General features: G+C 69.9%; 50 protein-coding genes and 1 riboswitch (2 of these 51 cut by a window edge). Of the genes, 27 read left to right on the forward strand and 23 right to left on the reverse strand.

The window, feature by feature from the left end:
• The 6 genes from ACGFIV_RS15975 to ACGFIV_RS16000 all read left to right on the forward strand — a co-directional run.
• Positions 1-514 carry the final stretch of a glycosyltransferase gene (locus tag ACGFIV_RS15975; protein ID WP_392835472.1) on the forward strand. Its footprint begins 1268 nt before the window's first position, so only the last 514 of its 1782 coding nucleotides appear in the window; its start codon lies beyond the left edge, outside the window; it ends in the stop codon at positions 512-514.
• 10 nt (positions 515-524) lie between these two features.
• Positions 525-1178 (forward strand): response regulator transcription factor, encoded by a 654-nt coding sequence (locus ACGFIV_RS15980; RefSeq protein WP_358555057.1) that lies wholly within the window; start codon positions 525-527, stop codon positions 1176-1178.
• Positions 1175-2419 carry an ATP-binding protein gene (locus ACGFIV_RS15985; RefSeq protein ID WP_358555060.1) on the forward strand — a complete coding sequence of 415 codons (1245 nt, stop codon included), beginning with the start codon at positions 1175-1177 and terminating at the stop codon, positions 2417-2419. The genes ACGFIV_RS15980 and ACGFIV_RS15985 overlap by 4 nt, the downstream gene beginning before the upstream one ends.
• A 44-nt stretch (positions 2420-2463) precedes the next feature.
• The gene (locus ACGFIV_RS15990; RefSeq protein WP_358555063.1) at positions 2464-3219 is read left to right on the forward strand and encodes a hypothetical protein; all 756 of its coding nucleotides are present in this window, start codon (positions 2464-2466) and stop codon (positions 3217-3219) included.
• A 133-nt stretch (positions 3220-3352) separates the two neighbouring features.
• Positions 3353-4234, forward strand: coding sequence for an NAD(P)-dependent oxidoreductase (locus ACGFIV_RS15995; RefSeq protein WP_358555066.1), 882 nt, complete (start codon positions 3353-3355; stop codon positions 4232-4234).
• Complete coding sequence (locus ACGFIV_RS16000; RefSeq protein ID WP_358555069.1) at positions 4231-5508, forward strand: enolase C-terminal domain-like protein; 1278 nt, start codon at positions 4231-4233, stop codon at positions 5506-5508. Before ACGFIV_RS15995 ends, ACGFIV_RS16000 begins: the two co-directional genes overlap by 4 nt.
• A 149-nt stretch (positions 5509-5657) precedes the next feature.
• Here the strand turns inward: ACGFIV_RS16000 and ACGFIV_RS16005 are convergent, their stop codons facing one another.
• A complete protein-coding gene (locus tag ACGFIV_RS16005) occupies positions 5658-5807 on the reverse strand; it encodes a GPGG-motif small membrane protein (protein WP_358552277.1) in 150 nt (49 codons plus the stop codon).
• Between the two features lie 156 nt (positions 5808-5963).
• Positions 5964-6716, reverse strand: a complete 753-nt coding sequence (locus tag ACGFIV_RS16010) for a hypothetical protein (RefSeq protein WP_358552279.1) — start codon at positions 6714-6716, stop codon at positions 5964-5966.
• A 253-nt stretch (positions 6717-6969) separates the two neighbouring features.
• Here ACGFIV_RS16010 and ACGFIV_RS16015 point away from each other — a divergent pair, with 253 nt between their 5' ends.
• A complete protein-coding gene (locus tag ACGFIV_RS16015) occupies positions 6970-7788 on the forward strand; it encodes a class I SAM-dependent methyltransferase (protein WP_358552281.1) in 819 nt (272 codons plus the stop codon).
• A 73-nt stretch (positions 7789-7861) separates the two neighbouring features.
• Here ACGFIV_RS16015 and ACGFIV_RS16020 read toward each other — a convergent pair whose 3' ends face one another.
• A complete protein-coding gene (locus tag ACGFIV_RS16020) occupies positions 7862-8275 on the reverse strand; it encodes a hypothetical protein (RefSeq protein ID WP_358552283.1) in 414 nt (137 codons plus the stop codon).
• A gap of 277 nt (positions 8276-8552) precedes the next feature.
• The gene (locus ACGFIV_RS16025) at positions 8553-9155 is read right to left on the reverse strand and encodes a hypothetical protein (protein WP_358552285.1); all 603 of its coding nucleotides are present in this window, start codon (positions 9153-9155) and stop codon (positions 8553-8555) included.
• A 169-nt stretch (positions 9156-9324) separates the two neighbouring features.
• On the opposite strand from ACGFIV_RS16025, the gene ACGFIV_RS16030 reads away from it, so the two are divergent.
• Entirely contained in the window at positions 9325-9570 is a 246-nt protein-coding gene (locus ACGFIV_RS16030) for a hypothetical protein (protein ID WP_358552287.1), read from the forward strand.
• A gap of 116 nt (positions 9571-9686) precedes the next feature.
• Here the strand turns inward: ACGFIV_RS16030 and ACGFIV_RS16035 are convergent, their stop codons facing one another.
• Positions 9687-10472: an STAS domain-containing protein gene (locus ACGFIV_RS16035; protein WP_392835483.1), complete on the reverse strand. Its 786-nt coding sequence runs from the start codon at positions 10470-10472 to the stop codon at positions 9687-9689.
• 102 nt (positions 10473-10574) lie between these two features.
• On the opposite strand from ACGFIV_RS16035, the gene ACGFIV_RS16040 reads away from it, so the two are divergent.
• Entirely contained in the window at positions 10575-11585 is a 1011-nt protein-coding gene (locus tag ACGFIV_RS16040) for a chemotaxis protein CheB (RefSeq protein ID WP_358552291.1), read from the forward strand.
• Positions 11586-11615: 30 nt separating this feature from the next.
• Entirely contained in the window at positions 11616-13481 is a 1866-nt protein-coding gene (locus ACGFIV_RS16045) for a CheR family methyltransferase (RefSeq protein WP_358552293.1), read from the forward strand.
• 66 nt (positions 13482-13547) lie between these two features.
• On the opposite strand, the gene ACGFIV_RS16050 is transcribed toward ACGFIV_RS16045, so the two are convergent.
• Positions 13548-15083, reverse strand: a complete 1536-nt coding sequence (locus tag ACGFIV_RS16050) for an ATP-binding protein (RefSeq protein WP_358552295.1) — start codon at positions 15081-15083, stop codon at positions 13548-13550.
• A gap of 432 nt (positions 15084-15515) precedes the next feature.
• On the opposite strand from ACGFIV_RS16050, the gene ACGFIV_RS16055 reads away from it, so the two are divergent.
• The 4 genes from ACGFIV_RS16055 to ACGFIV_RS16070 all read left to right on the forward strand — a co-directional run bounded on the left by ACGFIV_RS16055 (position 15516) and on the right by ACGFIV_RS16070 (position 21723).
• Positions 15516-18698, forward strand: coding sequence for a hypothetical protein (locus tag ACGFIV_RS16055; protein WP_358552297.1), 3183 nt, complete (start codon positions 15516-15518; stop codon positions 18696-18698).
• 140 nt (positions 18699-18838) lie between these two features.
• Positions 18839-20605 carry a hypothetical protein gene (locus ACGFIV_RS16060; RefSeq protein ID WP_392835489.1) on the forward strand — a complete coding sequence of 589 codons (1767 nt, stop codon included), beginning with the start codon at positions 18839-18841 and terminating at the stop codon, positions 20603-20605.
• A 114-nt stretch (positions 20606-20719) separates the two neighbouring features.
• Positions 20720-21136, forward strand: a complete 417-nt coding sequence (locus ACGFIV_RS16065; RefSeq protein WP_358552301.1) for a DUF3592 domain-containing protein — start codon at positions 20720-20722, stop codon at positions 21134-21136.
• Between the two features lie 131 nt (positions 21137-21267).
• Positions 21268-21723 (forward strand): Lrp/AsnC family transcriptional regulator, encoded by a 456-nt coding sequence (locus tag ACGFIV_RS16070; RefSeq protein ID WP_358552303.1) that lies wholly within the window; start codon positions 21268-21270, stop codon positions 21721-21723.
• A 119-nt stretch (positions 21724-21842) separates the two neighbouring features.
• Here the strand turns inward: ACGFIV_RS16070 and ACGFIV_RS16075 are convergent, their stop codons facing one another.
• The 6 genes from ACGFIV_RS16075 to ACGFIV_RS16100 are packed head-to-tail and all read right to left on the reverse strand — an operon-like array spanning position 21843 to position 28528.
• Complete coding sequence (locus tag ACGFIV_RS16075; protein ID WP_392835492.1) at positions 21843-22826, reverse strand: N-acetylglucosamine kinase; 984 nt, start codon at positions 22824-22826, stop codon at positions 21843-21845.
• Positions 22823-24097, reverse strand: a complete 1275-nt coding sequence (locus ACGFIV_RS16080) for a 6-phospho-beta-glucosidase (protein ID WP_392835495.1) — start codon at positions 24095-24097, stop codon at positions 22823-22825. Before ACGFIV_RS16080 ends, ACGFIV_RS16075 begins: the two co-directional genes overlap by 4 nt.
• Positions 24097-24984, reverse strand: coding sequence for a carbohydrate ABC transporter permease (locus ACGFIV_RS16085; protein WP_358552309.1), 888 nt, complete (start codon positions 24982-24984; stop codon positions 24097-24099). The genes ACGFIV_RS16080 and ACGFIV_RS16085 overlap by 1 nt, the downstream gene beginning before the upstream one ends.
• On the reverse strand, positions 24981-25946 hold the full coding sequence (locus ACGFIV_RS16090; protein ID WP_358552311.1) for a sugar ABC transporter permease: 966 nt from the start codon (positions 25944-25946) through the stop codon (positions 24981-24983). The genes ACGFIV_RS16085 and ACGFIV_RS16090 overlap by 4 nt, the downstream gene beginning before the upstream one ends.
• A 4-nt stretch (positions 25947-25950) precedes the next feature.
• Positions 25951-27282 carry an ABC transporter substrate-binding protein gene (locus tag ACGFIV_RS16095; RefSeq protein ID WP_358552313.1) on the reverse strand — a complete coding sequence of 444 codons (1332 nt, stop codon included), beginning with the start codon at positions 27280-27282 and terminating at the stop codon, positions 25951-25953.
• Between the two features lie 43 nt (positions 27283-27325).
• Complete coding sequence (locus ACGFIV_RS16100; protein WP_358552315.1) at positions 27326-28528, reverse strand: ROK family transcriptional regulator; 1203 nt, start codon at positions 28526-28528, stop codon at positions 27326-27328.
• A 269-nt stretch (positions 28529-28797) separates the two neighbouring features.
• On the opposite strand from ACGFIV_RS16100, the gene ACGFIV_RS16105 reads away from it, so the two are divergent.
• From ACGFIV_RS16105 to ACGFIV_RS16120, 4 genes are all read left to right on the forward strand, one after another.
• The gene (locus ACGFIV_RS16105) at positions 28798-31137 is read left to right on the forward strand and encodes a HelD family protein (RefSeq protein ID WP_392835501.1); all 2340 of its coding nucleotides are present in this window, start codon (positions 28798-28800) and stop codon (positions 31135-31137) included.
• Between the two features lie 598 nt (positions 31138-31735).
• Positions 31736-33325: an apolipoprotein N-acyltransferase gene (gene lnt, locus ACGFIV_RS16110; RefSeq protein WP_392835503.1), complete on the forward strand. Its 1590-nt coding sequence runs from the start codon at positions 31736-31738 to the stop codon at positions 33323-33325.
• Positions 33325-34068, forward strand: a complete 744-nt coding sequence (locus ACGFIV_RS16115) for a polyprenol monophosphomannose synthase (RefSeq protein WP_358552321.1) — start codon at positions 33325-33327, stop codon at positions 34066-34068. The genes lnt and ACGFIV_RS16115 overlap by 1 nt, the downstream gene beginning before the upstream one ends.
• Positions 34023-34817, forward strand: coding sequence for an ABC transporter permease (locus tag ACGFIV_RS16120; protein ID WP_358552323.1), 795 nt, complete (start codon positions 34023-34025; stop codon positions 34815-34817). Before ACGFIV_RS16115 ends, ACGFIV_RS16120 begins: the two co-directional genes overlap by 46 nt.
• Here the strand turns inward: ACGFIV_RS16120 and ACGFIV_RS16125 are convergent.
• Entirely contained in the window at positions 34807-36189 is a 1383-nt protein-coding gene (locus ACGFIV_RS16125; protein WP_392835507.1) for an FAD/NAD(P)-binding protein, read from the reverse strand. The genes ACGFIV_RS16120 and ACGFIV_RS16125 overlap by 11 nt on opposite strands.
• 156 nt (positions 36190-36345) lie before the next feature.
• Here ACGFIV_RS16125 and ACGFIV_RS16130 point away from each other — a divergent pair, with 156 nt between their 5' ends.
• The 3 genes from ACGFIV_RS16130 (at position 36346) to ACGFIV_RS16140 (ending at position 40054) form a co-directional block, all read left to right on the forward strand.
• Positions 36346-37722: a xylan 1,4-beta-xylosidase gene (locus tag ACGFIV_RS16130; RefSeq protein ID WP_358552327.1), complete on the forward strand. Its 1377-nt coding sequence runs from the start codon at positions 36346-36348 to the stop codon at positions 37720-37722.
• Positions 37723-37844: 122 nt separating this feature from the next.
• Positions 37845-38756 carry an aminoglycoside phosphotransferase family protein gene (locus tag ACGFIV_RS16135; protein WP_358552329.1) on the forward strand — a complete coding sequence of 304 codons (912 nt, stop codon included), beginning with the start codon at positions 37845-37847 and terminating at the stop codon, positions 38754-38756.
• Positions 38757-39064: 308 nt separating this feature from the next.
• The gene (locus ACGFIV_RS16140; RefSeq protein WP_358552331.1) at positions 39065-40054 is read left to right on the forward strand and encodes an aldo/keto reductase; all 990 of its coding nucleotides are present in this window, start codon (positions 39065-39067) and stop codon (positions 40052-40054) included.
• A 57-nt stretch (positions 40055-40111) separates the two neighbouring features.
• Here ACGFIV_RS16140 and ACGFIV_RS16145 read toward each other — a convergent pair whose 3' ends face one another.
• The 3 genes from ACGFIV_RS16145 to ACGFIV_RS16155 form a co-directional block, all read right to left on the reverse strand.
• Complete coding sequence (locus ACGFIV_RS16145; protein ID WP_392835512.1) at positions 40112-42130, reverse strand: beta-1,3-glucanase family protein; 2019 nt, start codon at positions 42128-42130, stop codon at positions 40112-40114.
• 355 nt (positions 42131-42485) lie between these two features.
• Positions 42486-44717, reverse strand: coding sequence for a catalase/peroxidase HPI (katG, locus tag ACGFIV_RS16150; RefSeq protein ID WP_392835515.1), 2232 nt, complete (start codon positions 44715-44717; stop codon positions 42486-42488).
• A 33-nt stretch (positions 44718-44750) separates the two neighbouring features.
• Entirely contained in the window at positions 44751-45188 is a 438-nt protein-coding gene (locus tag ACGFIV_RS16155) for a Fur family transcriptional regulator (protein WP_358561850.1), read from the reverse strand.
• 226 nt (positions 45189-45414) lie between these two features.
• A riboswitch (M-box (ykoK) riboswitch) is annotated at positions 45415-45586 on the forward strand.
• Between the two features lie 259 nt (positions 45587-45845).
• Here ACGFIV_RS16155 and ACGFIV_RS16160 point away from each other — a divergent pair.
• Positions 45846-46031, forward strand: a complete 186-nt coding sequence (locus ACGFIV_RS16160) for a hypothetical protein (RefSeq protein ID WP_358560156.1) — start codon at positions 45846-45848, stop codon at positions 46029-46031.
• A 152-nt stretch (positions 46032-46183) separates the two neighbouring features.
• Positions 46184-46756, forward strand: a complete 573-nt coding sequence (locus ACGFIV_RS16165; protein WP_392835519.1) for an FxsA family protein — start codon at positions 46184-46186, stop codon at positions 46754-46756.
• A 164-nt stretch (positions 46757-46920) separates the two neighbouring features.
• Here ACGFIV_RS16165 and ACGFIV_RS16170 read toward each other — a convergent pair whose 3' ends face one another.
• The 3 genes from ACGFIV_RS16170 to ACGFIV_RS16180 all read right to left on the reverse strand — a co-directional run bounded on the left by ACGFIV_RS16170 (position 46921) and on the right by ACGFIV_RS16180 (position 49701).
• A complete protein-coding gene (locus tag ACGFIV_RS16170; RefSeq protein WP_184981820.1) occupies positions 46921-47265 on the reverse strand; it encodes an RNA polymerase-binding protein RbpA in 345 nt (114 codons plus the stop codon).
• Between the two features lie 172 nt (positions 47266-47437).
• Entirely contained in the window at positions 47438-48784 is a 1347-nt protein-coding gene (locus ACGFIV_RS16175) for an MFS transporter (protein WP_392835523.1), read from the reverse strand.
• A 113-nt stretch (positions 48785-48897) separates the two neighbouring features.
• Positions 48898-49701, reverse strand: coding sequence for a glycerophosphodiester phosphodiesterase (locus ACGFIV_RS16180; protein WP_392835526.1), 804 nt, complete (start codon positions 49699-49701; stop codon positions 48898-48900).
• Positions 49702-49899: 198 nt separating this feature from the next.
• Here ACGFIV_RS16180 and ACGFIV_RS16185 point away from each other — a divergent pair, with 198 nt between their 5' ends.
• The 4 genes from ACGFIV_RS16185 to ACGFIV_RS16200 are packed head-to-tail and all read left to right on the forward strand — an operon-like array spanning position 49900 to position 54900.
• Positions 49900-50316 carry a hypothetical protein gene (locus ACGFIV_RS16185; RefSeq protein WP_358560148.1) on the forward strand — a complete coding sequence of 139 codons (417 nt, stop codon included), beginning with the start codon at positions 49900-49902 and terminating at the stop codon, positions 50314-50316.
• 42 nt (positions 50317-50358) lie between these two features.
• Positions 50359-50625 (forward strand): hypothetical protein, encoded by a 267-nt coding sequence (locus ACGFIV_RS16190; RefSeq protein WP_392835530.1) that lies wholly within the window; start codon positions 50359-50361, stop codon positions 50623-50625.
• Positions 50597-51421, forward strand: a complete 825-nt coding sequence (locus ACGFIV_RS16195; RefSeq protein ID WP_392835534.1) for a hypothetical protein — start codon at positions 50597-50599, stop codon at positions 51419-51421. Before ACGFIV_RS16190 ends, ACGFIV_RS16195 begins: the two co-directional genes overlap by 29 nt.
• 5 nt (positions 51422-51426) lie before the next feature.
• Entirely contained in the window at positions 51427-54900 is a 3474-nt protein-coding gene (locus tag ACGFIV_RS16200) for an RHS repeat-associated core domain-containing protein (protein WP_358560144.1), read from the forward strand.
• 424 nt (positions 54901-55324) lie between these two features.
• On the opposite strand, the gene ACGFIV_RS16205 is transcribed toward ACGFIV_RS16200, so the two are convergent.
• The 4 genes from ACGFIV_RS16205 to ACGFIV_RS16220 all read right to left on the reverse strand — a co-directional run.
• The gene (locus ACGFIV_RS16205; RefSeq protein ID WP_392835537.1) at positions 55325-56020 is read right to left on the reverse strand and encodes a site-specific integrase; all 696 of its coding nucleotides are present in this window, start codon (positions 56018-56020) and stop codon (positions 55325-55327) included.
• Positions 56021-56041: 21 nt separating this feature from the next.
• On the reverse strand, positions 56042-56602 hold the full coding sequence (locus ACGFIV_RS16210) for an RNA methyltransferase (RefSeq protein WP_358561222.1): 561 nt from the start codon (positions 56600-56602) through the stop codon (positions 56042-56044).
• A 7-nt stretch (positions 56603-56609) separates the two neighbouring features.
• Positions 56610-57230 carry a methyltransferase gene (locus ACGFIV_RS16215; protein ID WP_358561234.1) on the reverse strand — a complete coding sequence of 207 codons (621 nt, stop codon included), beginning with the start codon at positions 57228-57230 and terminating at the stop codon, positions 56610-56612.
• 121 nt (positions 57231-57351) lie between these two features.
• Positions 57352-57671, reverse strand: the 3' end of a protein-coding gene (locus tag ACGFIV_RS16220; RefSeq protein ID WP_358561220.1) for a VWA domain-containing protein. It continues 628 nt past the right edge of the window; only the last 320 of its 948 coding nucleotides appear in the window; its start codon lies beyond the right edge, outside the window; its stop codon occupies positions 57352-57354.

Genomic DNA, 57671 nt, shown 5'->3' on the forward strand with positions numbered 1-57671 from the left:
CACCCGGATCAAGGGATTCGACCTGCTGATCAAGGCATGGGAACAGGTGGCCCCCGACTTCCCGGACTGGCGGCTGCGCATCGTCGGGAAGGGCCCTCAGATGGCCAAGCTCGTCGCGGCCGTACACGAACGCGAGCTGCAGGACTCGGTGCAACTCACCGGAGCGCGGGCCGACATCGGCGCCCAGCTCGAAGCCGCCTCGGTCTTCGCGCTGAGCTCACGGCACGAGGGCTTCTCCATGACGATCGTCGAGGCGCTCAGCAAGGGCGTGCCCGTGGTCAGCTTCGACTGCCCGAACGGCCCCCGCGAGATCGTCACCCCGGAGCGGGACGGCCTGCTGGTGCCGCCCGGCGACACCGCCGCGCTCGCCGAGGCACTCGAAGAGCTCATCCGCGACGACAGGCGACGCCGGGAACTCGGCACGCGTGGCCTGCAGACCGCCAAGCGGTACGATCCGGCCCGCGTCGGCGGCCAGTGGCGCCGGTTGCTCGCCGACCTGGCCGAGGCGAGCTGAGGTGCCGACCGTGGCGATCGCCGAGGACGACCTGCCGCTGCGCGGCCTCCTCACCCGTGGTCTGCGGGAGGAGGGTTTCGATATCACATTGAGCGTCCCCACCGCCCGCGAGCTGCTCACAGGCGTCGAGGCGGGCCCGCCTGACCTGCTCGTCGTCGACATCGGCCTGCCCGACGCCGACGGCCGCGACGTCGTCATGGCGCTGCGAGCCCGGTGCGTGCACGTGCCCGTGTTGCTGATCACCGCGCGCGACAGGCTGCACGACCTGCTGGCGGGGTTCCGCGCGGGCGCCGACGACTACCTGGTCAAGCCATTCGCGTTCCAGGAGCTGATCGTGCGGCTGCACGCGCTGGCGCGCAGGGCCGTGCCCGCCGCCCCGGGCGAAGGTGGGCTGCGCCTGGACCCGGCGCGGCACTGCGCCACCGACGGGGAGCGCGTCGTCGATCTCACGCCGATCGAGTTCCGTCTGCTGGCCCCTCTGCTGGCCAGGCCGGGCGAGGTCGTCAGGCGGCACGCGCTGATCGCCGCCGCCTGGCCGGACGGCGCCATCGTGCACGACAACACCCTCGACTCCTACATCACACGGCTTCGCCGCAAGCTCGCCGGCCTGAACGGCGAGGCGAGCATCACCGCGGCGCGCGGCATCGGGTACCGGTTCTCGTGATCGGCCGCCGCCTCCTCGCGGTCACGACCGCCTCGGTCGCCGCCGCGCTGCTGGTCCTCACCATCGGTTTCTGGGCCGTTCTCACTCACGGTCTCGACCAGGACGCCGTACGCGTGCTGCGCTCCCGCGCCGAAGCCGCCATGACCACGGTCGAGGTGACACCAGGAGGGCTCGCCGTCGAGGATCCGCCGATGGACCAGGTGCTCGACGACAACACGTGGGTGTTCGACGCCGCCGGGCGCGCGCTGGCACGTCCACGTGCCGGAGCCGCCCTCGACCAGGCCGCCACCACGCTCACCACCGGGATGCGGGACGTCGGCGACGCGCGGCTGCTGGCCGTCCCCGTTCCACGGGGAGGAACCGTCGTGGTGAGCGTGTCGATGCGCCCGTATTGGGACAGCGGGCGGATCGCGCTGATGGCCGCCTCGGCGCTGGACCTGATCGTGCTGGGGCTGGTGGCCCTGCTCACCCGGCAGATCGTCCGGGCCGCGTTGCGGCCGGTCAGCGCGATGACCCGGCAGGCTCTGGAGTGGAGCGAGCACGACCTGGACCGGCGGTTCTCCTTTGGACCCGCCCGAGACGAACTCACCGGCCTGGCCGCCGGGCTCGACGTGCTGCTCGACCGTGTGGCGACCAACCTGCGGCACGAACGGCTGCTCTCGGCCGAGATCGCGCACGAACTGCGCACGCCCCTGGCACGGTTGCGCGCCGAGGCGGAGATCGCCCTGCTGCGGCCCCGGCCGGTCACGGAACTTCGGCGGGCGCTGGACGGTGTCGTGACGCACACGGGCGAGCTCGCCCAGGTCGTCGACACGTTACTGGGTTTCTCCAGGACTCCGATCACCTCCACGGGATGCCGGATCGGCGACGCGGTCCAGGGGCCGGGGGTGGACTTCGCCTGCGACCCCGGCCTGCGCGTGAGCTGCGAGCGCGAACTCGTGGCGCACGTCCTGGCCCCGTTGCGCCACAACGCCCGAGCGTACGGCTCGACGGATCAGGTGACGGTGGACCGCGACGGATCGGCCCTCACACTCACCGTCACCGACGACGGCCCGGGGGTCCGCCCCGGCGAAGAGGAGCTGATCTTCGACCCCGCCCACCGGGGCAGCGCGTCTCATCTGGCGGAAGGATCCGGGCTCGGCCTGGCCCTCGCCCGCCGGCTGGCGCGGGCGAGCGGCGGCGACGTGACCGCGCTTCCCGGATCGAAAGGCCGCTTCGTCGTCCGGCTGCCGCTGGCCTGAACGCGGTCAGGATGATTTCAGGCGGCCGATGTGAGCCTGACGGCATGAGAACACTCAACAAGGTCCCTCAGGTCACGATCTTCTTCTGGATCATCAAGGTGCTGTGCACGACGGTCGGCGAGACGGCCGCCGACTTCCTCAACGCCGCCCTCGGCCTGGGCCTGACCAACACCACCTACGTCATGACCGCGCTGCTGATCGCCGCCCTGGTCATCCAGTTCTCGCTGCGCCAGTACATGCCCGGTGCATACTGGCTCGTCGTCGTGCTGATCAGCGTCGTGGGCACGCTGATCACCGACAACCTGACCGACGCCTTCGGTGTCCCGCTGGAGGTCACGACCATCGGGTTCGCGGTCGCCCTCGCGATCACCTTCGCCGCCTGGTACGCCGCTGAGCGCACGCTCTCGATCCACACCATCCACACGACGCGGCGCGAGGCGTTCTACTGGCTGGCCATCCTGTTCACCTTCGCCCTGGGCACCGCGGCGGGCGACCTGCTGGCCGAGTCGCTCAACCTCGGCTACGCCCTGTCGGCCGTGGTGTTCGGCGTCGTCATCGCGCTGGTCGCCACCGCCCACTACGGCCTGAAGCTCAACGCCGTGGCGGCGTTCTGGCTCGCCTACATCCTGACCCGGCCACTGGGCGCCTCGATCGGCGACTACCTGTCCCAGCCGGCGGACGCAGGCGGCCTGGGCCTGGGCACGGTCGTCACGAGCGGCCTGTTCCTGGCCACGATCCTGGGCTTCGTGCTCTACCTGAACGTCAGCCGGCGCGACCGGATCCCGGCGGCGGCACGTTGACCGGAACCTGACCGCGTCGCTGAGGGGGACGGTCGTGACCTTGAGAAGCACCCGGGACGGTCCGGGTGCGGGGAGAAGGCATAGCTTTGGGCGAGAACGTATCGGCCCGCGACCTGTTCAGGTGGTGAACTGATTGATCCGCGACCCGCGTCGGATCCTGGTGACCGGCGCGGCGGGCAGGCTCGGGCGTGCCACGCTCGGCCTGCTCGCCCATGAAGGCGTCCCGGCGACCGCACTCGACCTCGACGACCCCGGGGACCTGCCGGCAGACCGGGTGGTGACGGGCAGCGCGGGGGACGTGTCCGCCGTCCGTGCCGCGCTGGAGGGAGTGGACACCGTGATCCACTGCGCCGCGCTGGCGGCGCCGAGCCTCGGCACACCGGAGCAGGTGTTCGCCGGGAACACCCGGGCGACCTTCGTCGTCCTTGAGGAGGCGGCCCAGGCGGGTGTGCGGCGGGCCGTGATCGCCAGCAGCTTCTCGGTCCTCGGCCTGCCCTGGTCGTCACGGGAGCTGCATCCGGCGTACGTGCCGATCGACGAGGCCCTGCCGCTCCAGGTGGAGGATCCCTACGCCCTGTCGAAGCAGGTGGACGAGGCGACCGCCGCGATGATGGCCCGCCGCTACGGCATGGACTCGGTGGCGCTGCGCTTCCCCCTGCTCGGCGGGCCGGCCGACCAGCTCCCCGGCCGGGCCGCGAGCTACGCCGCCGATCCGCGAACGGGCGCCCACGAGCTGTGGACGTACCTGGACACCAGGGACGCCGCCCGGGCGAACTGGCTCGCCGCGACCCGTCCGGTGACGGGCGCCCACGTGCTGTTCGTGGCCGCGCCGACGACCCTGGCCCCGCAGCCCACCGAGGCGCTCCTCGACCGGTTCCATCCGGGTGCCGAACGCCGCGCCCCCCTGCCGGGGCGTGCGGCGCCCATCGACGTGAGCGCCGCCGCCGCGCTGCTGGGCTTCCACGCCGAGCACCTTTACCCCGTCGAAGCGGCCTCCGGCCTGGTGATCCAGTGAGCGGGCCCGGAGAGGGCGGCGTGATGCCGCAGACCCAGGCGCCATGGCCCGCCCGCGACGCCCTGCGCATCACCGGCGTGCGACCGATCGTGACCGCGCCAGAAGGCGTCCCCCTCGTCGTGGTGCGGGTCGACACTAACGACGCCGGGCTGTACGGCCTCGGCTGCGCCACCTTCACCCAGCGCTTCCACGCCGTCGCCACCACCGTCGAGCGGCACGTGGCCCCCATGCTGATCGGCCGGCACCCGGCCGACATCGAGGACATCACCCGCATGGTGTACCTGTCGTCGTACTGGCGGGGCGGGCCCGTGCTCAACAGCGCGCTGTCCGGCGTGGACCAGGCGCTGTGGGACATCGCGGGCAAACGGGCCGGCATGCCCGTGTACGAGCTGCTCGGCGGGCGGGTACGGTCGGCGGCCGAGCTCTACCTGCACGCGGGCGGCGCTTCGATCTCCGAGACCCTCGCCGAGGCCGGCAGGATCATCGACGATGGATACCGGCACGTCCGGGTGCAGGTCGGCCAGCCGGGGCTCGGCAGCTACGGCGCGCCAGGGAAGGGGGGCGGGTATCCCGGCCGCCCGAACCCCGACGGCTGGGACGTCCAGCAGTACCTGCGCACCGTGCCGGAGCTGATGGCCGCGGCCCGGGCTGAGCTCGGGGAGGAGATCGAGCTGCTGCACGACGTGCACCACCGCCTCTCGGTCAAGCAGGCCGTCGGCCTGGTGCGCGCGCTGGAGCCCTACCGGTTGTTCTTCCTGGAGGACCCGATCCCGCTGGAGCTGTACGACCGGCTTCCGGAGGTACGTGCCGCGGCTCCGATGCCGATCGCGGTGGGGGAGCAGGTCTCCTCGGTCGCCGACGCCGCCCGCCTGGTCACCGGGGGTGGGGTCGACCTGCTGCGCGTGCACGTGTCGGCGGTGGGCGGGCTCACCCCCGCACGCAAGCTGGTGGCGCTGTGCGAGCTCACGGGGGTGGGCACCGCCTGGCACGCGCCCGCCGACGTCTCGCCGATCGGCGCGGCGGCCAACGTGGCGCTCGACGTCACGACCCCGGCGTTCGCGATCCAGGAGGGGCACGTCTACAACGAGGCCACCCTCGCGGTGTTCCCCGGCACACTCGTTCCGCGCGGCGGCTACCTGTATCCCAACGACGCGCCCGGCTGGGGCATCGACGTCGACGAGGCCGCCGCGGCCGGTTACCCGCCGGTCACGCACCTGTTCGAGCGCTGGGCCGCCACGGTCCGCCGTCCCGACGGAGGGATCGAGGCGCCATGAGAAAGGGCCGGGCGCCCTCCACTCGGGAGGGCGCCCGGCCCTGTGCTTTCGCTATCGCCGCCCGCCGCGGATCCGGCGCCGTCGCCGGCCGGGCGAGCGGTCAAGGACTGGTGTGCGAGGAAGGGACGGCTGGGCACGGTCTCCCGTGCCTACACATTGAAGATGCTCACTCCTCCGGGCCCGACCAGCAGGCCGACCACGATCAGTACCACGCCCCACAGGATGTCACGGCGTGCCAGGAGGACGTAGATGCCAGAGATGACGAGGACGACTGCGAGGATCCACAACAAGGTAGCCATGACCAGGCCGCTGCCCGGGAGCCGGGCCGCTAAACGAGACCGGAACGGCGGGAAGATCGCGTTCGGATAGCTACGGCCACGGGCCGCCCGGGGTGGCGGGCCGGGCCGGGCCGGACGGAACGGCTCAGAGCGAGCGGGCCGGACGGGGGGTGAGGCTCAGAGCGAGCGGGCCGGACGGGGTGAGGCGACCCCCTCGATCTCCACCAGCAGGTCGTCCCGGCAGATGTCCACGTTGGTGTACGCCACGTCGGCGTGTCGCGCGAAGGCGGAGGAGCACATCCGGCGCACCAGGTCGACGTCCGCGTCGTGCTTGACGTACACCTTCACGGTGTGGAGGTCGTGGAGCGTGAGGTCCGCCCCGATCCCGTACCTCGCGAGGTTCTCCCCGCTCACGAGCGCGGCGATGTTCTCCAGGGTCGTGGCGCACTGCCTCTCGACGTCGCCCCGGTGGACGGTCTCGTGCCCGATGATGCCGGCGGTTCCCGAGACGAAGAGATGGTCAGGCCGGTCCGCCCGGCCCGTCGACAGGTACGTCGCCCGCGCGAAGCTCGGCGCCTTGATCCCGTACCGGCGGGGATACTGGTACGCCGGGATCTGGCGGGGGTTCTCGATGTTCGTCACGCTCGCCGAGCGGCAGGCGAGGAAGTAGAAGGCTATGCCGCCACCGTGGTTGCCCACGCAGGTGGCGGCGGGGATGAGCGTCCCCGAGACCTCGTGCCGCTCGAACGCCGACGCGCGGCCCCTGCAGAACCGCCCGTACACGTCCTGACCCTGGTCGTCCACGACGTTGATCCGGTCGACCATGTTCCAGACGCGCACGACGCTCGGGTAGCCGAGCAGTCCCAGGAGCTCCAGCGCCGCCAGATCATCATCGGTCCCGTCTGCCGGAATTGATCCGGACTCCAGCATGGTCGCCGGAACCCTCGCCGCTCATCTTCCAAATTGCGGCCACAATCGCCGGTGAGGGCGGCTGGACCCGGCCACATAAACGCTTTTTCGGAGAAGACGGGTAACGCCGCGTCTGAAATTCTCGGCGAAGCAGGCCGGGTTCTCAGCGTCTCAGCGGAGACACGCACGTGGCCCTCTCGGCCCTGTTCCGTCCAGTCTCATGGAGTCACGACTTCTGTGGGGAATCGGCTCACTCACCCGAAGGTTCTCACTGATGACGCAGCAACTCGTTGAGCGTTATGGCGACCGCATTTTCAACCACGTCACCACCACCGAGGACGAGCGTCTGAGCGCGCTCGCGGAGGAACTGGACCCGGCGTCGTTCCGGAGGCTGGAGTCCCTGCCCGTGCGGTCCGACTGGCGCTGCCTGGAGCTCGGCGCCGGTACAGGAACCGTGGCCCGCCGGCTCGCCGACCGCTGTCCCGCGGGCAGCGTCACCGCCACCGACCTGGACCTCCAGCTCGTCCAGAGCCGGCGTGAGGAGCAGGCCAACCTGCGATGGTTGCACCACGACCTGACGCGCGACGACTTCCCTCCCGCGTCCTTCGACTTCATCCACGCCCGCTATCTGTTCTGCCACCTGCGCAGCCGGGAGCCGGACCTCGCCCGGGTCGTGAGCTGGCTGGCCCCCGGCGGATGGCTGATGCTGGAGGAGCCGGCCGCCTTCCCCATCGAGTCCTCGCCGCACCCGGCCTACCGCGCGACCGGCATGGGGGTCTTCACGGTCCTGGCCGAGCGGATCGGCACGGACTGCCGGTGGCCCCGCGCCCTGCACGACGACGTGAGCGGGCTGGGGCTGGAGGACGTCGAGATGGACATCGCCTGCTCGGTCGTCGGCGGTGACCTGCCGATGTCCCGCTTCTGGCGGCTGACCATCGAGCAACTGGACCCGGCCCTGCGTGCCATCGAGGGGATCACCCCTGCCATGATCGCCGAGACCCGGGCACTGCTCCGCGACCCGGGGTTCCGCGACCTGGGCATGGCCACCATCGCCGTGTGGGGTCGCCGGCCGGGCATCCCCGCCCGGCCCTGACCGCGCCCGGACGGCACGGCGCCGCTCCCGCGTGACCTGCCCGGCGCCGGCCAGGTGGTGTCACACGGTCAGATCATTCGTCCTCGCACTCGTCGTCGGGGGCGGCTGTGTCCACCTCCGGCTCCTTCGTCTTCGTGGAACCCGGCTTCCTGGGCTTCTTCGGTACGACGACGATGATCTGGAGGTGGATGTTGCACACCTTGGCGTGCCTGCACAGCGCGTTCTGAACGGCGGTCGACCCGCCCGCGGTGCTGGCCGAGGTGTGCTGGTAGCCGTGGTTGCTGGAGGGGCTCTTGAGGGAGATGATGTTGCGGTTGCGGGTGCCGTTCCCGTCGTGGCTGCGCACCCCGCCGCGGTCGTCGTCATCGCCGCCGCCGTCTCGTTCCGTGTGCCGCGTCTGAGGGCGCGCCGTGCCGGCGCTCGCCGCGGTCGGCGCGATGACCCCGATGAATGCGGTCGAAGCGGCTATACCGGCAAGAATGCACACGGCAACCGTTCTGATTGTGAGAACTCTTTTATCATGCTGACAAATCATCGTTTGTCGCCCCCCGCTGCATCGGACTGAGTCCGGGCAGGAAGTGCTTCGACCCGGACCCGATCGTCAACATACCGTCGATCGGGGCGTAGGTCGCGTTCCCGGTGATTCACCCGCAGATTATTACCGCATCATTGCCCTGGGTAGTAGTGAAATCCGTCAAAATCCCCGTTGGAATGATGAACAGGGAAATAGACGGCTCTACGAATCGGGCATTCTCCGCGAGACGCTATTTCTGGAGGTGCATCCGGGCCCTCTGCGAGATGTTGCAGAAGCGGTGCTTCTTCTTGCAGGCGGCCGACTGAGTGTGGCTGTTTCCGCCGAAGGTCGTATTCGACACGTTCTGCAGCCCGGTGATGATGGTGGGACTGAGGATCTCGGAATAGCTCTTGTTGAACCTGCCGTTTCCGCTGCGCATGTAGATGTGGCCGTGGTCGTCGGCCGGGACGGCCGCCGGCGAGCCCCGGTGGCCCGCCACCGCGCTCGCGCTCGCCTGCGACGGCGACGCGAGAGCCCCCGCCGCCGCGATCACCAGCGCGGCCAGCGTCAGCCGTCGCACGTGGACGAGCACATCGGCACGCGGTCTCTCCGTACGGTGACGAATCATCTCGCTGGGCACCTGCCCCTTCGGGTCCTTATGGCGGCGGACACGTCCGTTGGTCTGCATATGGGCGATGTCAGCCTCCATACCCGCGACCGAGATCAGGTCCCTCTCCGAGTGATCGACGGCGCAGATGATTACCTGGCCTTTGTCATCAAATGCCGACAGGCGGTGGCGGCCGGTGCGATCAGATTCCGGCGGCGGCCGGGGTCGTAAGATCAGAACACGCATCAACCAGACGTATTCGCGTCGTCACCTTATGCTGTGGCCTATCGGGGATGCCCCCTCTCGGCGTGACCGATGAGATCTCTGCTCGGCGACGACCCGGCGCTGATTCAGAAGGGCGTTCGGCCGGGTCGCCATCGTCTGGACAGACGACCAATCGAACGTGAGGGACGGCATGGCAGTTAAGGGCGGCCAGTGCGGCAGATGCCGCGGAGTTCTCACCGCTATCGATCCCGGGCGTTACACCCTGGTCCGGGCCCGGCTCATCCTCACCCACGGCTACTGCCGGTGCGCCGGCGAGTGGGCCGACGCCTCGACGCCCCCGGGAGGCGCCCAAGTGGACGCTCCCACCGCGGGCCGGGGGCTCATCCGGTCGCGGCCGTACACGAGCCCCTCCGGCACGGCGGCCCAGCGTCTTTGACCGCCCAGCGCCCCTGACCGGCCGGGGGAGCCGGGGCCGGTCGGGAAGTCGGGGCCGGTCGGAATCGGCGGTCGCTCGGAATCGGCGGTCGCTCGGAATCGGGGGTCGCTCGGTCGTCAGGCGCCGGGCGCGACCGGCCGTTCCCCCGCGAACACCACGGCGCGCCGCCGGATCTGCTCGGCCCTGGCGTGGTGGGAGTGGTCGTCGCAGGCGGTGTCCCCCGAGACCCTCACCGCCCCCGCCATGACGGCGTGGGAGTCGGCCAGCCGCTCGTGCACCTCGGCGAGCGTGGCACAGGCGACCTGGACTTGCGCGTGGAGCGTCTCCAGCCGCCGCTCGGTCTCCTGCCTCAGCCGTGCGGACCGTTCGAGCACCGAACGCATGGACAGCCGGGACGCCGGACCGGCCTGTGCCGCAGGCCCCGGACCTGTCGCCGTGTCCACGGCCGGTACCGCCGCGTCCGTACGCGTCAGGGAGGCGCGGGCGCCGGCACCCGCCCGGGTGGAGCACTCGCGCCCGAGGCGGCGGTAGACCTGGACGTGCCGGTACAAAACCTGCGGCGGGCCGGCCTCCCGCTCGATCCACTCGCGGGTGATGATCTGCGGGAAGCCGGGGTCCTGCGGCGACCAGAGCAGGCCGAGCAGCTTCGCGACGTTCGGGGAGGCGGCGATCACCAGCTTGCCCCCGTACCCCCGCAGGTCGGCGTGGGTACGGGCCAGCACTCTGGCCCCGGCGAGGTCACAGAACCGCAGCTCGCCCGCGTTCACGAGGATGTGGAGGACCCCGCCGGCCACCAGACGGCGCAGGGCCGTTTCGAGGCGGTCGCAGTTGGAGGCGTCCACCTCACCCGTCAGCGTCACCAGGGCCGTGTCCGCGTGACGGTGAACAAGATGGACCGACATATCCATTGGGCCTCAAATCATGAAAAAGAATTTTGCTCGGTTCCCAGGTTCAATGTTAGGCGCACGAGGTATGAAACGTCATCGATTGGATATTGGCCTGATGTGGCAGACCCGAACGCGCGTGACCTGGTCGTCGTCGCGGCCTCGGCGGGCGGTGTCGAAGCCCTTCGCGACCTGCTGGCCGCGCTGCCCTCCGACCTCGCCGCCGCCGTCCTCATCGTGCTGCACGTCCCCTCGCGGGGGAGCAGCGCGCTGGCCGGCATCCTGGACCGCGCCGGACCGCTGAAAGCCGCCGTCGCCGGCGACGGCGAGCCCCTGCGGCACGGCCGCGTCTACGTGGCCCCTCCCGACCACCACCTGCTGGTCCAGGGCGGCGCCGTGAGGCTGTCGCGAGGACCACGGCACAACGGTCACCGGCCGGCCGCCGACCCCCTGTTCCTCAGCGCCGCACTGGAGGGCGGTCCCCGTACGATCGCCGTGGTGCTCAGCGGCACGCTCGACGACGGAGCCAGGGGATGTGCCGCCGTGGAGCGGCACCACGGCGCCGTCGCCGTGCAGGACCCCAGGGAGAGCGCGTTCGAAGGCATGCCCAGGGCGGCCATCGCGGCGACGACGACCGCCGAGGTCATGACGGTGAGGCGGATCGCCGAGTGGATCGCGCGGCAGAGCCGGAGAACCACCACACCGGAGGCGCCCATGCGAGACGCGGAAGTGGAGCGGGAGGTGTCCCTCTTCCTCGTGCAGGGCACCGCCGAGCCGCCGGAGGGCACGTTCAGCGGGGTCAGCTGCCCCGAGTGCGGCGGGCCGGTATACGAGGCGTCGACAGGGTCCGATCCGCGTTACGAATGCAGGCTCGGCCACGGCTGGTCCTCCGAGAGCATGGTGGCCGGCCACTCCGAGTCCGTGGAACGGGCGCTGTGGGTGGCGATCCTCCGCCTGGAAGAGCGGTTGCGGCTGCTCGAACGCATGATCCGGCGCGCGCTGGAGCAGGGGCGGAAGTACTCCTCGGAGCACATGATCGAGGAGGTCGAGCAGACCAAGGAGGCGCTGCGGACCATGCGGACGCTTCAATCGCGTATCGGCGAGCCCGGTGGTGACGTTGTCCTCCCATGACGCTCGCCGGCGGGCCTAGGCTGGACCCCCGTGACGCCCGGCCAGGACCGCGAATTCAACGATCTCCTATTTATGCTGAGGGAGACGCGTGGCTTTGATTTTTCCGGATATAAGCGCACTACTCTCATGCGCCGAATCAGCCGGCGGCTGGAAGCGCTCAAGCTACGGGACTACGGGGAATATCGCGACTATCTGGAGCTCGAACCCGAGGAGTACAACCGGCTGTTCGACAGTCTGCTGATCAACGTCACCGGCTTCTTCCGCGACCCCATCGCCTGGCAGACCCTGCGCGGCATCGTGGTGCCGTCCTTGCTGGCCAGCAAGGGAGGGAGCGCCCCCATCCGGGTCTGGAGCGCCGGGTGCGCCACCGGCGAGGAGGCCTACAGCCTGGCGATGGTGCTGGCCGAGGAGCTCGGCATGGAGCAGTTCCGCCAGCGGGTCAAGATCTACGCCACCGACCTCGACGAGAAGGCGCTGCACGTCGCCCGCGCGGCCGTCTACAGCGAGCGCAGCCTTGACGAGGTTCCCGCCGATCTGCGCGCCACCTACTTCGAGCCGGTCGAGGAGGGCTTCGCCTTCCGGCGTGACCTGCGACGCCAGCTGATCTTCGGCCGCAACGACCTGACGCGGGACGCGCCGATCTCCCGGGTCGACCTGCTGCTGGCCCGCAACACCTTGATGTACTTCAACTCCGAGACGCAGCGCAGCATCGTCCGTCGTTTCCACTTCGCGCTGTCCGATCCCGGCTACCTGTTCCTCGGCAAGGCCGAGATGCTGCTGAACCACAGCGACAAGTTCGAACCGGTCGATCTGCGCGTGCGGGTGTTCAAGAAGGTCGGAGCGTCACCGATCGGTGCACGGGCACCATGGGGAGGCGGCACCATGTCGCCGAATCGGCAACCACGAGACTTCGCGCTCCAGGCCGCGGCGCTCGCCTCCGGGCCGGTCGCCCAGATCGTCATCGACCGTGTGGGGAACGTCGCCCTGGTGAACTCCCGCGCCGAGATGCTGTTCAACCTCAACCCGCGCGACATCGGGAAGCCGTTCCAGGACCTTGAGGTCTCCTACCGGCCCGCCGAGCTGCGTTCGGTGATCGAGCAGGTGCGCCTGGAGATGCGGCCCGCCGATCTCCAGGACGTCACCTGGCACCGGCCGAGCAACAAGGAGGCGCGGGTCTTCGACATCTCCGTCGTCCCGCTCCTCGACCGGCCGGGCGGCGAGCTGGCGGGCATCGGCATCAACTTCCACGACGTGACGCACTACCGCCGCCTCCGTGACGAGCTCCAGGCGGCGAACAGGGAGCTGGAGCACGCCTACGAGGAGCTGCAGTCGCTGAACGAGGAGCTGGAGACCACCAATGAGGAGCTCCAGTCGACCAATGAGGAGCTGGAGACCACCAACGAGGAGCTCCAGTCGACCAACGAGGAGCTGGAGACCATCAACGAGGAGCTCCAGTCGACCAACGACGAGCTCCAGCAGATCAACGACACGCTCAACTCCCGCAGCGAGCAGCTCGACCAGGCCAACGACTTCGTCTCCTCCGTCGTGCGCAGCCTGGGCGACGCGGTGGCGGTGGTCGACGCGGAGCTGCGGGTGCTGGTCTGGAGCGCGGGCGCCGAGGACCTGTGGGGACTGCGCCGCGACGAGGCGATCGGCCGCCGGCTGACCGAGCTGGACATCGGCCTGCCTGTCGCGGCGTTCCTGCCCCAGTTGCGCCTCCCGGCGGACACGGCCGGTCCCGACCTCGGGAGCCGGCGCGCCACCGCGATCATCGTGGACGCCGTGAACCGGCGCGGACGGCCCGCCCGCCTCAAGGTCGAGCTTTCCCGGCTGTACGCCGAGGACGGGTCGCTCCGGGGGATCATCCTGGTGATGAACGTCCTCCCCGAGGAGTGAGCGCCTTGCTCCGGGGCCGCCCCGCGAGGCGGGCCGCCGGGCCGGAATCCCTCGCGTGTACGCCGTTCATTCGAGGATGTCACCCGCCGGGAGGGTGATGTCACCCGCCGGGAGGGTGAGGACGAAGCGCGTGCCGCCGGTGTAGCCGGTGTCCAGCTCGATGTTCCCGCCGTGGTAGGCCATGATCTTGCGGCACAGCGCGAGCCCGATGCCGGTGCCCCCGTACTGGTCGCGGTTGTGCAGCCGCTGGAAGATGAGGAAGATCTTTTCGGCGAAGCGCGGCTCGATGCCGATGCCGTTGTCCGCCACGGTGATCCGCCACTGGGCCTCGTCCCGCTCGGCCTCGATCAGGACCACGGGCACGCGGTCCGGGTGGCGAAACTTCAACGCGTTGCCGATGAGGTTCTGCCACAGCATGGCCCACTGGGTCGGGTCGCCGCTGATCACCGGGAGGTCGCCCACCTCGACCCGGCCGCCGGAATCCTCCAGCCGGGCGCCGAGGTTGCGCAGGGCGAGGTCCACCGCGTCGTTGAGCTTCAGCCGCACCGACTCGGTGTTGACCCTGCCGATGCGGGAGAAGTTGAGCAGGTCGTTGATGAGCACCTGCATCCGCTTGGCGCCGTCGACGGCGAAGTGGATGTACTGCCTGGCCCGCTCGTCGAGGTGGTCGGCGTAGCGCTGCTCCAGCATCTGGGTGAAGCTGGCGACCTTGCGAAGGGGTTCCTGCAGGTCGTGGCTCGCCACGTAGGCGAACTGCTCCAGCTCGCTGTTGGAGCGCCTGAGCTCCTCGGCCTGCTGGGCGAGCAGCCCGCGGGACTGGCGGGTCTCCTCCAGTTCGGTGACGATGCGCCGCCGCATCGCCTCAATGTCGCCGGCCAGCGCCGCGACGTCGGCAGGGCCCCCGGTGTCCACGTGGTGGTCGAAGTCGCCCGCCGTGACCCTGCGCGAGGCCTCGCTCAGCCGCGTCAGCGGCCGGAACACCACCAGCCGCAGCAGCAGCGCGAGCGCGAGGGTGATCAGCAGGAAGACCACCACGATGGTGACGAAGGAGAGGTCCCTGAAGGTTCTGGCCGAGGCCAGGTCGGCGCGGGCGTCCTCGCGGGCGCGGGCCCAGGCCGTCTCCTGGGCGGTCAGCGCGGCGCGCAGGGCGTCGAAGGCGTGCCTTCCGGCCTCGGTCTGGTCGCCGGGCACGCTGTCGGCACCCTGGCTCCGGACGTACGCGATCATCGGCTCGGCGTGCCGCGCACGCCAGTCGGCGCTCAGCCGCTCGATCTCGTCGAGCTCACGCAGCGCCGGCGCGCCGGGCGCCAGCTCGCGGATGGCCGTGGCGGCCTGCCTCTCGGTCACCTGCCCGCGCCGGTACGGTTCGAGGAACTCGTCCTTGCCCGAGAGCAGGAAGCCGCGCAGGCCGGTCTCCTGGTCGAGCAGGCCGGTCTGGACGCGCTCGGCCTGGAGCCTGGCGGGGGAGATCACATCGGTCAGCCGGTTGGAGACCTGCGTGGTTCGCCGCAGGACCGCCGAACCCGCCACGGTGGACACGCCCAGCATGACGACCATCACGACGAGCACCAGGTTGAACCAGGCCTGAGCGCTCCAGCGCACGCTCACACAATGTCCGGCGCGGTCTCAGCGGTGGCGAACATGCCGGAATCGTAGCGACATCGACGATTGCCAGCCCACTTGGCCCACGCGTGGCCGCGGCGACGCCGCCTGTGGCCGGACGCCTCCCGGATGAGGTGGACGGAAGATCGTCAACCTTGGGGGTGATGCGGGATCAGCCGCGAGGGGGAATCGCCCTGAATACTGCATCTTTACCCTCAAATTATCCGCTTTGTTCGCGCGTGACGGTTATCCCATAACCGTTCTTAAACGCGCTCGCACCCCCCGCCCGCCGGGTCACGGCGTTCCGGGCCGCTCTCGTGTCATGCCGTGGGGGCACGGCCGGGTCAACGTTGCCCGGAATGCCCGCCGGAGCCGGGTGCGGCGCCGTTCGCGAAGACCCGGTGCGTGGGCTACCGCCGAGAGAGATGATCGATGAGACCGAGTCGAAGAGGTGAAGGCCGCCGCCGCAGGGGAGCGGCCCGGCTGTCCCGGGCGCTCGCGGCGATGCTGACGCTCGTGGTGACGGCGACCCTGCTCCACGGGGTCCCCGCCTCCGCCTTCGCAGAGCCGGAGGTCCCCGACCCCGACGCGATCAACCAGCAGTTGCACTCCATCAGCCTGAGCATGAAAGACCCGCACTACTACAGGGACGTCATCCTCGGCCTGGTCCTCGCCTCCCGGTCGCAGACGGCGCCGGGCAAGTCCGAGGCCGAAGTCGCCGCCGAGTTCCAGGGCCTGTCGGACTACCTGGACCAGCAGCTCAAGGACGTCGGGAAGTCCCCCTGGGAGAACAAGGTCGCCGTCCTGACGACGATCAACCGCGCGGTCGCCGGGGACCCGCGGCTCGCGCCCGCCGCGGCGGCGCTCAACAAGACCTTCGCCGGGTTCAGCGCGACGCCCGGCCACGAGTACGACAACTGGCAGAACGCCGTGGCCGCCAGCCAGTCCCTCGGCGACTCGGCCTCCCTCGCCCTGGAGGCACTGAACCAGGCCTCGGCCAAGGCGGTGCGGGGCATGGGCTCCACCCTCGGCGACGGCAACGCCTACGTCAAGATCTGGGACGCCCGGGTCGGGGACCCCTCCGGGCTGAGCGCCGGTGCCACGACCGACGAGCTGGTCGCCAAGTCGCCCCTGCGGGACGTGGTGAACTTCAACGCGATCTGGGCCTACGGCAAGGACGACCCCCGGTACAAGGAGGAGATCCTCAAGCAGTTCGAGCAGCTCATCAAGCAGGCGAACTGGGAGGTCAAGAACGCGGTCGTGTCCATCGACGACCTGCAGCTCAAGTACGAGGGCGCCTACAAGTGGAGTAGCACCGCGCCGAACGCGCCCGATGTGGTGAAGGAGCGCGTCAAGAAGGAGGCCGAGGCGCGCCAGAAGGTGATCAGCGGCGTCGACGTGGGCATCTCGATCCTTTCCAAGCTGGTCGGCGTGGCCGATCCGAAACTGGCCACGAGGATCGAGATCGTCGGGAAGGCGGCCGTGAAGATCGCCAACGCGATCAACGAGTACCTTCCCAAGATCGCGGCCATGGGCGCCATCGAGGCGATCTTCTCGGCGGGCACCGTGGCGTTCACCGGGAACATCATCGGCGCGATCAGCAGCCTGCTTCCCCTCTTCCGGGCCGGTTCGCCAAGCCCCGAGCAGATGATGCTCGAACAGATCGGCAAGCTCCGCCAGGAGGTGGCCGACCTGCACAAGGCCATGGACGAGCAGTTCGCCCGCGTGAACAAGAACCTGAACGTCATCTATGAGGGCCTGCTGAACAGGTTCGACGAGGTGATCAAGCTCCAGCAGGCGTCGGCCGCCCAGCTGACGGCGATCCAGGGGCAGTTGCAGGGCATCCAGCAGAGCGTGGACGTCTGGGCGGCGGAGATCATCAAGTCGCTCCAGAACGTCCAGCTCAAGGACGCCCGCGCGGGGATGAACGCGTACATCGGATACGAGCAGACGCACTCGCAGCCGATCCCGACGTTCGAGGAGTACGCCCATGTGGTGAACGACCTGCACTTCGCGGCCGTCACCCAGGCCCGCGAGGAGCCGTTCGTCCCCAGCCCCACCTCCTACCAGCAGCACGCCGCGGGACCCGTGGCCGTGGTCGACGCCTACGGCAGCTCCGGCGGCGCCACCGGCTTCCTGAGCTGGTACGGCAAGCAGAACTACGGTTGGCCGCAGCAGCCGTCCAGCTCTCCGAACCTGGCCGCCTGGCTCACGATGGCCAACGGGTTCACACGGCTGGCGTCGGAGAACCAGGGCTACGCCAAGCGCGTCAACACCCAGCGCACCTCGGACATCGTCGCCGCGGGCCTGGACATCGACAAGGCGGCCCGGCAACTGAGCGAGCCCCTGAACCCGCCCGCCGCCGACGGCACGTACACCAACGCGCTGTTCAAGGGGCTCGTCAGGGACTACAAAAACGCCGTCGCGGCCCTGTCCGACAAGCTGGTCCCGCTGCAGAAGGAGTACACCGACGAGAAGGGGTACAAGCTCTTCGGCACGGCGGACCAGGCCCTTCCGGCCGGCAAGTCGCCTGCCACCCCCGGCACCGTCTCGACGTGCCCGGAGCTCCCCAACAAGACCAAGGACATCGAGACCCCGGGCGTCGTCTCGCTGGCGCAGATGCCGAACCCGATCGTCCTTGCGAACTACGCTCTGCCCGAAGCGGACCGCCCCGCGTTGTCGCTGTGCTACCAGGGGTGGCTGACGAACCAGGGCGGGCGCGGGGATGGCCAGATCCTGGAGCAGTGGGCCGACCTGGCCGTCACCGTGAAGATGCGTCTCACCTGGCCCGACGGCACGGTGCAGACCTTCCGCACGTGGACGCAGACCCAGCCCCTCGGCGTGATCTGCCGTACCCGCATGGGCACCCCGCTTCCCGGTGACCCAACCGTCTACTTCTGCAACGACCTCAAGTACTACCTCGGCGCCTGGGTGAGCGGGGGCTACAAGCAGGTCTTCGACATGAAGGCGACGTTCACCAGCGACGACGCGGTTCTCACCGCCGCGCGGGACAAGGTGGCCAGGTTCCTCAGCGGGCGCCAGAAGGCCTACTACGACAGGGTGGTCGCGGAACTGACCACCCCGGGCAAGCCCCTGTCGGACGCCAACGCCCAGGTGACCAAGAGCATGCGCCTGCTCCAGGCCTTCACCGAGACCGGCTGGGCGACCGCGCTCAGGCAGGACGAGATCATGCAGTTGCTGCTGGGCGGGGTCGAGAGGCTGCCCTCCGACCTCGGCGGCGACCCGTTGATCACCGACGTGTTCCGCAGAGCCCAGGAGAACTACGCGGGCTGCGCCCCCGTGGGCGGGCACGGCTCGGCCTGTTCGAGCCGCGTCTCGTTCGACCCGTTCGTGGGCCAGTCGCACGAGTGGCTGATCGACTGCCTGAGCTGGTACGACAAGAGCCGCCTGCCCGTGGAGCTGTGGACGGGCGACCCGCTCGCCAACACCGTCCTCGGATTCTCGCGGCACGCCGCGGACACGCTGCTGTCGCGGTACGAGAAGCACTCCAAGGAACTCGCCGGCGGCGTCTACGCCGAGGGCGTCCCCGAGGTCAAGAACGTGCTCGGGGTGCTGGAGAGCTTCGACGCGGTCCTGCGCGTCCCGACGACGTAGACCGGCTCCCACGAGGCGCGCGGGCCGGCCGCACAAGCCGGCCCGCGACACCACGACCGGTGACGACCGGCCCGCGCGCCCCGTCACCGGTCCCCGGCTCGCCGAACTCACCGCCCCTGAGGGCAATCAGAGGAAGACCTATGCGAACAAGAACAGCCGCAGGCCTGGCGACGGGCCTGTTGTCCCCGCTGCTGCTGGCCATGGCGGTCCTGCCGGCCCAGGCCGGCACCTCCGCGCAGACGAGCGCCAGCGGCGCGTCCGCCAGTACGGCCGTGTGGTCCGCGGGACCGTCCACGGCCGCTCACCGGGCGAAGGACCCGGGCGGCAAGGCCAAGGGCTCCAAGAAGATCAAGCTCTACACACCCACCGAAGTCGACCGCAGGGCGCTCCCGGGACTCGCCGATCAGCGGGCCACCGCCCCCGCGACGACCAGGCTCGCCAGCCCCCCGGCCGGCTTCCCCAAGACCGACGCGCCGAAGTCCGCGGGCCAGAACACCCTGGCCTCACCCGTCACCGGGTACTTCGACGAGATCAGGTTCGAGCCGGGCAAGGTCAGGGTCAGGGGGTGGGCGCTCAACCCGTCGGCCCCCAGCGCGGCCGTCCAGGTCATCGCCAGGAAGGAGACCGGGGAGCAGACCGTGGGTGTGGCGAACACCTACAGGCCGGACGTCGGAAACGGCAACTACCACGGCTTCGACTTCACCCTCGCCCTCCCGTCGGCCAGGGGAGCGCACACCGTGTGCATGCAGGCGTACGTGAACTACACGTACACGAACCTTGGCTGCCTCGGCTACGACTCGCGCCCGTTCGGCGCGTTCGAACGGCAGGACATCGTCGCGACCCCGAACGGCCGGTTCTCCGTCCTGCGCGGGTGGCTGATCGACCCCTACACCAACGGGGCGGCGCAGGTCGACGTCATCCGGGACGGGACGCAGGTGCTCACGGTGCCGGCCCAGCTCACGCACCAGGGAGCGGCTCAGGCCTACCCCACCTACGGGCCGAGCCACGGCTTCGAGGTGTGGGTGAGGCACGACCTGCCCAACGGGAACCACACGATCTGCCTGAACGGCTCCGCGGGGGGCGCGAAGACCCCGCTGGGCTGCAAGGACCACGACGAGGACCACAGCATCAAGGGAGCCTTGGACGAGGTGACCTGGCAGGGTGAGAACGTCGTTGTGAAGGGCTGGGCGCTCGACTTCGACACCACCGACCCCATCTCGGTGTCGATCAGCACGGGCGGCAAGATCGTGAAGACCGTGCCCGCGAACGTCCTCCGCGGGGACGTCGCGACCTCCTTCCCGCAGTACGGGGCGCTGCACGGCTTCGAGGCGACCATCCCCGCCGCCCTGGACGAGCAGGAGGTCAGCGTCACCGCCAAGGACGTCGTCATCGGCACCGACCTGACGTGGAGCAAGCGCTACGACGGCTCGTCGGGGCCGTGCCGCTGCGTCAGGGAGAACTTCGAGGCCGGCGCGCTGAACAAGTCGCTCTTCTTCCGGGCGCAGGGGCAGCTCACGGCGGACCCGGCCCGTCTCGTGTCGGGGAAGTACTCCGTCTACGGCGAGGCGCCGGCGACGCAGGAATGGCAGGAGTTCCTCTGGTCCGACCCGGCCAAGCTGAAGCTCGCGCCGCTGACCTCGTACACGGTGACCTTCAAGTACCGGCTTCTCGGGCCGGACGGATCCATCGCTCACCCGTACTTCCTCGCCCGGACCGCGAGCGGGGGGATCCCCCAGGACGCGGGCTTCAAGAGGTGGGAGGAGACCTCCGACGGCGACGTGAAGACGGCGTCGGTGACCTTCACCACGAAGGACTTCAGTGACTACTACCTGATCTGGGGTCTGAACCAGGGCGGCGCCATCGCCGTCGACGACGTCGTGCTGAACGGTTCGATCGGGCGGAACTGACGCCGCCGAGCGGATGATCGACACCGCCGCGGGCGGGCGCCCTCACCGGCGTCCGCCCGTCACGGTTCCCGCCGACGCAAGCCGTGATCAAGCGGTTCCCTCTACGGTCGTAAGGTGTCTGACAACGAGGCGTTCATCATCGGAGCCATCGGCATGACCATGACCGTCCTCGGGGGTGCGGTCATCCTGAACGCCCGTGACTTCCGCAGGCGGGCGCGGCGCGGGCGAGGCCAGGTCGTACGGCTGCGCGCGGTCCGGACCGGCGGGAGCGGGAGGGAGAGGCGGCACAGCGCCGTCTACCACCCGGTCCTGCGGTTCACGACCGACGACGGCGAACTGGTCGAGGCCGAGTCGCCGGTGGGCGGCGACCCGCCGCCCGCCAGGCCCGGCGACCGGGTGCCGATCATCTACGACCCGGCCGACCCTGCGCAGGTGCGCATCGACACCGCGCTCGGCGGCGGAACGCTCCTCGTCGGCTTCGGCCTGCTGCTGCTCGTCCTCGGGGCGCGCTCGGGCATCGCCTCCCTGTGAGCCTCGCGCGGCCCGGCGGCGACCGTGGCCGCGTTCCTTCCGTGGCCACGCGAACCGGGTGGCTCCGGTTGGGACCATGCCGTGACCACTTGGACGGCGAAACGGGCTCGGGGGGCGCTAGCGTTTATGGAGTGGAGGAGATCGATCGCCAAATAGTGACGCTGCTGGCCGTGGACGGCCGCATGAGCTTCACCGACCTCGCCAAGGAGACCGGCCTGTCGGTCTCCGCCGTTCACCAGCGGGTGCGCAGGCTGGAGAAGCGCGGTGTGATCAAGAGCTACGCGGCCCTGGTCGATCACGACGCCATCGGCCTGCCGCTCACCGCGTTCGTGTCGATCAAGCCCATCGACCCCTCCGCCCCCGACGACGCGCCCGAGAAGCTGGAGCACCTGACCGCCATCGAGGCCTGCCACAGTGTCGCGGGCGACGAGAGCTACATCCTCAAGGTGCGGGTGCGGTCGCCGATCGCGCTGGAGCACCTGCTCCAGCAGATCAGGGCCTCGGCCAACGTCTCCACCCGCACGACCATCGTGCTGAGCACCCCCTACGAGCACCGCACGCCCGACCTCACGGCCGGCACCTCCTAGCGAGGCGGCCCCCGGCGGAGCCGGCCGGGCGGCCCCGGGCCGGTGCGGAGCCGGGGCACGGCCTCAGTCCGATGCGGGGCCGTGTGCGCGGCCTCAGGCCGGTGCGGGGCCGCGCGGCCTCAGGCCGGTGTGGAGACGGCCCCGGTGAAGGCCGCCCTCAGGCGCTCCATCGCGGCCCGGCCGGCGCCCAGACGGTCCAGGCCGAGCAGCGCGGCCCCGACGATGGGCGGCACGTCGGCGACCACCAGCGTGGCTCGGGGGGCCCGCGCGGCGTATTTCGCCTCCACCAGGTCCATCAGCAGCGGGTCGCGGGCGGTCAGCACGCCGCCGCCCAGGACGACCTCGCACGGCTCGGCGAGCAGGCCGAGCCTGCGCAGCGCGACCACCCCCATCACGGCCACCTCGTCGGCCTGGCGTTCCACCAGCGCCCTCGCGACGGCGTCCCCCTCGGCCGCCGCCGCGAACAGGGCCGGCACCAGGCCGTGGAGCCGGTCCACCGCCAGGTCGCCGAAGTGCAGCCCGAGGACGACCTCCTCGGCCCGCCGGGCGCCGAAGAAGCGGCAGACCCCCTCAAGCAGGAGCGTGGCGGGGCCCCGGCCGTCCTCGGCGCGCACGGCGTGCCAGAGCACCTCCTCGCCCAGGCCGAAGCCGCCGCCCCAGTCCCCGCTGATCTTGCCGAGGGCCGGGTACCTGGCCACCTCGCCGGTCGGGGAGACCCCCACGGCGTTGATCCCGGCGCCGCAGACCACCGCCACGCCCCACGGCTCCGAGGCGCCCGCGCGCAGCAGGGCGAAGGTGTCGTTGCCCACCACGACCTCGTGACCGTACCCCCGGCGGACGATCTCCTCCCGGAGCAGTTCCTCCTCGACCGGGAGGTCGGCCCCGGCCACGTACGCGGCGACGTGGTCGGCGTACGGGGGCCGCGTGCCCGGGCCGAGCGCGAGCCGTACGGCCTCGCCGATCACGTCGATCGCGGCGGCCACTCCGGCGCTCTGCGGGAGGAACCCCGCGCCCCGGCCCCGGGCGAGGACGGTGCCGTCCTCGCCGACCAGGGCGACGTCGGTCTTGCTGTTCCCGCCGTCGACGGCGAGCACGGTCCTCACGCCCGCACCGCCCCGTCGCCGGCCCAGGGGAGGTACGAGCGGTTGGCCGCGACCAGCCGCTCGGCCAGGTCCGCCGACAGGGACGCCTGCCCGATCAGCGGATGGGCGAGCAGGGCGTCGGTGACGCGGTCCACGCCGCCGTGCAGCGCCGCTTCGAGCGCGAGCGCCTCGTAGGCGGTGACGTGGGCGATGAGCCCGGCGTACAGCGGCTCGACCGGGTCCACCGGCAGCGCCACGGCTCCGGAGGCCCCGACGCGCGCGGGGACCTCGATCACCGCGTCGTCGGCGAGGAACGGCAGTGTGCCGTCGTTGCGGAGGTTGACGACCTGGGTGTCCCCCCGGTCGTTGACCAGGGAGGCGATCAGCGCCACCGCCGACTCCGAGTAGAAGGCGCCGCCCCGCTTCTCCAGCAGGGCGGGCTTGGTGTCCACGGCCGGATCGGCGTACATCGCGAGCAGGGACTCCTCCATGGCCGCGACCTCGGCCGCCCGCGACGGCTTGGACCGCTGCTCGGCCACCACGGCGTCGTGCTCGTAGAAGTAGCGCAGGTAGTACGACGGCACGACGCCGAGCCTGCGGATCAGCGACGCGGGCAGGCCGACGTCCTCGGCGATCCGCTCCCCGTGGTCGGCGAGCACCTGGGGAAGCACGTCCTGGCCGTCCAGGTAGACGGCCCGCTCCCAGGTCAGGTGGTTGAGCCCGACGTGGCCCAGCGAGATCCGGTCCGGTGTGACCCCGAGGCTCGCGGCGAAGCGCCGCTGGAACCCGATGGCCACGTTGCACAGGCCGATCGCCCGGTGCCCCGCCTGGAGCAGCGCCCGCGTGACGATGCCCACGGGGTTGGTGAAGTCGACGATCCAGGCGTCGGGGGCGGCCCTGGCCACCCGCTCGGCGATGTCGAGCACGACGGGCACGGTGCGCAGCGCCTTGGCCAGGCCCCCCGCGCCCGTCGTCTCCTGCCCGACGCAGCCGCAGTCCAGCGGCAGCGTCTCGTCGACGTCGCGCGCCGCCTGCCCGCCGACCCGCAGCTGGAGCAGTACGGCCTGCGCGCCCGCGACCCCGTCCTCGATGGTGGTGGCCGTGCTCACCGTGGCCGGATGCCCGGCCCGCAGGAGCATCCGCGACGCCATCGCCGACACCAGGGACAGGCGCCGCTCGTCGGGATCGATCAGCACGATCTCCGAGAGCGGCAGCTCGTCGCGCAGGCGGGCGAACCCGTCGATCAGCTCCGGCGTGTAGGTGGAGCCGCCCCCGACAACGGCCAGTTTCATCATTTGACTCCCGTCAGCTTTACGCCTTCGATGAATGCCTTCTGGGCGAAGAAGAAAACGACGATCACCGGTGCCATGGCGAGCAGGGTGGCCGCCATGGTCAGGTTCCACTGGACGCGGTGCACGGCTCTGAAGGATGCCAGGCCGAGCGACAGGGTCCAGTGGGAGGTGTCGGTCCCCGCGTACAGCAGGGGGCCGTAGTAGTCGTTCCAGCAGTAGAAGAACTGGAAGAGCGCCACCGCGGCGATCGCGGGCCTCGCCATCGGCAGGATGACCCGTGTCAGCGTGCGGAACTCGCCGCAGCCGTCCACGCGCGCCGCGTCGGAGTACTCCCTCGGGATCGTCACCAGGAACTGCCGGAGCAGGAAGATGGAGAACGCGTCGCCGAGGAGCATGGGCAGGATCAGCGGCCACAGCGTGCCCGTGAGGTGGAACCGCGCCCAGATGAGGTAGATGGGCACGGCCACGACCTGCGGCGGCAGCATCATGGTGGTGATCACCAGCAGGAGCGCCAGTTTGCGCCCCCGGAAGCGGAACCGCGCCAGCGCGTAGGCCACCGGGATCGACGAGACCAGCATGAACACGGTGGCGAGGACCGAGTACATCAGCGTGTTGACGATCCAGGTGAGCAGCGGCGCCTTCACGAAGATGTCGCCGAAGTTGCCCCATTCCCAGTCGGCGGGCCACAGCTGCGAGGTGAGGGCCTGGTGGTCGGTCATGACGGCGGTCAGGCCGATGAAGACCAGCGGGCCGAGGAACATGATCGCGAGCGCGAGTGCGAGCGCGTGGGTGGCGATCCACCGCAGCGTGGCGCGCCCGCGGTGGTTCCGGGGCCCGCGGGCGCCGGCCTTGCGCGCCGCCGGAGACGGCGCGAGGGTGAGGGTCATGCTTCCTCCTCGCCGAGGCCCCGGAACTGGCGCAGCAGGAAGATCGTGAACACCATCGACACCGCGAAGAGGATCAGCGCCAGAACGCAGGCGTAACCCATGGCGAAATCACGGAAGCCCTCCTGGAAGAGCCATTCGGGGAAGGTCAGGGTCGACTGGTCGGGGTAGCCGGGAGTGAAGACCGAGCCGGCGGAGTCGGTGGCCCCCGACGCCACCCGGGCGGCCACCATCGCCTGGGTGAAGTACTGAAGTGTCTGGATCACCCCGGTGATCGTGGCGAACATCAGCACCGGGCGGATCACCGGCAGGGTGATGTGGAAGAACTGCTGCCACCCGCCCGCCCCGTCCAGGGCCGCGGCCTCGTAGAGCTGCTTGGGCACGTCCAGCAGTGCCGCCAGGAAGATGACCATCAGGTCGCCCACCGACCACAGCGCCAGCAGCGTGAGCCCCGGCTTGGACCACGCGGGGTCGCCGAACCAGTCGGGGGAGGGGATCCCGATCGCGTTCAGGATCGTCGGCACCGGCCCCGTGCCCGGGTTGAGCAGGAACACGAACCCCAGCGTCCCGGCGACCAGCGGCACCAGCGACGGGAGGTAGAAGACCGTCCGGAAGAACCCGACGCCCGCCTTCAGCTTGGTCACCAGCTGCGCCACGCCGAGCCCGAACAGCACCCGCAGCGGCACCATGACCGCGACGAGCCACAGCGTGTTCCTGATGGACGTCCAGGCCGCCTCGTCCCGCCAGAAGTACGTGTAGTTCAGGAAGCCGACCGGTTCGAGGGTGAACAGGTCGTAGCGCTGGAAGGAGAAGTAGACGGTCGCGATCAGCGGATAGGCGAAGAAGACCGTGAAGCCGACCAGCCAGGGGGACAGGTAGAGCAGCGCCATGAGGCCCCCGCGGTACCGGCCACCGCGCCTGGCCGGCACCGTGTCCCCCCGGCGCGCGAGCGTCGTCGTCGCCATGGGATCAGTCGCCCGCGGTGAGCTTGAGCTTGTCGTTGATCTTCTTGTCCGCCTCGGTCAGCACCGCGTTCAGGTCGGGCGCCCGGCCGGACTCCCACTTGATCTGCGCCTCCTGCAGGGTCTGCTGGTTGAACACCGAGTTGATGTGCGCAGGCAGCGTGCTGCTGCTGGGGTTGGAGAAGATGTCGAGGAAGGTCTGGAAGTTGGCGTCCTTCTCCAGCTTCGGCGACTGGAGGGCGGGCAGCGTGCTCGGCACGTTGCGAAGGGCGTTGGACAGGCTCACCACGGCGTCGGTGTCGGTGGTCAGGTACTTCACCAGCTCCCAGGCCGCCTCGGGGTGCTGGGCGCCGCGCGGGATGCCGATCACCGTGCCCGCGATGAAGCCGCCGCCGTACAGCTGGGGCTTGTCGTCGGCCACCGGGAGCGGGGCGGTGCCGTAGTCGAGGTCCGGGGCGTCGGCCGCGATCATGGCGTTGCGCCACTCGCCGTCGATCGCCATGGCGACCTTGCCCTTGTTGAACGGGTTGTCCGCCGACCACTCGTCGCCCAGGCTCTTGCGGAACTTCTCCAGCTTGTCGTACCCGAACCAGTCGACCAGGTCCTTCTGCCAGGTCATGAGCTGCTTCCACGCCGGGTCCGAGCCGATCGCGGAGGTGCCGTCCGGGTTGGTCCACTTGGCGCCGACCATCGTGCCGGTGTGGATCGGGGCGTTCTCGTACATCTGGCTGCTCGGGACGAACCCCGCGACCTTGATGTCGCCCTTGGCGTCCCGCACGGTCAGCTTCTTGGCCAGGGCCGTCAGCTCGGAGAGCGTCTTGGGCGGCTCCGCGCCCTTCATCAGCTTCTTGTTGTAGTACAGGCCGTAGGTGTCGGCGAGCATGGGCATCACGCAGCGCCTGCCCTCGTACTGGGTGTACTCCGCGATCACCTTCGGGAAGATCGACTCATCGATCCTGCTCGCCGCGAGGAAGGGTTTGAGGTCCTGGAAGATCCCGGTCTTGCAGAACGTCGCCACGCTGTCGGTGGTGAACGACAGCGCCACGTCCGGAGGGTTGCCGCCGCGCGCCGACTGGATGATCTGGTCGTCCTGGATCGCCTTGGTCGTCTTGACGGTGATCCACGGGTACTTCCGCCTGAATCCGGCCAGGGCGTCGTCGAAGGCCTTGAGCTCATTGTCGGCGCTGAAGCCGTGCCACATGGTGATCGTGACGGGCTTCCGGTCCGGCGTGCTTCCCGCCGCCGGGGGCTTAGGCGCGCTCTCGGTGCCCGCCGTGCAGGCGGCCGACGCGAACACGGCGAGAGCCGCCGCCGCGAGGAGCGGCAGAGGTGATTTCACGGGGATGCCTCCCATGGGGTGGTGGATGATCAGGAGGGTCGGGCTACGAGGGGACGGTGGAGCTGAAGATCTCGTCACGGACGGTGGCGAGGGCGAGGCCGAGAGCGCCGGTCAGCACCGGGTTGGTCTCGACGGTGGACATCCGTACGGGCGGCCGCGGGAAGGTCAGCGCGTGCAGCTCCTGCTCGACGAGCTCGGACAGCACGTCCCCGCCGGCGAGCAGCATGCCGCCGGTCAGCACGACCAGCTCGGGGTCGACCACCGCGGTGATCGGCGCGAGGCCCATGGCCAGGCGCGCCGCGACCTCCCGCAGCGCGGCCCCGGCACGCTCGCCCCTGACGCCGCCCAGCGCGGCGACCCGCACGGCGTCGCGTACGGCCTGCGCCGGGTCCTGGCCGCGCAGGCCGTGAGAGCGCATGAGCTTCAGGACGGCCGGGCCGCCCGCGAGCGCCTGGAAGCCGTGGTCCCCCCGCTTGCCCGTCTCCCTGGACGTCGGAGCGCCGACGGTGGGCATGTAGCCGACCTCCCCGGCGCCGCCGGTCGCGCCCCGGTGGAGCCTCCCGCCGAGCACCAGCGCGGCTCCTATGCCCTCGTCGGCCCAGAGCAGCACGAAGTCGTCGTGGCCGCGCGCGATGCCGTGGGCCTGCTCGGTCAGGGCGACGAGGTTGACGTCGTTCTCCACGTCGACCGGCACGCCGAGGCCGTCGCGCAGCGTCCCCACGAGGTCGGGGATGTGCCAGCCGGGGATGTGGGCGGCGTAGCCCAGCCTGGCCGTGGCGGGGTTGACGGCCCCCTGGATGCCGATCACGACGCGATGCGAAGCGGCGGGGTCGACGCCCGCCTGGAGGCAGGCCCCGTAGACGGCGTTGCGCACCCTCTCGACGACGTCCCCGGCGCTCCTGCCGGGGGTGGGCAGGCGGTACTCCGCCAGCACGGCGCCGGTGATGTCGGCCACCGAGGCCGCGATCCGTGCCGGGGTCACGTCGAGCGCGACGACGAAGGCGGCGAGCGGGTTGATCCGGTACAGCTCCGCCGTCCGGCCGGGCAGGCCCTCCCGGATGCCGTCCAGCACGACCAGACCGGCGTCCTGCAGCCGCGAGAGCAACTGCGAGGCGGTGGGCTTGGACAGGCCTGTGAGCGTCCCGAGCTCCGGGCGGGTGAGCGGCCCGCGTTCGAGCAGAACCCGGAGCGCGGCGCGATCATTGATCGCCCGCAACAGACTCGGCGTTCCCGGCTGCGTGTTCACCGTACCGCTCCTCGTTCAGCCGTCGGCGCGCCCTGGTCACGGGACCGTTCCGGCAGAGTTAGGAAAGCTTCCTAACTTGTAAGGAAAGTACAGGTACAGCCCCGAGCAGGGTCAATAGCCGCTACCAAGCTGTGACCAGGTTGGCGGTGGGCGGGAGCGGGCTGACGTGCCGGGATCCCGGGGCGCGCCCGGCCGGGAAACGAAAAAGCCGCCTTGGAGGGCGGCGGAGTGAACGGAATGTCGTCCGGTCGATCTGCTATTCTGGGGCCTTGTCGTACATTAAACATAAAGAGCATAAAAGCCCGGAGTTTCACATTACTACCAATAATAATGAAGCAGGGGCTACCCGTCAAATCGAGCTCGCCCGGGAGCAGGAATACGTCGGCGGACTGTACGAGCGGCTCGACCTGCTACGGGCCCGCACGCAGAAGCAGCTTGACGGCGTGCTCGCCCAGGGCGGTGGCGGCACCCACCAGAACCGGTCCGAGCGCGACTCGTTCGCCGGGATGTACTCGGAGCGCCTCGCGCGGCTGTGGGCCGTGGAGAACGGCCTGTGTTTCGGGCGCCTCGATCTGACAGGGGAGAAACCCCTCTATATCGGCCGCCTGGGCCTGTCGGACGACGACCAGGCACGGTTGCTCATCGACTGGCGCGCCCCGGTGGCCCAGCCGTTCTACCGCGCCACGCCCGCCGTCCCGATGGGGGTGACCCGCAGGCGCCACCTGCAGACCAGGGGCCGGCGCGTCATCGGCGTCGACGACGACCTGCTCGACCTCGACCGGCTGACCGAGGCCGACCGCGCCACGCTCAACGGCGAGGCCGCCCTGCTGGCCGCCCTGGACGAGAAGCGCACCGGGCGCATGCGCGACATCGTCGCCACCATCCAGGCCGAGCAGGACCGCGTCATCCGCAGCGACCTCAACGGCATCCTGGTGGTCCAGGGCGGACCGGGCACCGGGAAGACCGTCGTGGCCCTGCACCGCGCCGCCTACCTGCTCTACACCCACCGCGAGCGGCTGGCGCGCCGGGGCGTGCTGATCGTCGGCCCGAACCTCACCTTCCTGCGCTACATCGAGCAGGTCCTGCCGTCCCTGGGCGAGACCGACGTCCTGCTGTCCACGGTCGCCGAGCTGTACCCGGGGATCACCGCGACGGCCCGTGAGTCCGCCGAGGCCGCCGCGGTCAAGGGCGCCATCCGCATGGCCGACGTGGTGGCGCGAGCCGTGCAGGACCGCCAGCGGGTGCCGAGGCGGCCGATCGACATCGACCTCGGCGGGTACACCCTCCGGCTCGACCAGCGCACCTGCGACGCGGCGAGGAACCGCGCGGCGCGCAGCCGCCGCCCGCACAACCAGGCCAGGGCCGTGTTCGTCCGCCACATCCTGAACGTGCTGGCCAAGCAGGCCGCCAAGGCGCTCGGCCGGAGCATGCTCGACGAGGGCGACTTCGCCGACCTGCGCGAGGACCTGCGCACCGAGCCCGCCGTGAAGACGGCGCTCAACCGGCTGTGGCCCTACCTGACCCCCCAGCGGCTCCTCATCGGCCTGTTCGCCTCCCGCGAGCGGATGGCGTACGCCGGGCTCACCCCCGCCGAGCAGGACGCGCTGTTCCGCGAGGTCCCGCGCGGCGGCCGCGACCACTGGACCGAGGCCGACGTCCCGCTGCTCGACGAGGCCGCCGAGCTGCTCGGCGACATCGACGCCGGAGTGCTCCGCGCCGCCGCGATGCAGGCCGAGGAGGAGCTCGCCGCCGCGCGGCGCGCCGAGGAGGCCGAACGCGACGCCGAGCTGCTCTACGCCCAGGAGGTCCTCGACCTGACCGGCATGGCGGACATCATGGACGCCGAGCGGTTCGCCGCCAGGCACCGGGACGACGACATCCACCTGACGACCGCCGAGCGCGCCGCCGCCGACCGCACGTGGGCGTACGGGCACATCATCGTGGACGAGGCGCAGGAGCTGTCGGCCATGGCGTGGCGCATGCTGATGCGCCACAGTCCGAACCGCTCGATGACCATCGTCGGGGACATCGCCCAGACCGGTTCGGTCGCGGGCACCGCCTCCTGGGGACAGGTCCTGGACTCCTACGCGGGCGGGCGCTGGCGCGAGGAGACCCTCACCGTCAACTACCGCACCCCGGTCGAGCTGATGGCCGTCGCCGCCGACGTGCTGAAGCTGGTCGGCCCGGGCCTCAGGGCGCCGGAGTCGGTCCGCGAGACCGGGGTGCGGCCCTGGGCGCGGCGCATCGGCGGCCCGGAGGAGCTGGGACCGATCGTGAGCGGTGAGATCGTCGAGGACGGGCGGCTCGTCGTGATCGTCCCGGCGACCCGCGCGGCGGAGCTGGGCGAGGCCGTGACCTCGTCGGTCCCGGGCGCGGTGGCCGGGCCGGGAGCCGCCGCGCTGGAGGCGCCGGTGGCCGTGCTGACCGTCGCCGACGCCAAAGGCCTGGAGTTCGACGGAGTCGTCGTCGTGGAACCGGGAGAGATCCTGGACGAGTCGCCACGCGGGGCCAGCGATCTTTACGTCGCCCTGACCCGGGCCACCCGGAGGCTTGGCGTCGTCCACACCGGCGAGCTGCCCGCCGTCCTCTCCCGGTGCGCCGGCACGTGACCGGCGGGGGCCCCGCGACCCCCGCGCGAGTGGAGCGAGCGCCACAAATACGCCTCCCCGAGTGCGGACATCGGGACACATGACGGCATTGACGGCACTCACGTGTCCTGTCCTAGCTGCGAAAACTTGGTGTTTCCGCTGATCGGGACACGGTTGACATCTGAGCTGAGGTCGGTAGTTTGCTGGACAGTCCAGCACGGGACTACCGGTTGGCCGTCTTCAGACATCGTCGGATTCTGCGTCATGACGGAGCACGACTCCGTCTGCTCAGCCAGGCGCAGCGCTGGCGTTCCGTCGAGTCGGGGCACCCCAGCCGGATGGGGGGTTGGACCCGGGAGGGGCCTGGACACCCAGTAGACAACGGAATTCCGCGCTCGCCGCCGACGGGACGGATCCGGTCCGAAGGGTCGTCCGGGCCCTCTTCCCGTCCCGTGCCGCAACCGCAGTGTGGTTCCTGGGTTCCCGTGCGACCGGGGAGACCCAGGGATCACCATGCGTGATCTTTCACCGCCGCGCCAGCCCGGCGGTTGGAGCGGGGTCCGCTGAGCGGTAGCGTTCGGTGGTTACCGATGGACCCGTGAGAGAAGACCCCGCCCCTGTGGCCCAGCGAACGGTGCAGGACGACCAGCGGGCGCCGGCCGTTTCCGGCGCGCCGCCTCCCTCGTGCGCCCTCTGGCGGCTCGCGGCGTGCCTCGTGGGCGGGGTGCTGCTGTTCCTGGCCTTCCCCCCTGTGGGGCTGTGGTTCCTCGCGCCGCCCGGCGTCGCGCTGCTCACGCTCGCGGTCCGCGGCGTCCGCGCCCGCCGGGCCGCCTGGCTCGGCTACCTCGGCGGCGCCGCCTTCCTGGTCCCGGCGCTGGCCTGGGTGCGGCCGATCGGCGACGACGCGTGGCTGATCCTCGTGGCCGTCGAGAGCCTGTTCTTCGCCGCGATGTCGGCAGGGGTCGCCGTGGTGACCCGGCTGCGCGGCTGGCCCCTGTGGGTGGCCGCCCTTTGGGTCGCCCAGGAGTGGGCCCGGGGGCTGTTCCCCGTGGGCGGCTTCCCCTGGGTGCGCGTCGCGTTCAGCCAGGGGCGGTCGGCGTTCACGCCGTACGCCGCGCTCGGCGGCGCGCCGCTGGTGACCTTCGCGGTGGTGCTCTGCGGGGCCCTGCTCGCCCTTCTGGCCGTACGGCTCGCTCCCCGGCGATGGACCAGGGAGATCGCGTTCCTCCTGGCAGGGGCGGTGGCGGTGCCCCTGCTCGGGTACGCCGTGCCGAGGCCGGGCGCTGAGGGCGCGAGGAGTGTGCGCGTCGGGGTCGTCCAGGGCGACGTGCCCGGCGAGGGCATGGGCTTCCTCGGCGACGAGCCGGCCGTGGTGCTGCGCAACCATGCCGACAAGACCCACGAGCTGGCGCGGGCGGTCCGGGCGGGGAAGGTCCAGAAGCCCGACATCGTGGTGTGGCCTGAAAATTCCACAGACATCGACCCTTATCGAGACTCCTTCGCCTACGGGGTCATCGACTCGGCCGTGCGCGACATCGGGGTGCCGGTGCTGGTGGGCGCCGTGGTGCGGTCGCCGGACGGGCGGCACCGGTACACGCGGGGAATCGTCTGGGATCCGGTGCGCGGTCCCGGCGCTTACTATGACAAACGAAAGCTTGTACCGTTCGGCGAGTTCGTCCCTTTCAAGGATCTTCTCGCGAAGTTCATCAAGCGCATCAACCTCGTCGGCCTGCAGTCGCTGGCCGGCACCCGTGACGGTGATCTGAGGATGGGGCCGATGACGGTGGGCGCGGTCGAGTGCTACGAGGTCGCCTTCGACGACATCGTGCGGAGCACCGTGCTGGCCGGCGGCACCCCGATCGTGGTGCAGACCAACAACGCCACCTACGCTTTGACCAACCTCCCGCCCCAGCAGCTCGCCATGTCGCAGCTGAGGGCCGTGGAGCACGATCGCGCGGTGATCACCGCCGCCACGACGGGCATCTCGGCGTACGTCGACCCCGGCGGCCAGGTGCGCTGGCAGACCGCCGAACGGGTCGCGGACATGGCCGTGATGACCGTCCCGATCCGTACGGGTGAGACCCTCGCGACGCGAGTCGGGGCCCTACCTGAGTGGGCCCTGCTGCTCGTCGGGGCAGGTGCCCTGGCCGCCGCCCTCCGGCGGCGCCCGGCGCCACAACAGGACCGAACCGATGAAGAGGACGGGTGATGGAGCGGATCCTCGGGCGGGTACTTGTCATCGTTCCGACGTACAACGAGCGCGAGAACCTGCCGATGATCGCCGGACGGCTACGGGCGGCGGTGCCGGATGCCCATCTGCTGGTCGCCGACGACGACAGCCCCGACGGCACCGGGGCCGTGGCCGACGAGCTGGCCGCCGGTGACGACCACGTCCACGTGCTGCACCGCACGAGCAAGCAGGGGCTCGGCGCCGCGTACATCGCCGGGTTCCGCTGGGGCCTGTCCCAGGGCTTCGACGTGCTGGTCGAGATGGACGCCGACGGCTCGCACAAGCCCGAGGAGCTCCCCCTGCTGCTCGACGCCCTGTCGAACGGCGCCGACCTGGTCATCGGGTCGCGCTGGGTGCAGGGGGGCAAGGTGGTCAACTGGCCGGCCCGGCGGGAGTTCCTGTCGCGGGGCGCCAACACCTACGCCCGGCTCATGATCGGCCTGCCGGTGCGCGACACCACGGCCGGCTTCCGCGCCTACCGCGCCTCGACGCTGGAGAAGATCGGGCTGGACGACGTGGAGTCCCAGGGCTACTGCTTCCAGGTCGACCTGACGCTCCGCACCATCCGGCACGGCCTGCGGGTCGTCGAGGTGCCGATCACGTTCGTCGACCGCGTCGTCGGGGCGAGCAAGATGAGCCGCGCCGTCGTCGCCGAGGCCCTGTGGCGGGTCACCATGTGGGGCCTCGCCGGCCTGCCGGGCCGCCTGAAGAGGACCCGCTGACGGCGGCCCCCTCCTCGACGCTGATCTCCCTCACCCCGCTCCTGCCGGTCGTCCTGCTCCTAATGGTCGCGTGCGGCGCCCTCGTGGCCTGGTTTGGCCGGCTGGGCCATGGCAGGGCCATCGTGACGGCGTCCGCCCGGGGGGCCCTGCAACTGGGCGCCGTGTCCGCGGTCATCGCCTGGGTGATCGCCTCCTCGGCGGCGGTGGCGGGATTCCTCCTGGTCATGTACGGGGTCGCCGCCCTCACCGCGGGCCGCCGCGTCACCGGGAACCGGACGGGGTGGTGGGCGGGGCTGCCCATCGCGTCGGGCACGGTGCCCGTGCTGGCCCTGCTCGTGGCCGGTGGAGTGATCTCCACGGCCGGCATCGTGATCATCCCGATCACCGGGATCCTGCTGGGCGGCTGCCTGACGGCCACCACCCTCGCGGGACGCCGCGCTTTGGACGAGCTGGCCCAGCGCAGGGGAGAGGTGGAGGCGGCGCTGGCTCTGGGGTTCGGCGCGAGGGCCGCCGCGCTGGAGATCTGCCGCCCGGCGTCGGCCCAGGCGCTCGTGCCCGCGCTGGACCAGACCAGGACGGTCGGGCTGGTCACGCTCCCCGGGGCCTTCGTCGGCATGCTGCTCGGCGGGGCCAGTCCGATCCAGGCGGGCATCGTGCAGCTCGTGGTGCTGGTGGCGCTGCTGGCGGCCGAGGTCGTCGCGACCCTGGTGACGATCGAGCTCGCCGCGCGCGGCTGTATCACCCGCTGAGCCGGGCCCGGCCGCCGTGCTCCGCCAGACGGCCTGAGGTGATCGTCGCGAGCAGGCGCGGGGCCAGGGCCGCCGCCTGGGAGCGGATCTCGGGGATCGCGGTGGTCTCGTAGCGCGTTCCGCGAAGCGCCGGTCCCAGAGTGACGATCCGGTCGCTCGGCCGGCCACCGGCGTCCAGGACCCTGCCGCCGGCATCGGCGTCCAGCCCGAGCCCCAGCGGGTCGAGCCGGGCCAGGCCGTCGGCGAGCAGGCGGGCGAGGAAAGGGTCGCGGGCGGGGCCCGAGGCGGGACCGGTGGCGTCGACCAGCCTGCCGACGCGCAGCTCGCGCGTCGTCCCGTCGCCGCTCACCCGCACGGTCAGCCCCCCGGGATCGGGCGTGGCGCCGGTTACCCGGCCGCGGAGCACCCGCAGGCGGCCGGTCGCACGCAATTCGGTGACGCGGGCGGCGGTCGCGGGCGGGACGCGGTGGCGGTGGACCTCCCAGTAGCGGGAGACCAGGGTCAGGAACCGCCGCTGCTCCCCGACGGGAAGACGCGCCCACAGCTCGGGGACGCGGGGTCGCAGGCCGTCGACCACGCCGTACCAGTCGCCGTCGTTGTCCCGGACGGCGACGCGGACCGCGCGCAGCAGATCGGCGAGCCGCAGCGGCCCGTCCGGTATCGGCACCTCGACGCAGGGCGGGGACGGGCGGCGGTGCGGGCGGGGCAGCAGCCCGTGCCGGGACACCGCGTACACGATCGCGCCGGGGGACCGCCGGGTCACGGTGACCGCAACGTCGACCATGGTCAGGCCGGTGCCGATCACCAGCGTGTCGGCCCCGCCGCCGACGCGGTTCAGCGCGCCCGGCGCCCAGGGATCGGCGATGTAGCGGTAGTCGCCCGCGAGGTGGGGGAAGGACGCCGCGGCCGGGTTGCCGGTGGCAAGGATCACGGCGTCGGCCTCGGCGGTACGACCGTCCGACAGGTGCACGCACAGCGGTCCGCGCCCTGTGAGGGCGCGTGCCGTGCCGGTGACCCGGGTCACCCGGTGATCGGGCCCGGTGGAGGCGTCCAGCACATGGCGCAGGTAGCGGCCGTAGGCCTCGCGGGGGAAGAAGTCGGAGGCGGCCACGTCCAGGCCGTTCTCGTGGGCCCACGTCAGGAGGTGGCCCCGGTCGTCCTCCAGCGCGCTCATCTTGTCGACGCAGGCGTTGAGGAGGTGGTGCGGGTCGGTCGTGGAGTAGGCCTGCCCCAGCGCGTGGCGGCCGTACCGGTCGATCAGCGTCACCCGCAGCGGCGTCCCTCGTTCCCGGGCACGGCGGAGCAGGTGGATCGTCGCCAGCGTGCCGCTGCCGCCGCCGCCCACGACGGCCACCACAGGAGAGCTCACCACACGGGCAGCTTAGCATGGTTTTCCTACATGTTAAGTAGGTTATTTGCCCGGTCCGCCAGTAACACTTGCCTGTGAATCACGCCCTCGACGCGACTCCCGGGAGCCGCCCGTGGAACGCTCTGATCAAGGCGACGGTGAGGATCGGGTGAGGATCAGGTGTCATCGGGTAGCAGGGGATCGACGGGGTGGAGCCCTGGCCGGCTGATCGCCCTGGTGGCGGGGGTTCTCGCGATGGCGCTGGTCGTGGCGGGTTGTTCCTCCCCAGACACGACCGACCGGGCGGATTCCGCCACGCGGCGGCCCGGCGCCCCGGCGACGCCCGGCACGGGGAGCGGGGAACCGCCGGGGGTGGACCCCGCGTGGCCCCGCTGGGGGTTCACCCACACGGGGGTCAGCGCCAACAACGTCACCGACCGGTTCGAGCAGGACGTGACCCGGACGCTGGCCGAGACCCCGATGCTGCAGAACCAGCACATCATGGGGTTCGGGGCCCTCAACCCCGAACCCCGTCCGCAGGAGTTCTTCTGGGAGGACCTCGACAGCCGGACCAACCTCATGAAGCGGTCCGGCGGCACGCAGATCATCACGCTCTGCTGTGCCCCTGACTGGATGAAGGGAGGCCCCGAGGGCCCGACCGAGGAGTCGGCCTGGAAGGAGCACCTGGAGGACGCCCCCTACCCCGAGCACTTCGACGACTTCGCCAGGCTGTCGGCGGCCGTCGCCACGAAGTACCGCGACGTCCGGTACTTCATGGTCTGGAACGAGCTGAAGGGCTTCTGGAAGGACCACTCCAAGCCCGCGGACTTCAAGGGCTACACAGAGCTCTACAACAAGGTGTACGACGCGGTGAAGGCGGTACGGCCCGACGCCAAGATCGGCGGGCCGTACATCGGCTTCGACAGCAACAAGACCGGGACCTCCGAGCTGCGGGGCCCGTGGGGAGTCGTCAACCAGAACGCCCTGGACGCCTTCGAGTACTGGTTCAAGAACAAGAAGGGCGCCGACTTCGTCGTGGTCGACGGCGCCTCGCCGACCGACGCCCACCAGTTGCTGCCCGACGCGTTCGGGGCGCTGGGCAAGTTCAGCGCGGTCACCACCTGGCTGCGCGAGAGGACCGGGGGCCTGCCCGTCTGGTGGTCGGAGTGGTACTTCGTCCCCGAGGACGGCACCACCTGGTCGGCGTCCATGCGGCTCGCCGTCCAGGCCGCCTCGATGATCGAGTTCGCCAGGAGCGGCGCCGCCACCGCGCTGTACTGGAATCCGCAGGCCAAGCAGGGTGCCTGCCAGGGCTGCATGTGGGACCCGAAGACCGGGGCCGCGCTCCCGACCGGCCGGCTGGTGAGCGACTTCGTCAGGTGGTTCCCGGCCGGAGCCCGGCTGGAGCAGGTGACCTCCTCCGACCCCAAGGTCCGGGTGCTGGCGCAGCCTCGGCGACTGGTGATGGTCAACACCACCGGTGCCGACGTCACCGCCACCGTGGACGGCAGGCCGTTCACCCTGCGCCCGTACGAGGTCAGGTGGGCCGCCCGCTAGGAGATCTCGGGCGTCTCGCGGGCCGCCGCCATGACGTGACCTGCGGCCCCTGCCGCCCGAGCGGGATCCGGCCCTCGCAAAACCCTTTGCGGGGCGGCGGGAACGGTCGTCACACTCTCGGGGTGATCGAGAGCCAGTTCCCGGACGGACGTGCCGGGATCGACGCGTCACTGGTGAGGCGACTGGTCGCGGAGCAGTTCCCGCAGTGGAGCGACCTGCCCGTGGCGCCGGTCGAGGCCGACGGATGGGACAACCGCACCTACCGCCTCGGTGAGGAGATGACGGTGCGTCTGCCGACCGCCGCCGGTTATGCGCCGGCGGTGGACAAGGAGCATCGATGGCTGCCGATCCTCGCCCCGTCGTTGCCGGTCGCCGTTCCCGTGCCGCTGGCGAAGGGCGTCCCAGGGGCGGGATATCCGTTCGGCTGGTCGGTCCGCAGGTGGCTGGAGGGGGAGACCGCCACTCTCGACCGCATCGACGACCTGTCCGCGTTCGCGGCCTCGGTGGCCGAATTCATCCTCGCCCTGCAGAGCGCCGACGCGACGGACGGGCCCCGGGCGGGCGCGCACAGCTCCTACCGGGGTACGCCGCCGGCGCACTACGACGACGAGACGCGTCGTGCCCTGGCCGCGCTGGACGGTCACGTCGACACCGGCCGGGCATCGGCTGTCTGGGACACCGCCCTGGAGGCGAGGTGGTCCGGGCCTCCGGTGTGGTTCCACGGCGACATCGCGAGCGGCAACCTGCTGGTCAGGGAGGGGAAGCTGGCCGCCGTCATCGACTTCGGGACGTCGGGTGTCGGCGATCCCGCGTGTGAGCTGGTGATCGCCTGGACGATGTTCTCCGGCGACAGCCGGGAGACCTTCCGCGGCGTCGCCGGTCAGGACCCCGCCATGTGGGCGCGGGCCCGCGGCTGGGCACTGTGGAAGGCACTGATCGTCCTGGCGGAGAAGATCGGCACCGACGAGGAGCAGGCCGCCGTCCAGCGCCGCGTGATCGACGAGGTCCTGGCCGATCACGAGAGCGCCGGCTAGGTGTGCCGGGTCGTTCGGCGACGGCCTCGGGTCGCGACGACGTCGCCCCACGCGCCGAGGGTCCATCTAGGGGATCACGTGCGGGACCTTCCGGGAGAGGGTGCCTGACCGCGCAGGGAGCGGCGTTCAGGGGTGTGACAGGGCCCCCCAAACGGCTCGGCCCGGGCCACGGGCGGTGCAACACTGGAAGGCATGGCAGGTGAACAGCACGTGCCGGCCCGCGCGATCTTCGAACCGTGGACGTCCTGCCCGGCCGGACTCCCGGCGCGGCCCCGGAAACACACGCCTATCGGATGGGAAGAACACTCATGAAGACTCGGACGCTTGGACCCGACGGCCTGGAAGTCTCGACCATCGGCCTGGGCTGCATGGGCCTCAGTTTCGGCCTGGGTCCCGCGACGGATCGGCGGCAGGCGATCGAGCTGATCCGCGCCGGCCACGAGCGCGGCGTCACCTTCTTCGACACGGCCGAGGTCTACGGCCCGTACGTGAACGAAGAGATCGTCGGCGAAGCGCTGAAGCCCGTGCGCGACGACGTCGTGATCGCCACCAAGTTCGGTTTCGCGTTCGACGCGGGCGGCGGGCAGACCGGTCTGGACAGCCGGCCGGAGCACATCCGGGCGGCCGTGGAAGGGTCGCTCAAGCGGCTCGGCACCGACCGGCTGGACCTGTACTACCAGCACCGCCTCGACCCGGACGTGCCGATCGAGGATGTCGCGGGAACGGTCAAGGAGCTGATCGGGGAAGGCAAGGTCAAGCACTTCGGCCTGTCGGAGGTCGGCGTCGGCACGATCCGGCGGGCCCACGCGGTCCAGCCGGTCACCGCGCTGCAGAGCGAGTATTCGCTGTGGTGGCGCGAGCCGGAGGAGAAGATCCTGCCGGTCCTTGAGGAGCTCGGTATCGGCTTCGTCCCGTTCAGCCCCCTGGGCAAGGGCTTCCTGACCGGCGCGATCACCGAGGCCACGACGTTCGAGGACGGCGATATCCGCGCCACCATCCCCCGCTTCGAAGCGGAGGCGCGCGCGGCGAACGAGGAGCTGGTCACACTGCTCGGCGCCATCGCCGACCGCAAGCAGGCCACCCGGGCCCAGATCGCGATCGCGTGGCTCCTCGCCCAGAAGCCCTGGATCGTCCCGATCCCCGGCACCACCAAAGTGCGTCGCCTGCGGGAGAACCTCGGTGCGGTGAGCGTGGAGCTGAACGACGGCGATCTCGGCGAGATCCAGGAGGCCCTGGCCAAGGTCCGGATCCAGGGCCACCGGTACAACGAAAGGCAGGAGAAGATGATCTCCCGCTAGCCGCCTGTCACCGCCGGCCCGGCGGCGCGGGCGCGCCGCCGGGCCGGAGCGGGCCGGTCACTGGACGGCGAAACGCTGTGCGGCGCTGCCGTTGCAGTCGTAGATCTGCAGGCGGGTGCCGTTCGCCGTGTTGCCGCTCGGAGCGTCGACGCACCGGCCGGACTGCGGGTTCTGGATCGACCCGTTGGACAGTTGCACCCAGTTCTGCGCTCCGCTGCCGTTGCAGTCGTAGAGCTGCAACGCGGTGCCGTTCGCGGTGCCGCCCGACTGCACGTCCAGGCAGCGGCCGAGGGTGCGCAGCGTCTGCCCGTTCCAGGTCCAGAACTGGTCCTTCGCGTACGACTGGCAGTCCCACAGCTGGACCGCGGTGTTGTTGACGCCGATGTCGTCGCCGGCGACGTCCACGCACTTGCCACCGGGGCCCGCGATGTTCGCCCCGCCGGCGAACGACCAGCGCTGCGCGGCGCTGCCGTTGCAGTCCCAGATCTGCAGCCGGGTGCCGTTGCCGCTCGCGCCGCTCGGGGAGTCGAGGCACCGGCCGGATCCGGCGTTCTTGATGGAGCCGTCGGACTGCAGCACCCACTGCTGGTTGCCGGAGCCGAAGCAGTCCCAGATCTGGACCTGTGACCCGTTCGCGGTGCCGTTGTCCACGACGTCGAGGCACTTGCCGCCGTTGAACGTGCGCAGCGTGTTCCCGGTCATCGTGTAGTGCTGGTCGACGGCCGCGGCCTGGCAGTCCCACAGCTGCACCGGCGCGCCGTTACCGCCGGTGTCGTCGCCCGCGACGTCGACGCACTTGCCTCCAGGACCCGTGATCGGCTGACCGCCGACCGTGCCGCCACCGCCGCCGCTCGTACCGAAGGAGCCGATCGTCATGCCGGCCGACGACGGGTTCGGCTGGTCGATCGTCGGAGCGAAGTTGCCGACGTCGTCGTAGGAGAAGCCGTACGCCAGGCCGTTCAGCGAGTTGGCGTGGATCGTCTTGCTGTAGAGGTTCGACGCGGACTGCCCGTAGAACTTCGTCGCGTCCGTCGTCGGCTGCGTGTCGAACATGACCCTGCTCGCCGTCGACAGCGTCGCCCGGTTCAGCGCCGCGCACACGCGCGCGCCGACCGCGAGGATCGCCGGCACGTCCGGCTGGCCCTGCGGTTGCAGGCCACCGGCGCACGCGACGACGTCACTGGTCGTCGGCCGCGTGAGCGTGCCGATGACGTTGCCGGACGCGCCCCTGAAGGTCCAGTTCGCGCCGCTGGTCGTGCCGGTGAAGTTGCCCAGCGACGTCTGCACGGTCAGCGTGTGCGAGGCGTAGTACGACCACACGCCGCTGACGTAGGAGTCGAGGTACGTCGAGGGGAACGAGCCCCTGGCGATGGCGTGCACGGGGGCGAGCACGCGCAGAGCGAGGCCGTCGGAGGGGCGCGTCGTGGTCAGCCCCGACCACGGCGACCCGAGCCCGCTGAACGCGTTGAGGATGCCGGTGCGGTTGCCGGGGATGCCCTGCGTCTGGGTGTTGCCGGAGGTGTCGGTGACGCTGACCGTCAGCGGGACGCTGAACATGTCGACCGTCGTGGAGTTGATGAAGATGCCCGTGCCGCCGCTGCTCGCCCGCGCGAATTCCGTCCAGTCGTAGAGCACGTTGGCGTTCGGGTCACTGGCGACCCAGGGCGCCGGCTCGACGAGCCCGTTCGTCGTGAGGAAGAACTGCAGCTTCGTCCCCATCGACAGGTAGACGCGGCCGCCCGCCAGGCTCGGCGGCAACGAGATGGTCGTCCTCGCGCCGTTGCCCGGCCCGGGGATCGAGATGTCCGGCGCCGGGACGGGCCCGTTGGGGATCGAAGGGGGGAAGTTGTACGCCCGCCACGTTCCGGAGGCGTCCACGTATCCCTGCTGGCCGGCCGAGTTGCGCGCGACGACGTAGATGTACGTGGCGTCGCCGCGCCCGGAGTTGTTGGTGACGGTGAACGGCAACTGCGCGACGGCCGCGCTCGCCGTCTGCTGACCGGCGAAGACGATCGCCTGGGCCAGCAGCACGGAGGCGACCAGACCTCGTCGCCACCGTCGGGACAACACGTGCATACCTCGGCTCCTCTCGGGGGGGACCACGCCGGACCGGCCCTCCCCGCCCGGCGTGAGGGCACCGCGGTGGAGTTCGGTGGCGGGGCCGCGCCCCAGCCGTCGAAGAGTGCCCTGAGCGGCCAAGGAGGGGAGGACGGGGGCGACGGCGAACACCGCCGCGCCGGTCGGCACGGTGAGTCTCACGGCAGTCTTTTCGCGGGGGGTGAATGAGACGTGAGAGCGCTCTCAGAAAAGAACCTTTACAGTTTACTCGCCGCTCGTCAAGCCCTAACAGGGTCGTGTTGACTCAACCGATGAGGTGCCGGGTTCCGAGGACGTCCAGGCCGGCCGGCGCGGGCCGGCCTGGACGTCATGATCAGACGAGGTCGAACCGGTCGAGGTTCATCACCTTGTCCCACGCGGCGACGAAGTCGCGCACGAACTTCTCCTTCGCGTCATCGCTCGCGTAGACCTCCGCGAGCGCGCGCAGCTCGGAGTTCGACCCGAAGACGAGGTCGGCACGGCTGCCGGTCCACTTGACCTCGCCCGTGGCGATGTCGCGGCCCTCGAAGGTGTTCGCGTCCTCCGACGTCGCCTTCCACGTCGTGCCGAGGTCGAGCAGGTTGGCGAAGAAGTCGTTGGTCAGGGTCCCGGGGGCCGTGGTGAGGACGCCGAGCGGCGACTGCTGGTGGTTCGCGCCGAGGACGCGCAGGCCACCGACGAGGACCGTCATCTCGGGGGCGCTCAGGGTGAGCAGGTTCGCCCGGTCGATGAGCAGGTACTCGGCCGGAAGCCGGTTGCCCTTCCCGAGGTAGTTGCGGAACCCGTCGGCGGTCGGTTCGAGCGCGGCGAACGACTCCACGTCGGTCTGCTCCAGCGACGCGTCCGCGCGGCCCGGCGTGAACGGGACCTCGACGTCGAAGCCGGCGTCCTTGGCGGCCCGCTCGACGGCGGCGCCGCCGGCGAGCACGATCAGGTCGGCGAGCGAGACCTGCTTGCCGCCGGTCTGGGCCGCGTTGAAGGACTCCTGGATCTCCTCCAGGGCGCGCAGCACCCTCGCCAGCCGGTCGGGGTCGTTGACCTCCCACCCGCTCTGCGGCTCAAGGCGGACGCGCGCGCCGTTCGCGCCGCCGCGCTTGTCGCCGCCACGGAAGGTCGAGGCCGACGCCCACGCGGTGGACACGAGCTGGGACACAGAAAGGCCCGAGGCGAGGATCCGGTCCTTGAGCGAGGCGACGTCCCCGGCGTCGACGAGCTCGTGCGTCACCGCGGGCAGGGGGTCCTGCCACAGCAGCGTCTCGGCCGGGACCTCCGGGCCGAGGTAGCGCACGACCGGGCCCATGTCGCGGTGGGTCAGCTTGAACCACGCCCGGGCGAAGGCGTCCGCGAACTCACCGGGGTTCTCCAGGAAGCGTCGCGAGATCTGCTCGTAGACCGGGTCCACGCGGAGCGCGAGGTCGGTCGTCAGCATCGTGGGGGCGTGGCTCTTCGACGGGTCGTGGGCGTCGGGGACGGTGCCCGCCCCGGCGCCGTCCTTCGGCTTCCACTGGTGCGCGCCCGCGGGGCTCTTGCTCAGCTCCCACTCGTAGCCGAACAGGATCTCGAAGAAACTGTTGTCCCACGTCACCGGGGTGTTGGTCCACGCGCCCTCAAGGCCACTGGTGATCGTGTCGCCGCCCTTGCCGGTGCCGTAGCCGTTCTTCCAGCCGAGGCCCTGCTCCTCGATCGAGGCGGCCTCGGGGTCCGGGCCGACGTGCTCGGCCGGGCCCGCGCCGTGGGTCTTGCCGAAGGTGTGGCCGCCCGCGATCAGGGCGACCGTCTCCTCGTCGTTCATCGCCATCCGGCGGAACGTCTCACGGATGTCGCGGGCCGCGGCGAGCGGGTCCGGGTTGCCGTTCGGGCCCTCCGGATTGACGTAGATGAGGCCCATCTGGACCGCGGCGAGGGGGTTCTCAAGCTCCCGGTCGCCGGTGTAGCGCTCGTCGCCGAGCCAGGTGGACTCGGGGCCCCAGTAGACGTCCTCGTCGGGCTCCCATACGTCCTCACGACCGCCGGCGAAGCCGAAGGTCCTGAAGCCCATCGACTCCAGGGCGACGTTGCCGGCGAGGATCATGAGGTCGCCCCACGAGAGCTTCTGGCCGTACTTCTTCTTGACCGGCCACAGCAGGCGGCGGGCCTTGTCGAGGTTCCCGTTGTCCGGCCAGCTGTTGAGGGGGGCGAAGCGCTGCTGGCCGGCCCCGGCGCCGCCGCGGCCGTCGCTGATCCGGTACGTGCCCGCGCTGTGCCACGCCATCCGGACCATGAACGGGCCGTAGTGGCCGTAGTCGGCCGGCCACCAGTCCTGCGAGGTCGTCAGCACCTCCGCGATGTCCTGCTTCACGGCCGCGAGGTCGAGGCTGTTGAACGCCTCGGCGTAGTCGAACTTCTCGCCGAGGGGGTTGGCCACGGCGGGGTTCTTGGCGAGGATCCGCAGGTTGAGCCGCTCATGCCACCACTGGCGGTTTCCGCCGCCCTGAGTCGGGTGCGGGGCGCGCTCGTGCGCGACCGGGCAGCCGCCTCCTTCCTCCGTCTTCGCGTCTACGACGATCGCGTCATGGTTCTCAGACATTAGGGTCCTTCCGGATTACGCTGATCACAGTGCTCAGGAACTGCGGGCGGTGGAACAGTCGAGGCACAGGCCCCAGTAGATGACCTCGGCCTCGTCGATCGTGAAGCCGTGGTGGTCGGACGCGGTCAGGCAGGGCGCCTCGCCGACCGCGCAGTCGACGTCGGCGACGGCACCGCACGACCGGCACACGACGTGGTGGTGGTTGTCGCCGATGCGTCCCTCGAACCGGGCCGGGCTGCCGGCCGGTTCGATCCGGCGCACGAGCCCCGCCGCGGTGAGCGCGTGGAGGGCCTCGTACACGGCTTGAAGGGAGATATGGCCGACGCGGTCACGCACCCCCGAGGCGATCGCCTCGACGCCGAGGTGATCACCGCCCCGGACGGTCTCCAGCAGTGCGACGCGGGCGGCCGTCACCCTCAGGCCTGCCCCGCGCAGCTCCTCGGCGATGGTCGGAGTCTTGGGTGCGGTCACGGCGCCAAAGCTATCGTCATAAACACGAGCTATTCAAGACAGCTAACGGTCCAAGTCTGGGTCTGACCGAGATGAACGGCTCTGGCGCGAATCCCGTGGTCAAGCCGTGTTCCGCCCACCGGCATGATCGGCCTTGGAGGCCGGCCGCACGGCCCGCGGCCCGAGCAGGGAGATCTTTCGCGGCCCCGCTTGACGGCGGCGCCGAGCAGCGGGTTTCCTGGAAGACGCGGCACCTCGTTCGGCGAGGCGTCTGCGCGGATACAGGCCACTGACCCCACGACATCGAGAGATGCCCAGGGCCAGGACAGGTCTCCCCGGCTTAAGGGGTGACCCCAAGTGGCTTCCCGGATTCGGGATCACGCCGCGCAGTGCCAAAACTCTTACATGAGGGGTGCCGTCGATCCATGTGACCATCCGTCCGTGACCGCGTGCGCGGGATGTGCGCGCACGCGCCGAGGCGGCGAAGGCAAGGAGGTGGGCGCGATGGACGGCGACTGCCATAGTCACCGATCCCATTCCCTGACACCCCGCGCCCGCCACCGGCCGCGGCGAGGCTGACCATACGGTCCGGGGCGGCGAGCCCCGGCCCCCGTCCGCCTTCGCACCGGTGCGGTGCCCCCGCGGGGCGTCCTCTCACGAAGGTGGAGGAGGTCCGCCATGACCATCACGATCAAGCTGCTGCCAAGCGGTGACCTGGGCCGGGCGCTGCGCGCGCTCTGGCCTCTGGCCCTCATCGCCCTGCCCGCGGTCGTAGAAGCCGCCGGCGCGTCCCTGCTCGTGCGCCTGATGCTCGACATCACCATGCGGATGGCCGACCACGCCATGAGCCCGCGGCAGGCGTAGGCGGGCACCCCGCCCACGCGAGCGGACCGGCCCGGGGGAGCGGCTCCACCGGGCCGGCCCGGGATACCGCGCCGAAGGTTGGACACGTGGCCCCGGAAGGGAACCACCGGGTCAGGTCCGGGCGTTGTACCTCGCGAGGTGAGGGGGAAGCCATGCTGCGTGTGCTGCTGTTCATAGCGTTCCTGGTCGTGCCGGTGCTGGAGATCTGGATGCTCATCCAGATCGGCCAGGTGATCGGCGGCTGGCAGACCGTCGGCCTGCTGATTCTCGACAGCCTGCTCGGGGCCTGGCTCGTGCGGCTGGAGGGCCGGCGCGCCTGGCGGGCGCTGCGCGAGGCCCTCAACTCCGGCCGCATGCCCGACCGCGAGCTCGTCGACGGCGCCCTGGTGGTGGCCGGCGGCACCCTGCTGGTGACCCCGGGCTTCCTCAGCGACATCGCGGGGTTCTTCTTCATCCTGCCGTTCACCCGGCCGATCGCGAGGCGCTGGCTCGGCTGGTTCCTTGGCCGCCGCGTGCGCGTCATGGCCGCGGGGTCGCCCTTCGGCATGATGTTCCCGCAGGGCGGGCCGGGCGCGGGCGACGAGTCGCCGCGGGGCGGCTCCCGGGTCGTCAGCGGGCAGGTGGTCGATGACGAAACCCCCGCGGGCCGAGGGCCGGGCGCCTACGGCGACACGCCCGGACGGCCGTCCCTGCGCCCGCACGGCGGAACTCCCGACAACGGCTAGACCCCCGGGGTACGGCCGGACGTCTGGGGTACGGCCGGACGTCTGGGGTACGGCCGGACCTCCGGGCAACGGCCCTCCGGGCGACGGCCGGACCAGGTCCCGTGCAGGGAAATGGCGCCCCCGGAACCACCCTGAGGTGGTCCGAAGGCGCCGGTAGGTTTGGTTCAGGCGCTCTTACGCCGCTGTGCCCGAAGGATCGCCAGACGCTCGTTGAGCACCTCTTCGAGGTCCTCGATCGTTCGGCGCTCCAGTAGCATGTCCCAGTGGGTGCGCGGCGGCTTGGCCTTCTTCTGCTGAGGCTGCTCTGCATCCACCCTTAGCGCGGTGGCGCCGCAACTGCGGCACTCCCATGTCGCCGGGATCTCCGCCTCCGCGGCAAGGGGCACGTCGAAGCGATGGCCCTTCGGGCAGGTGTAAGGCACCTCCTGGCGCGGGGCCAGATCGGTGTTGCGGTCGTTCTCGTAGCTGGTGGCTCCGAGCCGGGTACCGCGAAGTGCACGCTCGCCCATGTTTCAATGCCTCCTGAGGGCCCCATTGTGAGGGGTGGGTCTCCACGGCTTACAACGCTTGATACCGTGGATGGATTCCCACCCTTGGGGTGATCCAATCGCGCTTTTCGCCTCGGGCCCTCGGTGCCCTAAAGCTGATCTTCGTCGCGTCAGGGGCGGGTGTGCCCCCTCGTCAGACCCGTGCGGGCACCTCGTTGCCCGCCTCCCGGATGGCCCGGGGCAGGTTGACCACCGTGAGCAGCGCGAAGCCGACCACGAAGAAGATCACCAGTGACAAGATCGCCAGGCGGTAACTGTCGGTGAGCTGGAGGGCCAGGGTCAGGGTAAGCGATCCGAGGAAGGCCGAGCCCTTGTCGCTGATCTCGAAGAGGCTGAAATATTCCGCTTCCTTGCCCGCCGGGATCACCAGCGAGTAGAGCGACCGCGAGAGGGCCTGGGTGCCGCCCAGCACGATCGCGATCAGGAACGCGATGGCGTAGAACTGGACCGCCGCGCCCTTCTCCAGGAAGTACGCGACCGCCACCACGGCCGTCCAGACCACCAGGCTGACCAGCACCGTGCGCTTGGTGCCGAACCGCGACGCGAGCCACCCGAGCAGCAGGGCCCCGCCGAAGGCGACGAACTGCACCATCAGGATCGCCGTGATCTGCACGCTCTTGCCTAGCCCGAGCTCCTGGTCGGCGTAGGTCGCCGAGAACGAGATCACCGTCTGCACGCCGTCGTTGTAGATCAGGTAGGCGAGCAGGAACAGCAGGCTGCGCGGATAGCGGCGCAGGTCGGCGATCGTGCGGCCGAGCTGGCGGAAGCTGCCGCCGACGGCCTGGGCGGGCGTGGCGTCGTGGGTGGCGACCCGGCGGTTGCGCAGGCGCAGCAGCGGGATCACGGTGAACAGGGCCCACCACAGACCCGCCGAGGCCAGGCTGATGCGCACCGCCAGGCCCTGGTCGATGCCGCTGCCCTCGTACAGGAACAGGTTCACCGCGAGCAGCAGGAAGCCGCCGAGATAGCCGAACCCCCAGCCGCGCGAGGAGACCGCGTCCCGCTCGTCCGGACGGGAGATCTGGGGCAGGAACGAGTTGTAGACGACCATGGCCGCGCCGAACGCCACGTTCGCGATGACGAACAGCACCCCGCCGAGCACGTAGGCGTCTCCCGAGACGAAGTAGAAGCCGAGGGTCGCCGCCGCGCCCACGTAGGCGAAGAGGGCGAGCAGTTCCTTCTTGCGGCCGGTGTGGTCGGCCAGGGCGCCGGCGACCGGCATGATCACGATCTGCAGGACCACCGACATGGTCACGATGGCCGAGAAGTACGCCTTGGCGCGGAAGTCGAAGCCCAGGAAACCGACGAAACCGTCCTCCCCGCCCGCGGCCTTCTCGGCGAGCGTGGTGAGGTACGGGCCGAGGAAGACCGTGATGACCGTCGTCTGGAAGCCCGAGTTGGCGAAGTCGTACCAGTACCAGCCCCGTTGCTCGCGCTTGCGCGTCTCAGGCAGTTCGTCGGCGGCGATGGAGGTGGTCATGGGGGGTGCTCCTGGCCTCGTCGGGGGGCTCGGGGATGAGTGGAGGGGCTACGGCGTGTGGTGGAGGCCGGGGCGCGGGGTCAGGCGCGCGGGTGCCCCCTGCCAGGGGAAGGTCACGCGTGCGCGGCCGGGCGGCGTGGATGCCACTGGCCCCGGGCGCGCAGGACGTCCCGCAGGCCCGAGATGTTGTCGGTCATGATCCCGTCCACCCCCAGGTCGAGGAGGCTCTCCATCACGCGGGGGTCGTCGACGGTCCACACGTGCACCTGCATCCCGAGGGCGTGGGCCGTGCGGACCAGGGCGCGGGTGGTGACCCGCATCCCGCGGAACCCGACGGGCACCTGCGCGCAGGGGATGCGCTCCTTGGCCAGCCCGCCCAGCAGGCGGCCGTACCCCGAGCCGAGGGCGGCGGCACGCAGCCTGGCGACGCCGCGCGGGCCGAGCGCCGAGCAGACGGGGCGACCCATGGCCATGCGCGCCCTGGCCAGCCGCAGGTCGGAGAACGAGGTCAGGCAGATCCGGTCGTAGGCGCCGGTGCGCCGGATCGCCTCCGCCAGCGGGCCGATCGCCTGGGCCTCTTTGACGTCGATGTTGACCCGCACATCGGGCCAGGTGCCGAGCAGGTCCTCCAGCAGCGGGATCTCCTCCACGCCCCCGATGCGGGCCCGGCGCACCTCGCGGTACGGCAGCGTGGCCAGGCGGCCCTGGCGGTCGGTCACGCGGTCGAGCGTGTGGTCGTGGAACGCGAGCAGCACGCCGTCAGCCGTCGCGTGGGCATCGGTCTCCAGGTAGGTGTACCCCATATCGACGGCCCTGGAGAAAGCGGCCATGGTGTTCTCCCGGCCCTCCGCCGCCCCGCCGCGATGGGCGAAGGCGAGCGGGCCCGGATGTTCGAGGAACGGGAAGCGCTGCTGCACGAGCAGGAGTATCCCCCCTAAAGGTTGCCACGTCAGCCTACGCCCATGAACATTTGGGTCACAAAGCCACCGGCCCGCGCCCACGCTCCCACTGGCCCAGCATCCGGTTGTCCTCGGTCAAGCGGTGCGGCTTATCGCCGCGATGGTCGACTGCATCCAGCGGGGTTTCCCTTCAGCGGGGTGATGGATGAGTTCGCCGTGTACGACAAGGCGATATCGGAGACCGAGGTACAGGCACATCACGCGGCACGCGCGGAGGCGCCGTACAAGCTGACGAAGATCACGCTGCCGTCGGGGCGAGTGTGGGCGGAGAACACCTATGACCCGGCCACTGACCGCCTGAAGGCCCACACCGACCAACACGGCGGGGCGTGGCAGGTGAGCGCTCCGGTGTACGACACCACCACGGGCTTGTCGACGGTGACGGTGACCGATCCGCACAACGGAACCCTCAAGTACAGCCACGACGCCTGGCGTGGGTACCGGCTGGTGGAGGAGATCGATCAAAGCGAGAACTCCAGTCTCTACACTTACGACATCGGCGGTTTCCTCAGCATCATCAGCGACCGGAACGGCAACGACACAGAACTGTTCCACGACGAGCGGGGTCGCTGACGTACTTCTACACCGACGGAACCGAGTCGGCCGGGGGCGGCGGTGCGACTCCGGCTGGGCTGTGGGTCGGAAAAGGACGCCAAGGGTAACGAGACCACCTACAAGTACACGGCGACCGGTGATCTGGCTGAGCGAAATGACCCCTCAGGGCTGGTCACCCGCTACACCTACGACACGCTCGGCCGGGTGAAGACGAGCGCCGAGATCTCTGCCGCATACCCTGCCGGTGTTGTCAGCTCGTTCTCCTACGACGGCCTGGGCCGGTTGGTCGCGCATACCGGTGCCGGGGCACACCGGAGCACGCACTAGCGTCACGGACGAGGTCGGCACCGTCTTCGCCTACGCCTACACGCCGCGCGGCGAGTTGGCCTCCCGGACCGTCAAGAACTGGACGGGCAGCCCGGTCAGCCCGCAAGCTCCACGTGACGTGGTGCTGGGGTCGTACGCGTACGACCCCGACGGGCGGCTGGCATCCCGGGTCGATGCGATGGGTCGCAAGGAGTCGTACACCTATTACGGCGACGACCGGCTGTCGAAGGTGATCGCCGACGACGTCCGGGTGAATGGCGTGACCACCACCAAGGACGTCGTCTTGGAGGCCGACACATACGACGCCGCTGGTTACGTGACTCGGCAGGTGCTCGGTGGCGGAAGGGCCACTACCGACTACGTCTACGACGCCGCCGGGCGGCTGTCCTCGCAGACGTTCGACCCCGCATCCCTCAAGCGCAAGTCGGCCTACGTCTACGACGCCAACGCCAACGTGACCAAGGTGACCTCGACCGGAGCGGGCACCACCCGGTCGGAGGTGACCGAGTACGGCTACGACCAGTTCGGCGAGCTGATGCGGCAGGCGGTCAAAAATGACAGCGAGGATCTGGTCAGCACGTGGACCCGTGACGACCGGGGACTGGTCACTGCGTTCACGGGTCCGCGCGGCAACGCGGCGGGCGGCGATCCGGCCGGATTCACCAGCGATTTCCGGTACGACATGGCGGGCCGCCTGGTAGAGGAGAAGGCTCCCCAGGTCACCGTGGAAAGGGGTGGTACGGCAGGGCAGGCCAGGCCGACACGAAGTATCAGTACATCGACGCCGATGATCTGACGAAGGTGACCCTGCCCGGTAACAAGGTCACCGATCTCGTGGTGAACCCCGCCGGGGAGATCACGCAGGAAACCAACCCCCGGGGCAAGATCTCCACCCTCACCTACGATCTCGCGGGCCGCACCGTGAAGGTCACCGACCCGCTCGGCAACGCCACCACGGCGGAGTACGACCTGGCCGGCCGCCAGACCGCCGTCAAGGATCTGGACGGCACCGGCGCCACCGTGCGCACCTTCGGATTCGGCTACGACGCCGACTCCAACCAGGTCTCGGAGACCTCGGGGGAGGGCTTCGTCACGCGCAGGGAGTACGACGCGACGGGCGTGATGACCAAGCTGATCGAACCGGTGTCGGCCACCGATCAGATCACCACCACATACGGCTACGACGGTACGGGCGCGATGACGCGTACGACCGACGGGCGTGGCAACACCGAGTTGACCACCTACAACACCTTGGGTCTGGTCGAGTCCGTCGTCGAGCCGGCCACCGCCGCGTACCCGAATGCCGCTGACCGAACCTGGACGAACGTCTACGACGTCGCAGGGAACACGGTATCCACCCTGCAGCCAGGTGGTCTTCGTATCGACCGGCAGTTCGACCAGATCGGGCGGATGACCCGCGAGTCCGGATCAGGCGCCCCGGTGGCCACTCCCGAACGGGCGTACGGCTACGACCTGGCTGGGCATCTGACTTCGATCGGCGATTACACGCTGGAGTACAACGACCGTGAACTACTGACGAAGGTCTCCAAACCCACCGGGCAGGTCGCGGCATTCACCTACGACGGACTCGGCAACCCGACTCAGCGTGTGGACGGCTCGGGAACCGCGAACTTCACCTGGGACAACAATGACAGTCTGGCGACGGCCGCCGACCCGGTCTCCGGCCGGAGCTTCACCTATGGATACGACGACGCCGACCGACTCACCACTCTGACGTCCGCCGGCCCGGCGACGACACAGTCGTACACGTACGACGCCGTGGATCGGCTGAAGACCCACACGCTTAAGAACAACGCCGGCAGCCAGCTCGCCAAGATCACCTATGGGTGGGACAAGGACGACCACCTCCTCTCCAAGACCACCGTGGGCACAGCCGGCGCCGGTGCCAACACCTACGGCTACGACAGGGCAGGCCGACTGACCTCCTGGACGGCACCCGGCGGCGCGACCACCACCTACAGCTGGGACGCGTCGGGGAACCGCACCATGGCGGGGGACAAGAGCTTCGTTTACGACGAGCGCAACCGCCTGTTGTCAGGTGGAGGAACCACATACTCATACAGTCCTCGCGGCACGCTTAATACCGAGACCATCGGGAGTGTCACCCGAAACCTGGTGTTCGACGCCTTCGATCGGCTCGTCAACGACGGAGACGCCGCCTACGGCTACGACGCCCTCGGCCGGCTGACCTCGCGCGCCAAGGGCGGAACCGAACAGCGGTTCGCCTATTCGGGCTTGTCGAACGACATGGTCACAGTGACCGACGGAGCAGGGACGGTCCAGTCAAAGTACGGCCGCGACCCCTTTGGTGAGTTGTTGAGCATGCAAGAGGGCGGGCAGAGCCTGGGGGCGATGACCGACCTGCATGGCGACGTCGTCGGCACCTTCTCCGGCACCACCCTTGTGGACTCGGTCGCTTACAACCCCTTCGGGGAGGTTACCAACCGGGCCGGAACCTCTCGTTCCCTTGGTTACCAAGGCGAGTACACCGACCCGGAGACCGGAAAGGTGAACATGCACGCCCGCTGGTACCAGCCCGGCACCGGCGGCTTCGCTTCCCGCGACGACTGGTCCCTTTCCCCCGATCCGTCCATACAGATCAACCGCTACACCTACGTCAACGGCGACCCCCTCGATGGCACCGACCCCTCCGGTCACGCCATCGACAAGGGATCGGGGCCTCGGGGGTCAGGCGTCCGGATACCGACAGGGGCGTACGCCAAGAACCAGAAGGAATACCGCCAGATCCAGGAGAGGCAGCGGAGGCAGGATCGCGAGGACATAGACCGGGCGAAACGCAGGACAGAGGAGAGAAAGCAGTACGCCAAAAAGAAGCGGGACGACCAGAACGGCGACTCTGCCAAGAACGAAAAACGACAGATGCGCAACCAGAAGAACAAAAATAAGCGCATGAACGACCGGGACCGCGTCACTAACGAAAAGCGGCAGATGCGGAATCACAAGAAGCCAACTGCCAAGAAAAAGAAACGCGATCCGGTCAACCCACCGGGCACCCGGGCCAATCCCAGGACGGTGAAAAATCCACCGGCCAGCAAGTCGGCCGCCAAGAAGTGCTCAAGCACGAAATGCTCGAAGAATGACAAGTCGACGAAGAGTACTGAAAAGATCGGGCAGTTCTGCCAGAAGCGCTCGAACGCCAAGAAGCCGCAGTGCGCCGGAAACGCCAACCACGAATACGGCGGTAACAAACCGAGGAAGAGTCCCAAGCAAGACGAACACGACGTAAACAATCTTCCCGACCTCTGCAAGACATCGGCCTGCCGTAACAGCGTCACCCCCGTGACACCAAAGGGTCGCACACGCGATGTCCTTGACGATCTGGAAGACATCATCGACCTCGCGCCTTCCCCGGAGGACGTGATCGACCTCCTCACCGAAGACGCGGCCCCAGACCTTCCCCCGTCCATCCCGCCCGGCATGGACGGCGACAACTGCTCTCCCAACAGCTTCGTAGCCGGCACGCCCGTCCTGATGGCCGACGGCACCCACAAGCCGATCGAACGAGTGGCCGTGGGCGATCAAGTGCTGGCGACGGACCCAGAGACCGGCCGGACCGAGGCCAAGCCGGTGATCACCCTGATCAAGGGCGAGGGCGTCAAGAACCTGGTCAGGCTGACCATCGATGTGGACGGCGACCGCGGCTCCGCGACCGACGAGCTCACCGCCACCGACGGCCACCCCTTCTGGCTACCCAAGCTCAGACAATGGCTCACCGCCGGTCAACTCGAACCCGGCATGTGGCTCCAGACCAGCGCCGGCACCTACGTCCAGATCACCGCCCTCAAGCGATGGACCACCCATCAACGGGTCCACAACCTCACCATCGAAGGCCTGCACACCTACCATGTGATCGCCGGCGACCAAGCTGTCCTTGTCCACAACGATGGCTGGAACCCGTTCAAGAAGAAGTCTGGTTCAGCGCAGCCGTCACGCCCTGAGCCCAATGCGACCATTCGTGACTTGCTCGGATACGGGCGCCCTGATGTCGATGGTTCCAGGGAGAGCCGTGACAAGATGGATAGGATATCGGGGATGCAGGACTGGCAGTTGCTCGACTCGATCTTCGCGCCAAGTAATGGACCGGTAGACTACATTCGAGTCGGGCCTGACGGCCGAAATTTGGAAAATGGAAATCATCGGGCTCAGGAACTCCTGAACCGGGCTGCGGATCCCCATGACGATGATTGGGATTATGATACGAAGATTTACGTAGACAAACATCTGGGCTGCTAGAAGTCATGCAGGGATGCAGTGCTGGATGCTGCATCCCTGCTCAGGGGGTTGCAAATGGCGCGACAATTCCGTGGTCGGATGCGTGAGCCTGATATTGAGCATGTAGTAGTTGTGCTAATGCACAGGGCACAACTGCAGATTAGAAGAGATTCGGGAGATTTGAAACGGGATGGTGGCATTCCTGGTGGTGACGCTCAATTAAAGTTTGAGCGAATATATTGGCTCTCGGATCTGTGTCACGGCATAATTGGATCATTCGATGCACCAGCGAGGGCGCTCCGCCGAGAGCGCTTATTTCAGAGCCTTAAATGGGCTTGGGGTGTTTCACATTCTGAGCGGCGCGCTTGGATGGTGAAGCATTTCGATGAGATTCAGTTTGATTATTCTGTGCTGGAGGATCGCGACCTTGACTGGTCGTGACGATCTATCTCATCAGCTGCCCAACCTGGTTTGACGGCTGGACGGCTACAGCGGCTGTGATCGTTTCTGACGGCAACGTTTGGGGGTGGTCGTCGAGAGCGCCCGCCATGCGTTCGATGGCGTCGAGTTGTAGGCGGAGCCGGACGTGGGCGTAGGTGTCGGCGGTGATGGAGATGTGGGCGTGGCCGAGGATTTCCTTGATCACAATGAGGTCCACGCCTTGGTCCAGCAGGAGTGAGGCGCACGAATGTCTCAAGTCGTGGAAGCGGATCGTGCGTAGGCCCGCGCGTTGAAGCAGGGCCTTGAAGTCGCGGTTGACGTTGGCCGGGTTGATCATCCCGCCGTGGCGGGTGGTGAACACGAGCCCGGTCTCGGGCCAGGCCGCGCCGATGGCTTCGCGTTTGTGCTTTTGGTGCTCGCGGTCAGTGGTCAGGGCGTCGATGCACGGGCCGGGCAGGGCGATGCGGCGTTCGGAGTTGACGGTCTTGGTGGGGGCCAAGATCAGGCCGATGCCGCCGGGGATGTACTGGAGGGCCTGGCGGATGGTCAGGGTGCCGCTGGTCAGGTCCGCATCCGTCCAGCGCAGTCCGAATAGTTCGCCGCGGCGCACGCCGGTGCGATTACCTGGATGAGGAATCAGGGAGACGCGGTTTCGTGTCCGTACTGTTCGCTCGCCCTTGCTGCTTTGATTGAGGCTCATTTGGACATTTGGATGCTCCGGTCAAGAGTCGGTGGGGGCCGGGTGGGAGGACCATTCCTGGCGGCGGGCCTCGGCGAGGACGATGGCGGCGGCGACGCCGACGTTGAAGGAGCCGACGCGGCCGATCTGGGGGATGTAGACGACCTCGTCGACGGCGTCCAGCACGGCGGGGGAGCAGCCGTGGTCCTCGCTGCCGAGCACCAGGCACACGTCGCGGTCGAGCCTCGCCTCGTGGAGCGGCACCGCGTCGCCGGTCAGCTCGACGGCGATCACGGTGTAGCCCTCCTCCTTGGCCGCCCGTACGGCCTCAAGGGCGGGGACCGGCTCGTGCCAGGGGACCAGCCGGTCGGTGCCGAGCGCGGTCTTCTGCGCCTTGGGGTTGGTGGGCGGGGTGGCGTTGCCGCCCAGCCAGAGCTCGTCGGCACCGAACGCGGCGGCCGTGCGGAAGATGGAGCCGACGTTGAACGGGCCCGTCACCGACTCAAGGATCAGCGACAGCCGGTTCTCCGTGCCCCGGCGCCAGGTGCGGTTGAGCCGCTTGACGTCGGTCTGGCGCAGCTGCCTGCGGGTGCCTGTGCTCATCGGGCGCTCATCGCTCCTCGTCGCCGGTGGCGCCGCCACCTGGGGGTACGTCGTCTGTCGAAGGGCCGGTCACGTCCGGAGAGGGCCGCGCGGCGACCCGGAGCACGCGGTAGGCCGACCGGGAGGCCACCCGGGTGGTGGCCCAGCCGTGGTCGGAGAGCCACCGTTGCAGCGAGTCGGAGCCGAGGTGCTTCTGCACCACCAGGAAGGCCGCGCCGTCGGGGGTGAGCCGGTCGAGCCAGCGGGTGAGCATGGCGTGCAGCGCGGGCTTGCCGATGCGGATCGCCGGGTTGGACCAGATCGCCGAGAAGCGGACGCCGGGCGGGACGTCGTCCACGTGCGCCGACCTTACTTTGTCAAGGCCGGCGGTCCGTGCGTTGCGGTCGCACAGCTCGACCGAGCGCCGGTTGACGTCCACCGCCCACACCGTCGCCCCGGGCGCCCGTGACGCCATGGTCAGCGCGATCGGGCCGTACCCGCAGCCGAGGTCGAGCAGGTCGCCCTCCTGGGGAGGCGCCGGCACGCTCTCCAGCAGCACCCGGGTGCCCGCGTCGAGCCGGTTGGGGGAGAAGACACCGCTGTCGGTGGCCAGGCGCAGGTGGAGGTCGGGCAGGATCACGTCGACCATGCCAGGCCGGGCGGCCGCGCCCGGCCGCTCCTCGAAGTAATGTGCCCCCTTGGACGTCACGTGGAGACGTTACCAACCGCGGGACGGTGCTCGTGATCGGCGGGCCCGCCGCGGGGCGGGGTCAGGGCAGGCGGGAGCCCAGGAGCATGGCGGCGGCGGCCACCAGGAGGCCGGCGAGGATGCCGGCGACGGTGAACCACTGGCCGATCTCCTGATGCACGACGCGGTAGCCCAGCGAGCTGCCGATCTGGCTGTAGACGTCGCGCAGCTCGTCCCCCGACTCGGCGGTGTAGGCGCGCCCGCTGGTGCCGTCGGCCAGCGACTGGAGCGTCGCCTTGTTGACCGGGACCTGCACGTCGCGGCCGTCGATGCTCACCGTGCCGTCCGGCGTGCCGTAGGCGATGGTGGAGACCGGGATGTGGAACCCCGCCGCCGCCTGGA

Origin of the sequence: Sphaerisporangium sp. NPDC049003, from assembly GCF_043197795.1 — a bacterium.
Lineage (GTDB): Bacteria > Actinomycetota > Actinomycetes > Streptosporangiales > Streptosporangiaceae > Sphaerisporangium.

Excerpts from the sequence above, each read along its gene's own strand:
- katG (WP_392835515.1), bottom strand. The coding sequence starts at position 44,717 with ATGTCTGAGAACCATGACGCGATCGTCGTAGACGCGAAGACGGAGGAA.
- ACGFIV_RS16080 (WP_392835495.1), bottom strand. The coding sequence starts at position 24,097 with ATGAAACTGGCCGTTGTCGGGGGCGGCTCCACCTACACGCCGGAGCTG.
- ACGFIV_RS16170 (WP_184981820.1), bottom strand. The coding sequence starts at position 47,265 with ATGGGCGAGCGTGCACTTCGCGGTACCCGGCTCGGAGCCACCAGCTAC.
- ACGFIV_RS16140 (WP_358552331.1), top strand. The coding sequence starts at position 39,065 with ATGAAGACTCGGACGCTTGGACCCGACGGCCTGGAAGTCTCGACCATC.
- ACGFIV_RS15990 (WP_358555063.1), top strand. The coding sequence starts at position 2,464 with ATGAGAACACTCAACAAGGTCCCTCAGGTCACGATCTTCTTCTGGATC.
- ACGFIV_RS16175 (WP_392835523.1), bottom strand. The coding sequence starts at position 48,784 with ATGACCACCTCCATCGCCGCCGACGAACTGCCTGAGACGCGCAAGCGC.
- ACGFIV_RS16060 (WP_392835489.1), top strand. The coding sequence starts at position 18,839 with ATGCGAACAAGAACAGCCGCAGGCCTGGCGACGGGCCTGTTGTCCCCG.
- ACGFIV_RS16090 (WP_358552311.1), bottom strand. The coding sequence starts at position 25,946 with ATGGCGACGACGACGCTCGCGCGCCGGGGGGACACGGTGCCGGCCAGG.
- ACGFIV_RS16215 (WP_358561234.1), bottom strand. The coding sequence starts at position 57,230 with ATGGTCGACGTGATCCTGCCCGACCTCCACCTGCGCCTGGCCACCGAC.
- ACGFIV_RS16085 (WP_358552309.1), bottom strand. The coding sequence starts at position 24,984 with ATGACCCTCACCCTCGCGCCGTCTCCGGCGGCGCGCAAGGCCGGCGCC.
- ACGFIV_RS16015 (WP_358552281.1), top strand. The coding sequence starts at position 6,970 with ATGACGCAGCAACTCGTTGAGCGTTATGGCGACCGCATTTTCAACCAC.
- ACGFIV_RS16035 (WP_392835483.1), bottom strand. The coding sequence starts at position 10,472 with ATGTCGGTCCATCTTGTTCACCGTCACGCGGACACGGCCCTGGTGACG.
- ACGFIV_RS16115 (WP_358552321.1), top strand. The coding sequence starts at position 33,325 with ATGGAGCGGATCCTCGGGCGGGTACTTGTCATCGTTCCGACGTACAAC.
- ACGFIV_RS16010 (WP_358552279.1), bottom strand. The coding sequence starts at position 6,716 with ATGCTGGAGTCCGGATCAATTCCGGCAGACGGGACCGATGATGATCTG.
- ACGFIV_RS16005 (WP_358552277.1), bottom strand. The coding sequence starts at position 5,807 with ATGGCTACCTTGTTGTGGATCCTCGCAGTCGTCCTCGTCATCTCTGGC.
- ACGFIV_RS16145 (WP_392835512.1), bottom strand. The coding sequence starts at position 42,130 with ATGCACGTGTTGTCCCGACGGTGGCGACGAGGTCTGGTCGCCTCCGTG.
- ACGFIV_RS16025 (WP_358552285.1), bottom strand. The coding sequence starts at position 9,155 with ATGCGTGTTCTGATCTTACGACCCCGGCCGCCGCCGGAATCTGATCGC.
- ACGFIV_RS16205 (WP_392835537.1), bottom strand. The coding sequence starts at position 56,020 with ATGAGCCTCAATCAAAGCAGCAAGGGCGAGCGAACAGTACGGACACGA.
- ACGFIV_RS16210 (WP_358561222.1), bottom strand. The coding sequence starts at position 56,602 with ATGAGCACAGGCACCCGCAGGCAGCTGCGCCAGACCGACGTCAAGCGG.
- ACGFIV_RS16030 (WP_358552287.1), top strand. The coding sequence starts at position 9,325 with ATGGCAGTTAAGGGCGGCCAGTGCGGCAGATGCCGCGGAGTTCTCACC.
- ACGFIV_RS16160 (WP_358560156.1), top strand. The coding sequence starts at position 45,846 with ATGACCATCACGATCAAGCTGCTGCCAAGCGGTGACCTGGGCCGGGCG.
- ACGFIV_RS16055 (WP_358552297.1), top strand. The coding sequence starts at position 15,516 with ATGAGACCGAGTCGAAGAGGTGAAGGCCGCCGCCGCAGGGGAGCGGCC.
- ACGFIV_RS16165 (WP_392835519.1), top strand. The coding sequence starts at position 46,184 with ATGCTGCGTGTGCTGCTGTTCATAGCGTTCCTGGTCGTGCCGGTGCTG.